59 protein-coding genes, 3 tRNA genes and 1 pseudogene (1 of these 63 running past the window's edge) are annotated in these 56,546 nt (G+C 53.1%); 42 read left to right on the top strand and 21 right to left on the bottom strand.

The features are described from left to right. Window positions 1-826, top strand: partial view of a methyl-accepting chemotaxis protein gene (locus GA0061070_RS13325; RefSeq protein ID WP_279616092.1) — the 3' portion only. Its footprint begins 683 nt before the window's first position; the window shows 826 of its 1,509 coding nt (coding positions 684-1,509); its start codon lies off the left edge, out of view; it ends in the stop codon at window positions 824-826. Window positions 827-868: 42 nt separating this feature from the next. Here the strand turns inward: GA0061070_RS13325 and epmB are convergent, their stop codons facing one another. Continuing rightward, a complete protein-coding gene (gene epmB, locus GA0061070_RS13320; RefSeq protein WP_090136584.1) occupies window positions 869-1,897 on the bottom strand; it encodes an EF-P beta-lysylation protein EpmB in 1,029 nt (342 codons plus the stop codon). Window positions 1,898-1,938: 41 nt separating this feature from the next. On the opposite strand from epmB, the gene efp reads away from it, so the two are divergent. The 3 genes from efp (at window position 1,939) to ecnB (ending at window position 2,948) form a co-directional block, all read left to right on the top strand. Further along, complete coding sequence (gene efp / locus GA0061070_RS13315) at window positions 1,939-2,505, top strand: elongation factor P (protein ID WP_090136583.1); 567 nt, start codon at window positions 1,939-1,941, stop codon at window positions 2,503-2,505. Window positions 2,506-2,563: 58 nt separating this feature from the next. Next, window positions 2,564-2,695: an entericidin A/B family lipoprotein gene (locus GA0061070_RS13310; RefSeq protein ID WP_090136582.1), complete on the top strand. Its 132-nt coding sequence runs from the start codon at window positions 2,564-2,566 to the stop codon at window positions 2,693-2,695. A 106-nt stretch (window positions 2,696-2,801) separates the two neighbouring features. Then, window positions 2,802-2,948 (top strand): lipoprotein toxin entericidin B, encoded by a 147-nt coding sequence (gene ecnB, locus GA0061070_RS13305; RefSeq protein ID WP_007372716.1) that lies wholly within the window; start codon window positions 2,802-2,804, stop codon window positions 2,946-2,948. Between the two features lie 29 nt (window positions 2,949-2,977). On the opposite strand, the gene GA0061070_RS13300 is transcribed toward ecnB, so the two are convergent. After that, on the bottom strand, window positions 2,978-3,580 hold the full coding sequence (locus GA0061070_RS13300) for a helix-turn-helix transcriptional regulator (protein WP_090136598.1): 603 nt from the start codon (window positions 3,578-3,580) through the stop codon (window positions 2,978-2,980). Window positions 3,581-3,842: 262 nt separating this feature from the next. On the opposite strand from GA0061070_RS13300, the gene sugE reads away from it, so the two are divergent. Further along, window positions 3,843-4,160 (top strand): quaternary ammonium compound efflux SMR transporter SugE, encoded by a 318-nt coding sequence (sugE, locus tag GA0061070_RS13295; protein ID WP_090136581.1) that lies wholly within the window; start codon window positions 3,843-3,845, stop codon window positions 4,158-4,160. Window positions 4,161-4,225: 65 nt separating this feature from the next. On the opposite strand, the gene GA0061070_RS13290 is transcribed toward sugE, so the two are convergent. The 5 genes from GA0061070_RS13290 to frdA form a co-directional block, all read right to left on the bottom strand. Next, window positions 4,226-4,426: a lipocalin family protein gene (locus GA0061070_RS13290; RefSeq protein ID WP_244153118.1), complete on the bottom strand. Its 201-nt coding sequence runs from the start codon at window positions 4,424-4,426 to the stop codon at window positions 4,226-4,228. Window positions 4,427-4,526: 100 nt separating this feature from the next. Further along, window positions 4,527-4,886, bottom strand: a complete 360-nt coding sequence (gene frdD, locus GA0061070_RS13285) for a fumarate reductase subunit FrdD (protein WP_090136579.1) — start codon at window positions 4,884-4,886, stop codon at window positions 4,527-4,529. 10 nt (window positions 4,887-4,896) lie between these two features. Beyond that, window positions 4,897-5,292: a fumarate reductase subunit FrdC gene (gene frdC, locus GA0061070_RS13280; RefSeq protein WP_090136578.1), complete on the bottom strand. Its 396-nt coding sequence runs from the start codon at window positions 5,290-5,292 to the stop codon at window positions 4,897-4,899. 10 nt (window positions 5,293-5,302) lie between these two features. Next, window positions 5,303-6,037: a succinate dehydrogenase/fumarate reductase iron-sulfur subunit gene (locus GA0061070_RS13275; RefSeq protein WP_090136577.1), complete on the bottom strand. Its 735-nt coding sequence runs from the start codon at window positions 6,035-6,037 to the stop codon at window positions 5,303-5,305. Then, window positions 6,030-7,820 (bottom strand): fumarate reductase (quinol) flavoprotein subunit, encoded by a 1,791-nt coding sequence (gene frdA, locus GA0061070_RS13270; protein WP_090136576.1) that lies wholly within the window; start codon window positions 7,818-7,820, stop codon window positions 6,030-6,032. Before frdA ends, GA0061070_RS13275 begins: the two co-directional genes overlap by 8 nt. Before the next feature lie 306 nt (window positions 7,821-8,126). Here frdA and epmA point away from each other — a divergent pair, with 306 nt between their 5' ends. Next, window positions 8,127-9,104, top strand: coding sequence for an elongation factor P--(R)-beta-lysine ligase (epmA, locus tag GA0061070_RS13265; protein ID WP_090136575.1), 978 nt, complete (start codon window positions 8,127-8,129; stop codon window positions 9,102-9,104). A 52-nt stretch (window positions 9,105-9,156) separates the two neighbouring features. Here epmA and mscM read toward each other — a convergent pair whose 3' ends face one another. From mscM to rsgA, 3 genes are all read right to left on the bottom strand, one after another. Then, window positions 9,157-12,489 (bottom strand): miniconductance mechanosensitive channel MscM, encoded by a 3,333-nt coding sequence (gene mscM, locus GA0061070_RS13260; RefSeq protein ID WP_090136574.1) that lies wholly within the window; start codon window positions 12,487-12,489, stop codon window positions 9,157-9,159. Between the two features lie 22 nt (window positions 12,490-12,511). Further along, on the bottom strand, window positions 12,512-13,480 hold the full coding sequence (gene asd, locus GA0061070_RS13255; RefSeq protein ID WP_090136573.1) for an archaetidylserine decarboxylase: 969 nt from the start codon (window positions 13,478-13,480) through the stop codon (window positions 12,512-12,514). A gap of 98 nt (window positions 13,481-13,578) precedes the next feature. Next, window positions 13,579-14,634, bottom strand: a complete 1,056-nt coding sequence (gene rsgA / locus GA0061070_RS13250) for a small ribosomal subunit biogenesis GTPase RsgA (protein ID WP_208598171.1) — start codon at window positions 14,632-14,634, stop codon at window positions 13,579-13,581. A 94-nt stretch (window positions 14,635-14,728) separates the two neighbouring features. On the opposite strand from rsgA, the gene orn reads away from it, so the two are divergent. The 4 genes from orn (at window position 14,729) to GA0061070_RS13230 (ending at window position 15,900) form a co-directional block, all read left to right on the top strand. Then, window positions 14,729-15,274, top strand: a complete 546-nt coding sequence (gene orn / locus GA0061070_RS13245) for an oligoribonuclease (RefSeq protein ID WP_090136572.1) — start codon at window positions 14,729-14,731, stop codon at window positions 15,272-15,274. A 252-nt stretch (window positions 15,275-15,526) separates the two neighbouring features. After that, window positions 15,527-15,602: transfer RNA gene (locus GA0061070_RS13240), tRNA-Gly, on the top strand. Between the two features lie 73 nt (window positions 15,603-15,675). After that, window positions 15,676-15,751 (top strand) — tRNA-Gly (locus tag GA0061070_RS13235). Between the two features lie 73 nt (window positions 15,752-15,824). After that, a tRNA-Gly gene (locus GA0061070_RS13230) sits at window positions 15,825-15,900 on the top strand. A 269-nt stretch (window positions 15,901-16,169) separates the two neighbouring features. Here the strand turns inward: GA0061070_RS13230 and queG are convergent. Next, entirely contained in the window at window positions 16,170-17,309 is a 1,140-nt protein-coding gene (gene queG / locus GA0061070_RS13225; RefSeq protein WP_090136571.1) for a tRNA epoxyqueuosine(34) reductase QueG, read from the bottom strand. 14 nt (window positions 17,310-17,323) lie between these two features. On the opposite strand from queG, the gene nnr reads away from it, so the two are divergent. From nnr to rlmB, 14 genes are all read left to right on the top strand, one after another. After that, window positions 17,324-18,835, top strand: a complete 1,512-nt coding sequence (gene nnr / locus GA0061070_RS13220) for a bifunctional ADP-dependent NAD(P)H-hydrate dehydratase/NAD(P)H-hydrate epimerase (RefSeq protein ID WP_090136570.1) — start codon at window positions 17,324-17,326, stop codon at window positions 18,833-18,835. After that, on the top strand, window positions 18,828-19,289 hold the full coding sequence (gene tsaE, locus GA0061070_RS13215) for a tRNA (adenosine(37)-N6)-threonylcarbamoyltransferase complex ATPase subunit type 1 TsaE (protein ID WP_090136569.1): 462 nt from the start codon (window positions 18,828-18,830) through the stop codon (window positions 19,287-19,289). The genes nnr and tsaE overlap by 8 nt, the downstream gene beginning before the upstream one ends. 17 nt (window positions 19,290-19,306) lie before the next feature. Further along, window positions 19,307-20,638 (top strand): N-acetylmuramoyl-L-alanine amidase AmiB, encoded by a 1,332-nt coding sequence (gene amiB, locus GA0061070_RS13210; protein ID WP_090136568.1) that lies wholly within the window; start codon window positions 19,307-19,309, stop codon window positions 20,636-20,638. Between the two features lie 11 nt (window positions 20,639-20,649). After that, window positions 20,650-22,509: a DNA mismatch repair endonuclease MutL gene (gene mutL / locus GA0061070_RS13205; RefSeq protein ID WP_090136567.1), complete on the top strand. Its 1,860-nt coding sequence runs from the start codon at window positions 20,650-20,652 to the stop codon at window positions 22,507-22,509. Beyond that, a complete protein-coding gene (gene miaA / locus GA0061070_RS13200; protein ID WP_090136566.1) occupies window positions 22,502-23,452 on the top strand; it encodes a tRNA (adenosine(37)-N6)-dimethylallyltransferase MiaA in 951 nt (316 codons plus the stop codon). Before mutL ends, miaA begins: the two co-directional genes overlap by 8 nt. A gap of 96 nt (window positions 23,453-23,548) precedes the next feature. Then, window positions 23,549-23,854 (top strand): RNA chaperone Hfq, encoded by a 306-nt coding sequence (gene hfq / locus GA0061070_RS13195; protein WP_090136565.1) that lies wholly within the window; start codon window positions 23,549-23,551, stop codon window positions 23,852-23,854. A gap of 75 nt (window positions 23,855-23,929) precedes the next feature. Then, entirely contained in the window at window positions 23,930-25,210 is a 1,281-nt protein-coding gene (gene hflX, locus GA0061070_RS13190) for a ribosome rescue GTPase HflX (protein ID WP_090136564.1), read from the top strand. Between the two features lie 84 nt (window positions 25,211-25,294). Next, complete coding sequence (hflK, locus tag GA0061070_RS13185) at window positions 25,295-26,551, top strand: FtsH protease activity modulator HflK (protein ID WP_090136563.1); 1,257 nt, start codon at window positions 25,295-25,297, stop codon at window positions 26,549-26,551. A 2-nt stretch (window positions 26,552-26,553) separates the two neighbouring features. Beyond that, window positions 26,554-27,558 carry a protease modulator HflC gene (gene hflC, locus GA0061070_RS13180; protein ID WP_090136562.1) on the top strand — a complete coding sequence of 335 codons (1,005 nt, stop codon included), beginning with the start codon at window positions 26,554-26,556 and terminating at the stop codon, window positions 27,556-27,558. Window positions 27,559-27,633: 75 nt separating this feature from the next. Next, the gene (locus GA0061070_RS13175; RefSeq protein WP_090136561.1) at window positions 27,634-27,831 is read left to right on the top strand and encodes a DUF2065 domain-containing protein; all 198 of its coding nucleotides are present in this window, start codon (window positions 27,634-27,636) and stop codon (window positions 27,829-27,831) included. A 102-nt stretch (window positions 27,832-27,933) separates the two neighbouring features. Then, entirely contained in the window at window positions 27,934-29,232 is a 1,299-nt protein-coding gene (gene purA / locus GA0061070_RS13170; protein WP_090136560.1) for an adenylosuccinate synthase, read from the top strand. Window positions 29,233-29,386: 154 nt separating this feature from the next. Then, the gene (gene nsrR / locus GA0061070_RS13165; protein ID WP_090136559.1) at window positions 29,387-29,812 is read left to right on the top strand and encodes a nitric oxide-sensing transcriptional repressor NsrR; all 426 of its coding nucleotides are present in this window, start codon (window positions 29,387-29,389) and stop codon (window positions 29,810-29,812) included. A 38-nt stretch (window positions 29,813-29,850) separates the two neighbouring features. Continuing rightward, on the top strand, window positions 29,851-32,301 hold the full coding sequence (gene rnr, locus GA0061070_RS13160; RefSeq protein WP_090136558.1) for a ribonuclease R: 2,451 nt from the start codon (window positions 29,851-29,853) through the stop codon (window positions 32,299-32,301). A gap of 346 nt (window positions 32,302-32,647) precedes the next feature. After that, window positions 32,648-33,382: a 23S rRNA (guanosine(2251)-2'-O)-methyltransferase RlmB gene (rlmB, locus tag GA0061070_RS13155; protein WP_090136557.1), complete on the top strand. Its 735-nt coding sequence runs from the start codon at window positions 32,648-32,650 to the stop codon at window positions 33,380-33,382. A 71-nt stretch (window positions 33,383-33,453) separates the two neighbouring features. Here the strand turns inward: rlmB and GA0061070_RS13150 are convergent, their stop codons facing one another. After that, window positions 33,454-34,734 (bottom strand): MFS transporter, encoded by a 1,281-nt coding sequence (locus GA0061070_RS13150; RefSeq protein ID WP_090136556.1) that lies wholly within the window; start codon window positions 34,732-34,734, stop codon window positions 33,454-33,456. A 162-nt stretch (window positions 34,735-34,896) separates the two neighbouring features. Here GA0061070_RS13150 and GA0061070_RS13145 point away from each other — a divergent pair, with 162 nt between their 5' ends. Next, a complete protein-coding gene (locus GA0061070_RS13145) occupies window positions 34,897-36,516 on the top strand; it encodes an isovaleryl-CoA dehydrogenase (protein WP_090136596.1) in 1,620 nt (539 codons plus the stop codon). Here the strand turns inward: GA0061070_RS13145 and GA0061070_RS13140 are convergent. From GA0061070_RS13140 to bsmA, 3 genes are all read right to left on the bottom strand, one after another. Then, complete coding sequence (locus GA0061070_RS13140) at window positions 36,513-38,447, bottom strand: methyl-accepting chemotaxis protein (RefSeq protein WP_090136555.1); 1,935 nt, start codon at window positions 38,445-38,447, stop codon at window positions 36,513-36,515. The two genes, GA0061070_RS13145 and GA0061070_RS13140, sit on opposite strands and share 4 nt — an antisense overlap. 172 nt (window positions 38,448-38,619) lie before the next feature. Beyond that, a complete protein-coding gene (gene yjfN / locus GA0061070_RS13135; protein WP_090136554.1) occupies window positions 38,620-38,895 on the bottom strand; it encodes a DUF1471 family protease activator YjfN in 276 nt (91 codons plus the stop codon). A 132-nt stretch (window positions 38,896-39,027) separates the two neighbouring features. Beyond that, complete coding sequence (bsmA, locus tag GA0061070_RS13130) at window positions 39,028-39,357, bottom strand: biofilm peroxide resistance protein BsmA (protein ID WP_090136553.1); 330 nt, start codon at window positions 39,355-39,357, stop codon at window positions 39,028-39,030. 187 nt (window positions 39,358-39,544) lie between these two features. Here bsmA and yjfP point away from each other — a divergent pair, with 187 nt between their 5' ends. After that, window positions 39,545-40,294: an esterase gene (yjfP, locus tag GA0061070_RS13125; RefSeq protein WP_090136552.1), complete on the top strand. Its 750-nt coding sequence runs from the start codon at window positions 39,545-39,547 to the stop codon at window positions 40,292-40,294. On the opposite strand, the gene ulaR is transcribed toward yjfP, so the two are convergent. Next, complete coding sequence (gene ulaR / locus GA0061070_RS13120) at window positions 40,295-41,050, bottom strand: HTH-type transcriptional regulator UlaR (protein WP_090136551.1); 756 nt, start codon at window positions 41,048-41,050, stop codon at window positions 40,295-40,297. 132 nt (window positions 41,051-41,182) lie between these two features. Beyond that, complete coding sequence (gene ulaG, locus GA0061070_RS13115; protein ID WP_090136550.1) at window positions 41,183-42,247, bottom strand: L-ascorbate 6-phosphate lactonase; 1,065 nt, start codon at window positions 42,245-42,247, stop codon at window positions 41,183-41,185. Between the two features lie 361 nt (window positions 42,248-42,608). Here ulaG and ulaA point away from each other — a divergent pair, with 361 nt between their 5' ends. The 6 genes from ulaA to GA0061070_RS13085 are packed head-to-tail and all read left to right on the top strand — an operon-like array spanning window position 42,609 to window position 47,016. After that, entirely contained in the window at window positions 42,609-44,006 is a 1,398-nt protein-coding gene (ulaA, locus tag GA0061070_RS13110; protein WP_090136549.1) for a PTS ascorbate transporter subunit IIC, read from the top strand. 14 nt (window positions 44,007-44,020) lie between these two features. Further along, entirely contained in the window at window positions 44,021-44,326 is a 306-nt protein-coding gene (gene ulaB, locus GA0061070_RS13105) for a PTS ascorbate transporter subunit IIB (RefSeq protein ID WP_090136548.1), read from the top strand. 9 nt (window positions 44,327-44,335) lie between these two features. After that, window positions 44,336-44,803 (top strand): PTS ascorbate transporter subunit IIA, encoded by a 468-nt coding sequence (gene ulaC, locus GA0061070_RS13100; protein ID WP_090136547.1) that lies wholly within the window; start codon window positions 44,336-44,338, stop codon window positions 44,801-44,803. A 12-nt stretch (window positions 44,804-44,815) separates the two neighbouring features. Further along, entirely contained in the window at window positions 44,816-45,469 is a 654-nt protein-coding gene (locus GA0061070_RS13095; protein WP_090136546.1) for a 3-keto-L-gulonate-6-phosphate decarboxylase UlaD, read from the top strand. Window positions 45,470-45,478: 9 nt separating this feature from the next. Continuing rightward, window positions 45,479-46,333 carry an L-ribulose-5-phosphate 3-epimerase gene (locus GA0061070_RS13090; protein WP_090136545.1) on the top strand — a complete coding sequence of 285 codons (855 nt, stop codon included), beginning with the start codon at window positions 45,479-45,481 and terminating at the stop codon, window positions 46,331-46,333. Beyond that, entirely contained in the window at window positions 46,333-47,016 is a 684-nt protein-coding gene (locus tag GA0061070_RS13085; RefSeq protein ID WP_090136544.1) for an L-ribulose-5-phosphate 4-epimerase, read from the top strand. The genes GA0061070_RS13090 and GA0061070_RS13085 overlap by 1 nt, the downstream gene beginning before the upstream one ends. A 99-nt stretch (window positions 47,017-47,115) precedes the next feature. Here the strand turns inward: GA0061070_RS13085 and GA0061070_RS13080 are convergent, their stop codons facing one another. After that, window positions 47,116-48,309, bottom strand: a complete 1,194-nt coding sequence (locus tag GA0061070_RS13080) for an MFS transporter (protein WP_090136543.1) — start codon at window positions 48,307-48,309, stop codon at window positions 47,116-47,118. 149 nt (window positions 48,310-48,458) lie between these two features. Further along, entirely contained in the window at window positions 48,459-48,731 is a 273-nt protein-coding gene (yjfY, locus tag GA0061070_RS13075; protein WP_090136542.1) for a DUF1471 family protein YjfY, read from the bottom strand. Between the two features lie 345 nt (window positions 48,732-49,076). On the opposite strand from yjfY, the gene rpsF reads away from it, so the two are divergent. From rpsF to GA0061070_RS13050, 5 genes and pseudogenes are all read left to right on the top strand, one after another. Further along, window positions 49,077-49,472 carry a 30S ribosomal protein S6 gene (gene rpsF / locus GA0061070_RS13070; RefSeq protein WP_007372769.1) on the top strand — a complete coding sequence of 132 codons (396 nt, stop codon included), beginning with the start codon at window positions 49,077-49,079 and terminating at the stop codon, window positions 49,470-49,472. Window positions 49,473-49,478: 6 nt separating this feature from the next. Beyond that, window positions 49,479-49,793: a primosomal replication protein N gene (gene priB, locus GA0061070_RS13065; protein WP_090136541.1), complete on the top strand. Its 315-nt coding sequence runs from the start codon at window positions 49,479-49,481 to the stop codon at window positions 49,791-49,793. A gap of 4 nt (window positions 49,794-49,797) precedes the next feature. Beyond that, the gene (rpsR, locus tag GA0061070_RS13060; protein WP_000135199.1) at window positions 49,798-50,025 is read left to right on the top strand and encodes a 30S ribosomal protein S18; all 228 of its coding nucleotides are present in this window, start codon (window positions 49,798-49,800) and stop codon (window positions 50,023-50,025) included. Window positions 50,026-50,066: 41 nt separating this feature from the next. Next, a complete protein-coding gene (rplI, locus tag GA0061070_RS13055; protein ID WP_074774232.1) occupies window positions 50,067-50,516 on the top strand; it encodes a 50S ribosomal protein L9 in 450 nt (149 codons plus the stop codon). 181 nt (window positions 50,517-50,697) lie between these two features. Next, window positions 50,698-51,035 (top strand): annotated as a pseudogene (locus GA0061070_RS13050) (EamA/RhaT family transporter); the annotation flags it as partial. Window positions 51,036-51,086: 51 nt separating this feature from the next. Here the strand turns inward: GA0061070_RS13050 and GA0061070_RS13045 are convergent. Then, window positions 51,087-51,740: a LysM-like peptidoglycan-binding domain-containing protein gene (locus tag GA0061070_RS13045; protein WP_090136539.1), complete on the bottom strand. Its 654-nt coding sequence runs from the start codon at window positions 51,738-51,740 to the stop codon at window positions 51,087-51,089. Window positions 51,741-52,003: 263 nt separating this feature from the next. Between GA0061070_RS13045 and bamJ the strand changes: the two genes are divergently transcribed. Then, complete coding sequence (gene bamJ, locus GA0061070_RS13040) at window positions 52,004-52,624, top strand: BamJ family beta-barrel-assembly machinery protein (RefSeq protein ID WP_090136538.1); 621 nt, start codon at window positions 52,004-52,006, stop codon at window positions 52,622-52,624. Between the two features lie 88 nt (window positions 52,625-52,712). On the opposite strand, the gene GA0061070_RS13035 is transcribed toward bamJ, so the two are convergent. Further along, window positions 52,713-52,973 carry a tyrosine-type recombinase/integrase gene (locus tag GA0061070_RS13035; RefSeq protein ID WP_425256057.1) on the bottom strand — a complete coding sequence of 87 codons (261 nt, stop codon included), beginning with the start codon at window positions 52,971-52,973 and terminating at the stop codon, window positions 52,713-52,715. Between the two features lie 305 nt (window positions 52,974-53,278). Here GA0061070_RS13035 and GA0061070_RS13030 point away from each other — a divergent pair, with 305 nt between their 5' ends. The 4 genes from GA0061070_RS13030 to GA0061070_RS13010 form a co-directional block, all read left to right on the top strand. Beyond that, entirely contained in the window at window positions 53,279-53,935 is a 657-nt protein-coding gene (locus tag GA0061070_RS13030; RefSeq protein ID WP_244153116.1) for a DUF2778 domain-containing protein, read from the top strand. Continuing rightward, complete coding sequence (locus tag GA0061070_RS13025) at window positions 53,919-54,191, top strand: hypothetical protein (RefSeq protein ID WP_090136537.1); 273 nt, start codon at window positions 53,919-53,921, stop codon at window positions 54,189-54,191. The genes GA0061070_RS13030 and GA0061070_RS13025 overlap by 17 nt, the downstream gene beginning before the upstream one ends. A 567-nt stretch (window positions 54,192-54,758) precedes the next feature. Then, entirely contained in the window at window positions 54,759-56,165 is a 1,407-nt protein-coding gene (cycA, locus tag GA0061070_RS13015; protein ID WP_090136536.1) for a D-serine/D-alanine/glycine transporter, read from the top strand. A 106-nt stretch (window positions 56,166-56,271) separates the two neighbouring features. Beyond that, window positions 56,272-56,546: transposase (locus tag GA0061070_RS13010; protein ID WP_139109764.1), on the top strand; the 275-nt coding region annotated here is incomplete at its 3' end.

Here is a 56,546-nt window from a genome sequence, read left to right as displayed (position 1 = left end):
GGTGAATACCGCCGCCAATGAGATTGCCCTCGGTAATAATGAACTTTCTGCTCGTACCGAACAGCAATCGGCCGCCGTGGTGGAAACGGCGGCGAGCATGGAAGAGTTGAGTTCGACGGTGAAACAGAACGCACAGAATGCGCATCAGGCCAGTCAGTTAGCCACGACAGCGTCAGATACGGCGGAAAAAGGCGGCACCGTTGTGAGTGTGGCGGTGAATCGCATGAAGGATATTATCGAAAGCTCGAAGCGCATTTCCGAAATCACCTCTGTGATTAATGGCATTGCCTTTCAAACCAACATCCTGGCACTTAACGCAGCCGTTGAAGCAGCCAGAGCGGGCGAGCAGGGGCGTGGTTTTGCTGTAGTAGCAGGCGAGGTGCGAAATCTGGCACAGCGTAGCGCCCAGGCAGCCAAAGAGATTGAAACCCTGATCCATGAGTCGGTTAACTATATCGAAGAAGGTTCCCGGCAGGTCGACCTGGCGGGAGAAACGATGAGCGGCATTGTACACTCCGTGCAGCAGGTTAAAGATTTAATGCAGGAGATCGCCGCTGCGTCCGATGAGCAAAACCGTGGTATCTCGCAGATTGCCCAGGCGATGTCGGAAATGGATACTACCACGCAGCAGAACGCCGCGCTGGTACAGGAGTCTTCTGCCGCTGCCGGTAGCCTTGAAGAGCAGGCAAACAAACTGCAACAACTGGTTGATGTGTTCCGCTTACCAGGGCAACAACTGGAGAAAGTGAAAAAGTCGATCGGGAAAATACATCAACCAAAACAGTCTGTTGCCACTACGGGACAGGATGGTTGGGAGACGTTTTAAACGGCAATGACGAGCCTGCAAAGGCTCGTCATTATTTCCGCCTTAGCTTTGGCGCAATTGCAGATCCAGCGGCGTCTTACTGGGTTCGCCGCCAATCTCGCGGGCAAGTTTCGGCACCATATAGCCGGAAACCAGCGTCAGAAGCTCGCGCATAATCAAACGCGCTTCGTCATCACTCACTATAAAGTGGGCAGCGCCCTGAACTTTATCCAGCACGTGCAAATAGTAGGGCATCACTCCCGCATCAAATAACGCATTACTCAACTCCGCCAGCGTTTGCGCATTATCATTCACACCACGTAGCAGCACGCTTTGATTCAGTAAAGTGACGCCCGCCTGGCGCAATGCGGTCATCGCCGCGCGGAAGTCATCGCCTATCTCCTGGGCGTGGTTAATATGATTGACCAGCAAAATTTGCAGAGATGAACGGGCGAAACGTGCGACCAGCGTATCGGTGATGCGAGCTGGGATCACAATCGGCAGGCGGCTGTGAATACGCAGACGTTTAATGTGTGGAATGGCTTCCAGCTGTTCCAGCAGCCAGTCCAGCTCATGATCTTTCGCCATTAGCGGATCGCCGCCGGAAAAGATGATTTCATCCAGCTCCGGATGCGCTGCAATATAGTCCAGCGCGCCTTGCCAGTTACGCTTGTTGCCCTGATTTTCCGCGTAGGGGAAGTGGCGACGAAAGCAGTATCGGCAGTTCACAGCGCAGCCGCCTTTCACCAGCAGCAGGGCTCGATTACTGTATTTATGCAGTAATCCAGGCACTACGCTACTCTGCTCTTCCAGTGGATCGGTGGTGAAACCCGGCGCTGCGATAAATTCCTGCGGTGTGGTGATCACCTGGCGCAACAGCGGATCGTTGGGGTTGCCAGGCTGCATGCGCGCGGCAAAGGATCGCGGCACGCGTAGGGGAAACAGGCGTTTTGCCTCACGGCCTGCGGTTAAATTTTCATCGGTGTCTATCTTTAAAAGACGTAACAGTTCGTCCGGATCGGTTATTACATCGGCAAGTTGCATTAACCAATCTTCTCTGGACGGGGTATTTAGGGTTACAATATGCGCCATTTTGTGGCTAAGCTACCAGTTAACAATTTTCAGAGGGCCTTATGGCGACTTACTATAGCAACGATTTTCGTGCTGGTCTTAAAATCATGTTGGACGGCGAACCTTATGCGGTTGAAGCCAGCGAATTCGTTAAACCAGGTAAAGGCCAGGCATTTGCGCGCGTTAAGCTGCGTCGCCTGCTGACCGGTACTCGCGTAGAAAAAACCTTCAAATCTACTGACTCTGCCGAAGGTGCAGACGTTGTCGATATGAACCTGACTTACCTGTACAACGACGGTGAGTTCTGGCACTTCATGAACAATGAAACTTTCGAACAGCTTTCTGCTGACGCCAAAGCGATTGGCGACAATGAGAAATGGCTGCTGGATCAGGCTGAGTGCATCGTGACCCTGTGGAACGGCCAGCCTATCTCCGTCACTCCGCCGAACTTTGTTGAGCTGGAAATCGTTGAAACCGATCCAGGTCTGAAAGGCGACACTGCGGGTACCGGCGGTAAACCGGCTACCCTGAGCACTGGCGCAGTGGTTAAGGTTCCGCTGTTCGTGCAGATTGGTGAAGTTATCAAAGTGGATACCCGCTCCGGCGAATACGTATCTCGCGTGAAGTAATATCCGCGGCTTCGGCGTAGCGCCATGCTACGCCGTTGAACATAACAAGGCAGGAATGATGAAACGCCTTACCAAAATCCTTTCACTTATGCTTATCAGCGGCGCTTTGCTGTCGGGCTGCAATACGGCGCGTGGCGTCGGTGAAGACATTCAGAGCCTGGGTCACGCTATTTCTCACTCGGTCAGCTAAAACTTCACATCTTCTTAAAAATCTTCCCGTTCCGGTCTCATTGCGGAATTTTGTCTATGCTTAAGTGGCTATGCACAAATAATATTGGTCACATAAGGAAGATATTATGGTTAAGAAGACAATTGTTGCGATCTTTTCTGTATTAGTTCTTTCATCCGTTCTGACGGCGTGTAACACCACGCGAGGCGTCGGTCAGGATATCTCTGAAGGCGGCAGCGCTATCTCTGGCGCAGCAAGCAAAGCTCAGCAGTAATCCTTGCCGGTACGGCATATGCCGTACCGCTAATTTGAATTTTCCGGCAGTGAAAGGAACGGCGTAAACCGATTCCCCATCCCGAGTTTCATGCGAATATTACGCTTGTAGGTATAAACGGTTTTGCCGTTAATACTTAGCCCGGCGGCGATGCTTTGGTTACTTTTCCCTTCCATCCATAGTGTGAGCACTTTCTCTTCCTGTTTGGTCAGTAGCGGTGTCGCCATCTGTGCAATTGAATGCGCCGGACATGCCAGTACAATGTCATCAATAAGTTTCGCCAGTTTATCCAGCGGTTCTGTTTTTAGCATCGTTGCGCGAATTTTAAGTTGCATATAGAACCCGGAAAGTTGCGCATCGATACCCGATTCCAGCAGCAGCACTTGGTTTGAATCGCCGCAGACGGAAAATAATGAAGCAAGCTGTTGAATATGATGAATTTCATTCCTGAAACTATGAAGGTTGGCAATCACCAGATCGGGTTGCCACTGCACAATATGTTCTTTCGCCAGCATTAAATTATGCAACCCGGTGACGAGGAACGAGGCGGGGAACAAATCGGGTTGATTGAGCCAGGATTCCACCCCAATACGGGTGAAGTAACAACGGTCAATCACGAGAATTTTGAACATATTTTTCTTCACAGTCAGAGGGTGGCGCATAGCTTCCTGTATTCAGGAAAGTGATTCATCATAGGGGGTACATAAGGTGGGTAAATGCTGGAATTCCGCAGCGAACAGTGGCTATTTCTTGCTTTAACTTGCTTAATATCCGCAAGCACAATCAAGTTGAAATTTTAAACTGTAGTGGGCAGAATTTGCCTCTCTTCACATCTCTGGCGGGACGACCTGTCAATTTCACTTTTTCGGGGACGGCCCCACATAGGAGCCAATCATGTCCTGGTTAATTCTTCTTATCGCCGGTCTTCTTGAAGTGGTTTGGGCTGTCGGCCTGAAATACACCCATGGCTTTACGCGCCTGACGCCCAGTACCATCACCGTTGCAGCAATGATCGCCAGTGTTGTGCTACTCTCATGGGCAATGAAAACCCTGCCGGTTGGTACTGCCTATGCTATCTGGACCGGGATCGGCGCGGTGGGCGCTGCGGTTGCAGGGATTGTGTTGCTTGGCGAATCCGCAAGCCTGGCGCGTATTCTTAGTCTGTGCCTGATTGTTGCCGGAATCGTTGGGTTAAAGCTCAGTACGCATTAGAAAGATTGATTAATCCAGAGTAGTTTTGCAACAGCAAAACCTTGCATAGCTGCGTTTTATCACTGTCAGCCCGCCTCGTTGCGCAAATTGTAGGTGGCGGAGATTTTCTCCAGGACGCTTTCGGGGTGGTGGTCCAGACGGGCGATTTCGTGCCATCTTCCGAGAAAACGTTGGGTATTGAAGTTTTGCGCCACGGTGACCCCATCTGGTGGGGTAGGAGAACGACAGGCGAAGAGCAGTAGTGTAGCGGTACGCGTGGCGATCATCCGCAACATGCGTATGGGATTTTTCCTTCCAGATCGTTTCGTAGGGTATAAGCACTGGCTGGAAATTTGCTCTCCCGCTTACGCAGGAGAGCAACAGGTATTAAATAAAGATGACGCCGATCAGTGTAACTACAGTCAGAATCGCCGCAAGACCATAGAACACCCATTTACCGTTAGGTACGTGAATTTTCAAATCATGCATCATATGGTGGATACGGTGCAGACCGCACCACACCGGCAGGACAATCATCAAAAAGAGGAACGCGCGGCCAATGAAGCTTTGCGCAAACGCCAGTACGCGTTCATAGCCCAGCGCTTCGCCAGGGTAGAGGCTCAGCGGCAGCAGAATGCCGACCAGCAGCACGATAACCGGTGCGACAATGGCGCTCCACATACCACCTGCGCCGAACAAACCCCAGAATACGGGTTCGTCAGAACGTTTTGGATTCGGGTTAATCACGTTGGCCTCCTTACCAGAAAAGAGCCACAAACAGCACCACCACAGTGACTACCGCAGTCACCACCCAAAGCCCTTTCACTACCGGCTCTGGCCCCATTTTTTCGCCTTTTACGATGATAAGCTGCGCTTTTGGTGCCAGATCAAACCAGGTTTTGGTATGCAGCAGCGCGGCGGCGAGCGTCACCAGATTGATGAGCAGCACAATCGGGTTTTGCAGAAAGTGCACAAATCCTTCCCAGCTTTGCGGCCCGTGTTTTAACGCAAACAGACCAAAGATCAGTTCGAGACTGAACCAGACCGCAGGTACCGCCGTTCCTTCACGCAGCATGTAGAAGCGATAAAACGGTAGAGTTTTCCACCAGCTTGACGGCATGGGACGAACCCAGGCTTTACGTTTAGTCGTCATAATGCACTCCTTAGCGTGGTTTCAGGGTGGCGATAAGAAAGTCTTTCGAACTTTCCACCTTGCCCTGCTGAATGGCCGCAGCCGGATCGACATGTTTCGGGCACACCTCCGAACAGTAGCCGACAAACGTACAGCTCCACACGCCGTTCTGGCTGTTGAGTTGCCCCATGCGCTCTTTTTTGCCGTTATCGCGGCTATCAAGGTTATAGCGATGCGCCAGCGTAATCGCCGCCGGGCCGATGAACTCAGGATTCAGACCAAACTGTGGGCAGGCAGCGTAGCACAGGCCGCAGTTAATGCAGCCGGAGAACTGATGGTACTTCGCCATCTGCGCCGGGGTTTGCTTGCCTGGTCCCTGATCCGGCGTGCGCGTATTACCGATGATGTAAGGCTTAATCGCTTCGAGACTTTCGATAAAGTGGGTCATATCGACCACCAGATCGCGCTCAACCGGGAAGTTCGCCAGCGCCTCGACTCTCAGGCCTTTCTCGTAATCGCGCAGAAAGGTTTTACACGCCAGTTTCGGAACTTTGTTGACCATCATGCCGCAGGAGCCGCAAATCGCCATACGGCACGACCAGCGGTAGCTCAGATCCGGCGCAAGGTTATCTTTGATATAGTTCAGCGCGTCGAGCAGAGAAGTGGCTTCATCGTAAGGCACGTCATAGAAGGCACTGTGAGGCGCATCGTCCACTTCAGGGTTGTAACGCACCACCTCCACTTTCAGATTCTTCATCTCAGACATTGTTCGTCTCCTTCTTCTCAGACGATTCAGCTTCTGCACCGTATACGCGTTTCGCCGGTGGCAGCGTAGTGATCTTCACGTCGCTGTATTCCAGTCGGGTTGCGCCGTCGGCATCGCGGAAAGCCAGCGTGTGCTTGAGGAAGTTGACGTCATCGCGCTCAGTACATCCCTCATCCAGGCGCTGATGCGCCCCGCGGGATTCTTTACGCGCCAGCGCCGAGTGCGCCATACATTCGGCCACGTTCAGTCCGTGTCCCAGTTCGATGGTGTAGAGCAGATCGGTGTTGAAGACGCTGGAAGTATCGGTAATGCGCACGCGTTTGAAGCGCTCTTGCAGCTCGGCCAGCTTATCCACGGTTTTCTGCATCAATTCCGGCGTACGGTAGATCCCGCAGCCTTCTTCCATGGATTCGCCCATTTCGTCGCGGATTTTCGCCCAGCTTTCGGTACCATCCTGATTGACCAGCGCTTTCAGTCGCTGCTCGACATCTGCTGCCTGCGCGTTTAACGCATCGTCGTTGGCCTTGCTTGCGCTGGCCGAACGTTCAATGGCGCGTTCACCGGCAAGGCGGCCAAATACCACCAGCTCCGCCAGCGAGTTCGAGCCGAGACGGTTGGCACCGTGCAGGCCGACCGACGAGCATTCACCCACAGCAAACAGCCCGGAGATGCGGGATTCGCAGTTTTGGTCGGTTTCGATACCGCCCATGGTGTAGTGGGCCGTCGGGCGTACCGGAATCGGCTCTTTGATCGGATCGACGCCAACATAAGCTTTCGCCAGTTCGCAGATAAACGGCAGACGCTCGCTGATTTTTTTCGCACCGAGATGACGCAGGTCGAGGTAGACCACATCACCGCGCGGGGTAGAGATGGTGTTGCCTTTACGCCACTCATGCCAGAACGCTTGCGACACTTTGTCGCGCGGGCCGAGTTCCATATATTTGTTCTTCGGCTCGCCCAACGGCGTTTCCGGCCCCATACCGTAATCCTGCAAATAACGGTAGCCGTTTTTGTTCACCAGAATGCCGCCTTCACCACGGCAACCTTCTGTCATCAGAATGCCGGAACCCGGAAGGCCGGTTGGATGGTACTGCACGAACTCCATGTCGCGCAGCGGAACGCCGTGTGACAGCGCCATGCCCATGCCGTCGCCGGTGACAATGCCGCCATTGGTGTTGTAGCGGTAAACGCGGCCAGCGCCGCCCGTTGCCATCACCACAGCATTGGCGCGAATCTGCACTAGCGTGCCTTCCATCATATTCATGGCGACCAGCCCACGGACATGGTTGTCATCCACAAGGATATCCAGCACGAAATGTTCGTCGAAGCGTTGGATTTGTGGGAACTGAAGGGAGGTTTGAAACAGGGTATGCAGCATATGGAAGCCGGTTTTATCGGCGGCGAACCAGGTTCGTTCTATTTTCATCCCACCGAAACGGCGCACGTTGACCGAACCATCGGGGCGACGGCTCCATGGACAGCCCCACTGTTCAAGTTGGGTCATTTCTGTCGGGCAATGATGCACAAAATAATCAACGACATCCTGTTCGCAAAGCCAGTCACCGCCAGCAACGGTATCGTGGAAATGGTATTCGAAGCTGTCATGATCCTGGGCGACGGCGGCAGAACCGCCTTCTGCGGCAACCGTGTGGCTGCGCATTGGATAAACTTTTGAAATCAATGCGATTTTGGCGTTCGGGTTGGCTTGCGCCGCCGCGATTGCGGTGCGTAATCCCGCTCCGCCTGCGCCTATCACAGCGATATCGGCTTGAAAGGTTTGCACGACATTCCTCCAGATTATTGTTGTTCCGCAACGACAAGTCAGACTGCTTAAGGCAGTTGCGAATATGTTCCACTGCTCCTTTTTGGGTAAGGTGCAGTATAACCGCAGAGATCCAAGGGAAATTTGATGCGTTCGATTTTTTTGCTCTTCTTTAAGATAATGCATCATTCATATTGATAAATATCATCCTTGATTACTTCCTCTTTGTTTATAGACGCGATAAATGAAATTTTTTTGCGCAAAATTTGTCTCTGCGGATCGATGCGGGTAGACTTCGTGCCCTTGTTTGAATTCGGAGAACGTACCATGAGCGAAACGGCCACCTGGCAGCCGAGCGCATCCATCCCCAATTTATTAAAACGCGCGGCAATCATGGCGGAAATTCGGCATTTCTTCGCCGATCGCGGCGTACTTGAGGTGGAAACGCCCTGTATGAGCCAGGCAACGGTAACGGACGTTCATCTGTTTCCGTTTGAAACCCGTTTTGTTGGCCCCGGCCATTCCCAGGGGATCAATCTCTACCTGATGACCAGCCCGGAATACCATATGAAGCGTCTGCTGGCGGCGGGCTGTGGCCCGGTATTCCAGTTGTGCCGAAGCTTCCGTAATGAGGAGATGGGCCGTCATCACAATCCTGAATTCACTATGCTAGAGTGGTATCGTCCGCATTATGACATGTACCGTCTGATGAATGAGGTGGACGATTTATTGCAACAGGTGCTGGAGTGCCCGGCAGCGGAATCGCTCTCTTACCAGCAGGCGTTTCAGCGTTATCTGGAAGTTGATCCGCTCTCTGCTGATAAAGCACAGCTGCGCGAAGTGGCGGCAAAACTCGATCTGAGTAATATCGCGGAGACAGAAGAAGACCGCGATACGTTGCTACAACTGCTGTTCGCCATGGGCGTTGAGCCACATATCGGCAAAGATCGTCCGGCTTTCGTGTACCACTTCCCGGCAAGTCAGGCCGCGTTGGCGCAGATCAGTACCGAAGATCACCGCGTGGCGGAGCGTTTTGAGGTCTATTTCAAAGGGATTGAGCTGGCAAATGGTTTCCATGAGCTGACTGACGCCCGCGAGCAGCAGCAGCGTTTTGAGCAGGATAACCGCAAGCGCGCGGCGCGCGGTCTGCCACAGCAGCCGGTGGACAATAATTTGCTGGAAGCGTTGAAAGCCGGTCTGCCGGATTGTTCCGGCGTGGCATTGGGCGTTGATCGTTTGGTAATGCTGGCATTGCAGGCGGAAAGTCTGGCTGAAGTTATTGCATTTACCGTTGACCGGGCGTAATAAGCCGATGCAGTAACATGAAAAAAGGCGCCGAGGCGCCTTTTTTGTTGCCTTACAAACTTCCCGCCGGGCGGTTGCCTTTGCCTGCTGAAGTCAACGTTCGCGCAGTGCGTTTTCCGTCAAGACTCTCCAGCCGCATCTGGAATGGCGGGAACGGTAAATCGATACCGTGTTCGCGAAAGCCCGCCAGAATCAGCTGGTGGAGTTCGTGGCGTAGTGGCATACGATGCCCCATCTCAGCGGCATAGATGCGCAGCTCAAACAGTTGAATACCTTGTTGCAGATCGACCAGGAACACTTCCGGCGCTGGATTATCAATTACAAAAGAGCAGCGTTCGGCTGCGGTATAGAGGATCTGCGTCACCTCTTCACTGTTGGCGTCTGCTGGCGCGGGCACGGTTAAAACCACACGCGTGACGGAATCGGAGAGCGACCAGTTAATAAACTGCTCGGTAATAAACGCCTTGTTCGGCACGATGATCTCTTTACGATCCCAGTCGCTGATGGTGGTGGCGCGAGTGTTGATTTTTGTCACGCTGCCCGTCAGATCGCGGATTGTTACGGTATCGCCAATGCGGATCGGCTTCTCAAACAAAATGATCAGGCCAGAGATAAAGTTGGCGAAAATCTCCTGTAGGCCAAAGCCGAGACCGACACCCAACGCGGCGACCAGCCATTGCAACTTGGCCCATTCGATGCCGATCATTGAGAAGCCGACCAGCCCACCGAACAGCATCAGCAAATATTTTGTGATAGTGGTAATGGCATAACCGGTGCCGGGTGCCAGATCCAGATGTTGCAGCAGCGCCAGTTCCAGTAATGCCGGAAGGTTACGCACCAATTGCGTGGTAATGATAAACACGAGAATAGCGATCAGCACCGCGCCGAGCGTAATTGGCTCCAGGCTTTCTACTCCCTGCACCGTCGAAGTGACATCCCATAGCGGAATATTTTCCAGAAAACCAAAAGCGGAATGGATCTCTGACCACAGTACGATGACAGACAGTAGCGCAATCAACATCAGAATTGACCGCACCAGCCGTAGCGACTGGACGCTGATTGCATCCAGATCGACTTCCGGTTCATCGATATCTGCTGCGCTTTCGGTGCTGGAGTGATGCGGCACATCTTCCTCGCCCCGCGCACGCTGTGCGAGGATTTCCGCACGGCGATGGCGTGCACGTTCAAACGCCAGGCGACGGCGCTGAATCAGCATCCAGCGGCGGATAATATGGTAGACCACCAGCAGGGCGAACCAAATGGCGACTGAGGTTTCCAGACGCGCCAGCAGCGCCTGCGACGTGGCCAGATAGCCGACTGCTGCGGCGAGAATAGCTGTCAGTGGCGCGCACAGCAGCAAATTCCACAACAGATGATTCGGTAAATTATTGGCGCTGCCACTTTTGTCGACATAAAGCGGGATCCCGGCGCGTTTCAGGCTCAGTGTCACCAGCGCAAGCGCGCCGCAGATCAGGATAAAGCACAGTCGCCCGAGTGAGCCGGAGAATTCTCGATCGTTGAGGTTATCGAACATAATCAGCGCCATGATCAGCGGTACGATAAAGCCAATACTCATCAGGTAGTAACGCATGCCGCGCGCAACGAGGTTGCGCGGCCAGCCAAAGTGGACGACAAACAGGCCTGTTGGGCGGGCGAAGGTAGCGCAAATCATCACCACCCACAGCAGCGGCACGGTAGCCGTAACGCCATCACCGATGGCGACCGCCAGCGGCCAGGGCCAGGCTTCCTGCAAACCGTAACCGAGTGTGGCCCACAGTACCGGAAGCGGTGACGCGACGAGAATCGACCAGAAAACGGTGCGCATGGTCAGCCAGAAGTGATCCTGTGTGACCTTGCCGACGCGGGCGCTTGAACGCTCCAGAAAACGGGTAAAATGACGACGTGAATAGATGCTGAAACCCACCAACGCTAACGCAGCAAACAGCGGGAAGAGCGTCTCTTTGCTGGTCAGCATCATAATACTGGCTTTGCCAAGCTGGCTGAGGGTGTCCAGCGACAATAAACGGCGCAGATCCTGCACAACCTCTATTGGCCATTCAAGGGTTAACGGACTAACATCTGCCGTCCAGAACAGATAGCGGTGCGTCGCTTCATGTACCTCTTTTAGCGCATCTTTGAGCTGGCTATTGGCTACTTTCAGCTTGGTGAGCTCGAGGATTAGCGTATCGCCGCCCTGAAGCAAAGAATTCAGCAGCTCGCGTTGCGTACGCAACTGGGCTTCCAGAATACGATTCTGCTCGGCGGTAAGTGCTTTGCCGTCCGCCTGGCGGATTTGTCGCAGTTGCGGCTGCTTATTCAGCAAATCCTCATAGTGCATTCGATGGGCGCGCAGTTGCGCCATCTCGGTATCCAGTTGCTGCGGTTTTGGCATTTCCGGCAGACGGGCAACCTGCGCTCGCAGCGCTTCACCCAGTATATTTGAGGCACCGAGCCACTGAGACTGCTCACGCAGCGTATTCAGTGCCTGACGAACCTGTAAAGTCTGCCCGGAGGCCTGCCGCTGCTGGGATGCGACTAGATCCATGCGCTGCGCCTGTTGGTTCAGCGCCTGCGAGAGTTCACGGTTGATGCGGAACTGCTCGACGATACCGACGGGCAGATTGGCGCTGTTTTCCGCCAGTAGTTCAATGCTCTCCAGCGCCTGTTCGGCTTCACGCTGGCGCTGGCTGTTGAGTTGGTTACGCAAGGCTTGTAGATACGCATCCAGCTGCTGGCTCTGTTTCTGTGCCAGTTCGGCGCGCATCCGCGCCAGTTCCTGACGGTTATTGGCGGAAAGTTGTGCCAGATCCAGCTCATCAACCAGCGCTTTTAACTTCGCAGATTCTGCCTGCGCGCCGAAGTTTTGCGCCTGCGCTAATGGTGTGTTGGTATTTTGCGTGCCGAGCCGGCGTTCCACTTCTGTGACCTGTCGGCGCGCGTCGGTCTGCTGTTGCGGGAGCTGGCTTAGGGAGTCGCTGATCTCTCTGGCGCGTTCCTGTTCTTGCTGAGCGAGGCGGGTTTTTTCCAGCAACTGGCTGCTGACTTGCAGGATCTCCTGATTCAGCGCGTCGCTGCTCATCCCCTCGGGAACTGATTTGGGTTCATCACGCAGGTTATCCAACTGCGCGCGCAGGGTACGGGAAAGTTTGGGGAAATTATCAATAACTTGTTGATATTGCTGTGCGCGATCGAGTGAACCTTTGCGTTCCTCAAGGGCGTTGAGTGCGGCCTGGAGCACCTCGATAGTTTCTGCCTGCTCCGGCGTGCTTTTCGCCGCCTTAACCTGCTCCAGTTCTTGGGTGATTTGTCGGGCATCGGGAGCCGTTGCTGCAACGGCTCCCAGGCTGAGGCACCAGGCCATCAGAAAAACGATAATCAGGCGCACATCAGTCTCCATGGTGCGGGGGTTAGCCCTGGTCTTTTTGGTCGTCAACCAGCGGGCTGGCGTCGTGTTCTGCCTGGATTTCCGCTTCCGGCAGTGGTGCTGGTTCGGCATCTACTGGCGCGAAAGACTCAGTGGAAACGGCCAGCGGCTGGCCAATTTTGGTTACCGACAGGCTTTGCAGTTGCTCTGCCAGCGCCACTTTGCCCGGCGCAAACAGGTTGATGACGGTCGAACCGAGTTTGAAGCGGCCCATTTCCTGGCCTTTCAGCAGCGCAACAGCGCCTTCGCTGTCGCCAGCAGGCCATGTCCAGCGTTTGATAATGCCTTCGCGCGGCGGCGTGATGGTGCCTGCCCACACGGTTTCGATACTGCCGACAATGGTCGCGCCGACAAGGATTTGCGCCATCGGGCCGAACTCGGTCTCAAACAGACATATTACGCGTTCGTTACGGGCAAAGAGATTAGGGACATTTTGCGCCGTCAGATGGTTAACGGAGAAGAGATCACCCGGCACGTAAATCATCTCGCGCAGGATGCCGTTACACGGCATATGGACACGGTGATAATCGCGCGGTGAGAGATAGGTGGTGACAAAGCTGCCGTTGCGGAACAGGTCTGCCATCAGGTAGTTGCCTGCCAGCAGCGCCTCCAGACTATAGTTGTGACCTTTGGCCTGCAGGATTTTGTCATTCTCAATGGTGCCAAGCTGGCTGATAACGCCGTCTGCGGGCATCACCAGCACGTCCGGATCGGTATTGAGTGGGCGCACGTCGTCACGCAGCGGTCGCACAAAGAAATCATTAAAGGTGCGGTAGCTGGCGGTGTCCGGCTTCTGCGCTTCTTTCATATCAACCTTGTAGTATTTGACGAACAGATCGATAACCAGTTTGGTCAGCCAGCCTGCACGTTTGCTTGCGCCCCAGCCCGCCAGGCGAGTGAGCCACAGTTTAGGCAGAATGTATTGAAGCGAAAGTTTAAATGAGTTTAACAAGGTAGCCTCCAGGCTATTGTTTTTGTCGTTCCTGACCCGGCACAGGAGCGCCTGATCCTTTGAAAAAGGGACGATTCTAGCGACGCTTAGCTTAGTTGTCAGTCGTCCGATTCAGAAAAGCTTTTACGCGTTTTTACTTGTGCCATGCTTTCAAGAATACGGTGATAGTTGTCGAAACGGCTTTCTGCAATCTCGCCATTTTCTACCGCCTCACGGATGGCACAGCCAGGATCGGTATTGTGTTTGCAGTCGCGGTATTTACAGTGGCCAATGTAATCATGGAATTCGACAAACCCGTTGGTGATTTGTTCCGGTTCGAGATGCCAGAGGCCAAACTCACGAACGCCCGGTGAATCAATTACATCACCGCCGTGCGGGAAGTGGTAGAGGCGCGCTGCGGTAGTGGTGTGTTGCCCCAGCCCGGAAACACCAGAAACATCGTTAGTGAGTATTTGCCCTTCCTGGAAACCCAGCAACGCATTGAGCAGGCTGGATTTCCCGACACCGGACTGCCCGGCAAAGATGCTTATACGGCCAGTTAGTGCTTCAACGAGCGGCGCCAGGCCATCTTGCGTGTGGCTGGAGACCATCAGCACCTGATAGCCAATGTTGCGGTAGATATCCATCTGCTCATTGACGAATGCCATTCCTTCGTCGTCCAGCAGATCGATTTTGTTCAGGACGATCAGCGGAGCAACCTGCAATGTTTCGCAGGCTACCAGATAGCGATCAATAATGTTGAGTGACAGTTCCGGCAGGATCGAAGAGACCACGACGATTTGATCGATGTTGGCGGCGATAGGTTTTACGCCATCATAAAAATCAGGGCGCGTCAGCACAGAGGTGCGTTCGTGCACAGCTTCCACGATACCCTTGACGGTGACGCCTTCCGCGGCTTCTTTACCCGGACGCCAGACAACGCGGTCGCCGGTGACCAACGAGCGAATCGTGCGGCGAATGTTACAGCGATGCACTTCGCCGTCGGCAGATTCCACATCGGCGTGCATGCCAAAGCGGCTGATCACCACCCCTTCGGACGCTTCGCCGAACAGGTTGTCATCATAGTCCGCTTTCTCCGCAGACGTTTTCAGTCGGCGCTGGTGGTTCGCTTTTACGCGGCGCTGCTGTCCTTTGGAGAGTTTATTTTTACTCAATCGTGCTGGCTCCTGGTCGCCCTGGATGGGCAAAACCTCTATGATACACGCAATTTTAGATGAATATAGTTACGCGAGAAGGGTGGAAAATAGCATGAGCGCAAATGAAAACAACCTCATTTGGATCGATCTGGAGATGACGGGGTTAGATCCCGAGCGCGATCGCATTATTGAGATCGCCACGCTGGTAACCGATGCGAATCTGAACATCCTGGCGGAAGGGCCGGTGATTGCGGTACATCAATCTGATGCGCAACTGGCATTAATGGATGAGTGGAATGTGCGTACTCATACCGGCAGCGGTCTGGTTGATCGTGTGAAAGCCAGCCAGCTCGACGATCGGGCAGCGGAACTGGCGACGATCGAATTTCTTAAAGAGTGGGTACCGGCGGGCAAATCCCCCATCTGTGGCAACAGCATTGGCCAGGATCGCCGTTTTCTGTTTAAGTACATGCCCGAGCTGGAAGCGTATTTCCACTACCGTTATCTGGATGTCAGCACGCTGAAAGAACTGGCGCGTCGCTGGAAGCCGGAAGTTCTGGAAGGTCTGAAAAAACAGAATACCCACCAGGCGCTGGATGATATCCGCGAGTCGGTGGCTGAACTGGTGTACTATCGCGAACATTTCATTAAACTTTAAGGCAATGAAGGCGCGGGGCTATTTTTTTCAGTTGCCCCGCAAGCCAGTGCTGGCGAGGTTTCGCTGGAAAAATGTGCGCTTTGTCGATTAAATCAGCACTTGAACAAAAAAAATGAAAATTTGCTATCAGGGGCTTGCAGCAGAAAGGATTTCTCGTATAATGCGCCTCCCGTGAAGACACAGAAATGTGCAACACGGCATCACGAAATTTTAGCAAAAATTGTTCGTAATTGGCTGAAAAATCGATGATAAGCGGGAATAGCTCAGTTGGTAGAGCACGACCTTGCCAAGGTCGGGGTCGCGAGTTCGAGTCTCGTTTCCCGCTCCAAATTTGAAATGCCGGAAGGCACGCATCATCCAGATTTACTGGTCACGGCAAGTATGCCTGTCCAGATAAGTATGCGGGAATAGCTCAGTTGGTAGAGCACGACCTTGCCAAGGTCGGGGTCGCGAGTTCGAGTCTCGTTTCCCGCTCCAAAATTTGAAATGCACCATCCAGATTTCATCCAGATTTACTGGTCACGGCAAGTATGCCTGTCCAGATAAGTATGCGGGAATAGCTCAGTTGGTAGAGCACGACCTTGCCAAGGTCGGGGTCGCGAGTTCGAGTCTCGTTTCCCGCTCCAAATCTTCATCTACAAAAAATTATCCACAGCGGGATCCCTCGTTGGGGGCGTTTTTTTATTGTCCTGTCAAACTATTGTGAACAGAGTTATCCACAGGCATAACTTTCATTCGCAACATCATTACTGCTTCGTCAGGTGAATAATATCTTTTCAACTCACTGAAAAATAACAACAAAATAATACTTCAAACTGTTAATACGATCGCTTGACGATTTTGTGAACGTTGAATCGTAATGTGTTTTTTATTTTATTCACAGGCTGTGGACGGTTCAGGCATCGCGCGGCAGCCCTTTTTCCACCACCCGTACCAGTCGCTGTTGTTTCGGGGGTTGTACTTCCACCACGCAGGCATTTCGTTTCTCAATTTGCTGCGCAATCGCCCATTCTATGTGTTCGTCGAGAAGTGGGTGCTCACCAAGTCGCTGTCGGAGCGCCTGAATAGAGGCCTCATCCCACGGCGCATTACCCAACGCAACGGCAATATTGCGTAGCCAGCGTAAATGACCAATACGGCGAATCGCCGAACCTTCCGTGACTTTCAAAAAGTGTGCTTCATTCCAGGTGAACAGCTCAATCAGTGCGGATGCATGCAGCGCTTTGCGCGGGCTGAAATCCTCTTCGCTGGTCAGTTGTGAGTAGCGATTCCATGGGCAAATCAGTTGGCAGTCGTCACAGCCGTAAATGCGGTTACCAATCAGCGGGCGAAACGCTTCCGGAATGGCGCCTTCCAGCTCAATCGTCAGATAAGATATGCAGCGACGGGCATCAACGGTATAAGGCTCGACAATGGCGCCGGTCGGGCAAATCGTCATACAGGCCACGCAGCGCCCACAACCTTCTTCGACTGGCGAATCAACAGGCAACGGGAGATCAATCAACAGTTCGCCAAGGAAAAAGAACGAGCCTGCATCGCGGCTGAGGATAAGTGAGTGCTTACCTGTCCAGCCCAGTCCTGCTTTTTCCGCCAGCGGACGCTCAAGAATGGGCGCAGAATCAACAAAAGGTCTAAAATTCAGCGAAGCACAATGCTGCTGAATCAGTTCTCCGAGTTTTTTGAGACGGTTGCGCAGCAGCTTATGATAATCGCGACCCAGCGCATAACGGCTGACATAGCCAAGCGTTGGGTTTTTCAGCGTGCTGGCGAAAGCAGCCTGTGCAGGAAGGTAATTCATGCGCACGCTAATGACGCGCAGCGTGCCGGGGAGAAGCTCGTGGGGGCGGGCGCGCATCATGCCGTGGCGCGCCATCCACTCCATTTCGCCGTGATATTGTTTGTCCAGCCACGCTTGCAGCTTCGGTTCGCTGGCGCTGAGATCGGTATCCGCAATACCGACCTGCTGAAAACCCAGTTCAGAGCCCCACAGTTTGATTTGTTGCGCTAAGTCATTGAGATTGAGGGGCTGTGACATGACGGACCATAGAAATGAAGAAAAACGAAGCAAGTATACCACATTCTGTCTGGCCGGCGGCTGAGATGAAACGCGTGGAACACGAGGCGGCAGACAGCCTCGGCATCACACTCTATGAACTTATGCAGCGCGCGGGCGAAGCCGCGTTTGCCGTCGCGCGGGAGCAATTTCCTGACACGCATAGCTGGCTGGTGCTTTGCGGGCACGGTAATAACGGTGGCGACGGCTATGTTGTTGCGCGTTTGGCGGCGGCGGCGGGCATTGCCGTGACGCTGCTGGCGCTGGAGAGTAGCAAACCATTGCCGGAAGAGGCTACAACCGCACGTGAAGCCTGGCTTGATGCAGGCGGTGTCATCCATGCCGCTGATGTCGACTGGCCGGACGACGTGGATTTAATTATCGATGCTTTGCTTGGAACGGGGCTTATCAGCGCGCCGCGTGACGATGTCGCTGTGCTAATTGAACATGCCAACCTGCATTCAGCGCCGGTGCTGGCGCTGGATATCCCCTCCGGCCTGAATGCGCAAACCGGCACGACGCCGGGCGCAGCCATTCAGGCGCAGCACACTGTGACTTTTATCGCGCTTAAACCGGGATTGCTGACCGGCAAAGCGCGTGATGTCGTCGGCCAGTTGCATCACCATGCTCTTGGGCTTGAAGTCTGGCTTAATGGCCAGCAAGCGCCGCTTTCCCGTTTTGATGACAGCCAGTTAGCGCAGTGGCTACCACCGCGCCGTCCAACAGCGCATAAAGGCGATCATGGGCGGTTGGTGATCATTGGCGGCGATCACGGCACGGCGGGTGCCATCCGTATGGCCGGTGAAGCCGCGCTGCGCGCAGGCGCCGGCCTGGTTCGCGTGTTGACGCGTAGCGAGAATATCTCGCCCATTATCACTGCCCGTCCAGAACTTATGGTCCATGAACTAACGGCGGCATCGCTGGATGAAAGCCTGGAGTGGGCGGATGTGGTGGTGATAGGGCCAGGGCTTGGGCAGCAAGAGTGGGGCAAAAAAGCGCTGCAAAAAGTGGAGAATTTTCGTAAGCCGATGCTGTGGGACGCCGATGCGTTGAACCTTCTGGCAATCAATCCCGATAAACGTCACAATCGCGTATTGACGCCGCATCCCGGCGAGGCAGCGCGTTTGCTCAACTGTAGCGTGGCGGAAATTGAAAGCGATCGCTTACTTTCTGCTCAACGTCTGGTAAAACGTTACGCTGGCGTGGTAGTGCTGAAAGGTGCGGGTACGGTGGTGGCGAGCGAGGCCGGTGAGGCAGGCATTGTTGATACCGGAAATGCCGGAATGGCGAGCGGTGGTATGGGAGACGTGCTGTCGGGCATTATTGGTGCGCTGCTCGGTCAGAAACTAAGTTTGTATGATGCGGCTTGCGCCGGATGCGTTGCACATGGCGCAGCGGCCGACAGACAGGCGGCACAATATGGTCAGCGAGGTATGCTGGCCACAGATCTTTTTATGACGCTTTTGCGTGTTGTTAACCCGGATGTAGTTGATACAAAAGATGATTAATCGAGTTATTCCTTTACCTGACGAGCAATCGACACTGGATCTCGGCAACCGCGTAGCGCAGGCCTGCGACGGCGCGACTGTGATTTATCTATATGGCGATCTCGGTGCGGGTAAAACCACCTTTAGCCGGGGCTTTTTGCAGGCTTTAGGTCATAACGGGAATGTCAAAAGCCCGACCTACACGCTGGTGGAGCCTTACGCCCTTGATAAACTGATGGTGTATCACTTCGATCTCTACCGCCTTGCGGACCCGGAGGAGCTGGAGTTTATGGGGATCCGCGATTATTTTGCCAACGACGCAATTTGCCTGGTCGAGTGGCCGCAACAAGGTGCGGGTGTACTGCCTGACCCGGATGTCGAAATCCATTTAGATTACCAGGCGCAGGGGCGTGAGGCGCGCATTCGTGCTGTTTCCTCATCTGGTGAGTCGTTGCTGGCGCGTATGGCCGGTTAAGCAGGAAGGGTGACGGGATGATCTCTCGCGTGAAAGGTTGGTTGGCGGCAGTTCTTTTGCTGGCGTGCGCTCACGCTGGCGCAGCAAGTTTAGCCGATATTCAGGTGTCCAATGGTGACAGCCAGGCGCGTATCACCTTTAGTTTTATGGGCGATCCTGAATATGCGTTTTCGCAACAGGATAAGCGCAGCGTGGCGCTGGATATCAAACAGACTGGTGTTATTCAGGGGTTGCCGTTGCAGTTCAGCGGCAACAATCTGGTGAAAAGTATTCGCGCGGGTACGTCAAAAAATAACCAGTCGATCCGTCTGGTAGTAGATTTGACGCAGAATGGCAAAACCCGTGCGGTGAAACAGCAAAATGGCGCGGGTTACAAGGTGGTATTTACCATCGATGCTGACGTTCCGCCACCACCACCGCCGCCGCCGGTGGTGGCGAAGCGAGTCGAGACGCCTGTTGTTACGCCGCGCCCGACGCAGCCTGGACGTAACCCATTTAAATCAGATAATGACCGCATTACCAGCGTTATCAGCAGCAACACCGTGACGCGTCCGGCGGTGCAGTCGCGCATGATATCTGGCGATAAAGTTGTAATTGCGATTGACGCCGGGCATGGCGGCCAGGATCCTGGCGCAATTGGCTCCGGTGGCACGGAAGAGAAAAATGTCACCATTTCCATCGCTCGTAAATTGCGTGCGCTGCTGAATGACGATCCGATGTTCAAACCGGTAATGACTCGCGACGGCGATTATTTTATCTCCGTAATGGGGCGTTCCGATGTGGCGCGTAAGCAGAATGCCAACTTTCTTGTCTCGATCCACGCCGATGCTGCGCCAAACCGTGATGTAACCGGAGCATCGGTCTGGGTGCTGTCGAACCGTCGGGCCAACAGCGAGATGGCGGGCTGGCTGGAGCAGCATGAGAAACAATCCGAATTGCTGGGCGGCGCGGGTGACATGCTGGCGAACAGCCAGTCTGACCCCTATCTCAGCCAGGCGGTGCTCGATTTACAGTTCGGCCATTCCCAGCGCGTAGGTTATGATGTCGCCACGAACATACTGGGCCAGCTTCAGCGCGTGGGGACATTACATAAATTCCGTCCGGAACATGCCAGCCTTGGCGTGCTGCGCTCGCCGGATATTCCGTCGGTACTGGTTGAAACCGGTTTTATCAGCAACAGCGGCGAAGAGCGTTTGCTGGCCAGCGATGCCTACCAGCAGCAAATCGCCGAAGCGATTTACGGTGGCCTGCGTAACTATTTCCTCGCTCATCCATTGCAATCCGCGCCGCAGGGCGGAGGCGGGCAAACGGCCAGCGCCGCAGCGCCTGCAAGCGGTCTGCTTAACTAAGGATATTTTTCATGCCGATACAGGTTCTTCCGCCGCAGCTTGCGAACCAGATCGCCGCTGGCGAAGTGGTTGAACGCCCAGCGTCGGTGGTAAAAGAGCTGGTTGAAAACAGTCTTGATGCCGGGGCTACGCGTATCGATATCGACATCGAACGCGGCGGTGCGAAGCTTATTCGCATCCGCGATAACGGCAGCGGCATCAAGAAAGATGAGCTGGCGCTGGCGCTGGCTCGCCATGCCACCAGTAAAATCGCCTCGCTTGACGATCTGGAAGCGATTATCAGCCTCGGTTTTCGCGGCGAAGCGCTGGCCAGTATCAGTTCAGTCTCCCGTTTAACGCTCACTTCCCGTACTGTCGATCAGCAAGAAGCGTGGCAAGCCTACGCGGAAGGCCGCGATATGGAGGTAACGGTAAAACCTGCTGCGCACCCTGTTGGCACCACGCTGGAAGTACTGGATCTGTTCTACAACACGCCGGCGCGGCGTAAGTTTATGCGTACGGAAAAAACCGAGTTTGGTCATATTGATGAGGTGATCCGTCGTATTGCACTGGCGCGTTTTGACGTCACTATCAATCTGAATCACAACGGGAAACTGGTGCGCCAGTACCGAGCCGTTGCCGAAGGCGCACCAAAAGAACGTCGGCTTGGAGCTATATGCGGTACGGCGTTTCTGGAACAGGCGCTTGAGATTGCCTGGCAGCACGGCGATTTATCTCTGCATGGTTGGGTGGCCGATCCTAACAGTACCAGCAGCGCGTTTGCTGAGATCCAGTATTGCTACGTGAATGGCCGCATGATGCGTGACCGGTTAATTAATCACGCCATTCGGCAGGCATGTGAAGATAAGCTGGGTGCCGATCAGCAACCAGCTTTTGTGCTTTATCTGAAAATTGACCCACACCAGGTGGATGTAAACGTGCACCCGGCAAAACATGAAGTACGCTTCCATCAATCGCGACTGGTGCATGATTTTATTTATCAGGGCGTATTGAGTGTGCTGCAACAGCAGCTCGAAGCGCCGCTTCAACAGGAAATGGAGTCTGTGCCGCGCGCCTTGCCGGAGAACCGTGTCGCTGCCGGGCGTAACCAGTTTGCTGCGCCGCCCGTTGCCCGGGAACCCGAAGCAGCGCGTTATTCATCATCGGCTTCCAGCGCATCACGCGGAAGCAACGGTGCTACGGGGCAAGCGTGGCCGAATGCGCAGCCAGGGTATCAGAAACAGCAGGGGGCGCTCTATCGCCAGTTGCTGGAAACACCTGCAACTGAACGTAAAACCGAAAGCCACGCTTCTGTTGTTCCTGCTCTGGAAGGACATTGCCAGAGTTTTGGTCGCGTGCTGACTCTGATCGCACCACATTTTGCCTTGCTTGAGCGTGATGGCGCCCTTGCGCTGTTGGCGCTGCCGGTGGCTGAACGTTGGCTGCGGCTGGCACAGCTCTCCCCGGATAATGCGCCAGTATGTGGCCAGCCGCTGCTGATCCCGGTACGTTTAAAAATTTCCCCTGAGGAGAGTGCGGCGCTGAAGCGTGCACAGCCAGTGCTGGCAGGCATGGGGATTGAATTGCTGCTCGACGGCCAGCATGTGACTATTCGTGCAGTGCCTTTACCCTTGCGCCAACAAAATTTACAAATCTTGATTCCTGCTCTGATAGGCTACCTGGCGCAGCAGACAAGCATTGATGTGGTGAATATAACCCAGTGGCTGGCTCGTCATCTGACGAGCGATCATCCGCAATGGAGTGTGGCGCAGGCGATCACCCTGCTGGCCGATGTCGAACGGCTTTGTCCGCATCTGGTGAAGACCCCGCCAGATGGTTTATTACAACCTGTAGAGCTACAAACGGCGATGAACGCCCTGAAACATGAGTGAAGTGAGTAAGGCAAGCCTGCCGAAGGCAATTTTTTTGATGGGGCCGACGGCCTCCGGCAAGACGGCGTTAGCCATTGAGTTACGTAAAGTTTTGCCAGTAGAGTTGATAAGCGTTGATTCTGCCCTTATCTATCAGGGCATGGATATCGGCACCGCTAAGCCGAGCGTGGAAGAGTTACGTGCCGCACCGCATCGGCTGCTGGACATTCTCGATCCTGCGCAGGCTTATTCCGCTGCCGATTTTCGCCGCGATGCACTGGCGGCGATGCAGGAGATCACCGAAGCAGGGCGTATTCCTCTGCTGGTGGGCGGTACAATGCTCTACTTTAAAGCGCTGCTGGAAGGGTTATCGCCTTTGCCATCAGCCGATGCAAAAGTTAGAGCGGAAATAGAAAAACAGGCGGCAGAGCGTGGATGGGAAGCGTTGCATCAACAGTTACGGGATATTGACCCCGTTGCCGCAGCGCGGATTCATCCAAATGATCCGCAAAGGCTTTCCCGGGCACTGGAAGTTTTTTTCATTTCGGGTAAAACTTTAACGGACCTGACGCAAACGTCAGGAGACGCTCTGCCTTACCAGGTGCATCAGTTCGCCATCGCCCCGGCGAGCCGTGAACTGCTCCATCAGCGGATCGAGCAGCGTTTTCATCAGATGTTAGCTTCAGGTTTTGAAGCAGAAGTGCGGGCGCTTTTTGCTCGCGGAGATTTGCATACGGATATGCCTTCCATTCGTTGTGTGGGATACCGCCAGATGTGGTCGTATTTTGAAGGTGAAATCACATACGATGAAATGGTTTATCGAGGTATTTGCGCCACGAGGCAGTTAGCCAAGCGGCAGATAACCTGGCTGCGGGGCTGGGATGGCGTTCACTGGTTAGAGAGTGAAAAGCCAGAAAAGTCTTACCGTGATGTGTTACAGGTTGTTAGTGCTATCGCAGGGTGAATGTGTACAATTAAGTCGCATCGTGCGCGAATTTTTACGCAGTTTTCAGAACCTTCGGGTTCTAAGTACAAAACAAGCATATAAGGAAAAGATAGAATGGCTAAGGGGCAATCTTTACAAGACCCGTTCCTGAACGCACTGCGTCGGGAACGTGTTCCAGTTTCAATTTATTTGGTGAATGGTATTAAGCTGCAAGGGCAAATTGAGTCTTTCGATCAGTTCGTGATTCTGTTGAAGAACACGGTCAGCCAGATGGTCTATAAGCACGCGATTTCTACTGTTGTTCCATCTCGTCCGGTTTCTCATCACAGCAACAATGCGGGCGGCGGTACCGGCAGTAACTACCATCACGGTAGCAACGCGCAGGGCTCTGCACAGCAAGACGGCGAAGAAACCGAATAAGGTTGACGGCTGATTTTCCAGATCGGGGAGCCAGTTAAACTGTGTTCCCCGCTGGTATTATATGAGGATTTACGCTTGTTTGACCGTTATGACGCCGGTGAGCAGGCGGTACTGGTACACATCTATTTTTCGCAAGACAAAGATATGGAAGACCTCCAGGAGTTTGAATCTCTGGTCTCTTCCGCCGGTGTCGAAGCAATGCAGGTGATTACCGGTAGCCGTAAAGCACCGCACCCCAAGTACTTTGTTGGTGAAGGTAAAGCAGTAGAAATTGCGGATGCCGTAAAATCAGCGGGTGCTTCCGTCGTGCTCTTTGATCATGCGTTAACCCCAGCCCAGGAACGAAACCTGGAGAGACTGTGCGAATGTCGGGTTATCGATCGTACCGGTCTGATTTTAGATATTTTTGCCCAGCGTGCACGCACGCACGAGGGGAAATTGCAGGTTGAGTTGGCACAGTTGCGCCATCTGGCGACGCGTCTGGTGCGCGGCTGGACCCACCTTGAACGACAAAAAGGCGGGATTGGTTTGCGCGGCCCGGGTGAAACCCAGCTCGAAACCGACCGTCGTTTGCTGCGTAATCGAATTACCCAGATCCTCTCGCGCCTTGAAAAAGTTGAGAAGCAGCGCGAGCAGGGACGGCGCTCCCGCACGAAAGCCGATATTCCAACGGTTTCGCTGGTGGGCTATACCAACGCCGGTAAATCCACGTTGTTTAACCAGATTACCGAAGCGCAAGTCTACGCGGCGGATCAGCTGTTTGCGACGCTGGATCCCACACTTCGTCGTATTGACGTAGCGGATGTTGGCGAAACAGTGCTGGCCGATACGGTCGGGTTTATTCGCCATCTGCCGCACGATCTTGTGGCGGCATTTAAAGCGACCTTGCAGGAGACGCGTCAGGCGACGCTGCTGCTGCATGTGATTGACGCTGCCGATGTGCGCGTGCAAGAGAACATTGATGCAGTGAATACGGTGCTTGAAGAGATTGAAGCGCACGAGATCCCAACACTGCTGGTGATGAACAAGATCGATATGCTGGAAGATTTTGAGCCGCGTATCGACCGGGATGAAGAGAATAAACCAATCCGTGTCTGGCTTTCTGCGCAGACGGGGGTTGGCGTACCACTGTTATTCCAGGCTTTAACAGAGCGTCTTTCCGGTGAAGTCGCGCAGCACACGCTGCGTTTACCACCGGAGAAAGGACGTCTGAGAAGCCGGTTTTACCAGCTTCAGGCAATAGAAAAAGAGTGGATGGAAGACGATGGCAGCGTAGGTTTGCAGGTGCGTATGCCGATTGTCGACTGGCGTCGACTCTGTAAACAAGAACCGGCACTCGAAGAATACGTCGTTTGACCGGCAGCCTGAAGATTTTTCCCCTTTGGGGGTGCCCGCGAGTCCGGGCATACACCGCACGATATATACATATGGAGCACATACATGGCGTGGAATCAGCCCGGTAACAACGGACAGGACCGCGACCCGTGGGGAAGCAGCAAACCAGGCGGCAACTCTGAGGGAAATGGAAACAAAGGTGGTCGCGATCAGGGACCACCTGATCTGGATGATATTTTCCGCAAACTGAGTAAAAAACTCGGTGGCCTGGGCGGTGGTAAAAGTACCGGGGGCGCACCTGGTTCCTCTGGCCCTCGCGGTCAGGCGGGTGGACGTATTGTCGGCATCGTTGCCGCAGCAGCCGTGATTATCTGGGCTGCGACCGGGTTCTATACCATTAAAGAAGCAGAACGTGGTGTCGTTACTCGCTTCGGTAAGTTCAGCCATTTGGTTGAGCCGGGTCTGAACTGGAAGCCGACCTTTATCGATAACGTGACGGCGGTAAACGTCGAATCGGTTCGTGAACTGGCGGCTTCTGGCGTGATGCTCACGTCTGATGAAAACGTCGTGCGCGTTGAGATGAACGTGCAGTACCGCGTGACCGATCCAGAGCGTTACCTGTTCAGCGTCACCAGCGCCGATGACAGCCTGCGCCAGGCAACCGACAGCGCCCTGCGCGGTGTGATCGGTAAATATTCCATGGACCGTATTCTGACCGAAGGGCGTACCGTTATTCGTAGCGATACCCAGCGTGAGCTGGAAGAGACCATTCGTCCGTACAACATGGGGATTACCCTGCTCGACGTCAACTTCCAGGCAGCACGTCCGCCGGAAGAGGTGAAGGCTGCGTTTGACGATGCGATTGCAGCACGTGAAAACGAGCAGCAGTACATCCGTGAAGCGGAAGCTTACAGCAACGAAGTTCAGCCGCGCGCAAACGGTCAGGCACAGCGTATTCTCGAAGAGGCGCGCGCTTATAAGACGCAGACCATCCTGGAAGCTCAGGGTGAAGTGGCGCGTTTCGCGAAGATCCTGCCGGAATATAAAGCCGCGCCTGAAATTACCCGTGAGCGTCTGTATATCGAAACCATGGAAAAAGTGCTGAGCCATACCCGCAAGGTGCTGGTTAACGATAAAGGTGGCAACATGATGGTATTGCCACTGGATCAGATGCTGAAAGGCGGCACGAGCGCACCTGCGGCAAAGAGTGACAGCAGTGGCGCAAACAACCCGCTGCGCCTGCCACCTGCGTCCAACACTGGCAGCAGCGCGAACAGCGCCCCGGCGCCATCTGCCGGAAACATTATGGACCAACGCCGCGTAAACGCGCAGCGTAACGACTACCAGCGTCAGGGGGAATAACGATGCGTAAGTCAGTTATCACGATCATCATCATCGTGCTGGTAGTGCTCTACACCTCTACTTTTGTGGTGAAAGAAGGCGAGCGCGGAATTTCACTGCGCTTTGGTAAAGTATTGCGTGACGACGAAAATAAGCCGCTGGTTTATGCGCCAGGCTTGCACTTTAAGCTGCCGTTTATCGAATCGGTTAAACTGCTTGATGCGCGTATTCAGACCATGGATAACCAGGCCGATCGCTTTGTCACTAAAGAGAAGAAAGACCTGATTGTTGACTCTTATATTAAGTGGCGCATCAGTGATTTCAGCCGTTATTATCTGGCGACCGGCGGCGGTGACGTCTCCCAGGCCGAGGTGCTGCTGAAACGTAAGTTCTCTGACCGTCTGCGTTCTGAAATTGGTCGCCTGGATGTGAAAGACATCGTTACCGATTCTCGTGGTCGTCTGACGCTGGAAGTGCGTGATGCGCTGAACTCCGGTTCTTCGGGGACGGGAGACGAAGTGGCGACGTCGGCAGCAGATGACGCCATTGCTAAAGCCGCTGAGCGCGTACAGGCTGAAACCAACGGTAAAGTACCGGTTATCAACCCAAACAGTATGGCTGCGCTGGGTATCGAAGTGGTCGACGTGCGTATCAAGCAGATCAACCTGCCGACAGAAGTGTCGGATGCGATCTACAACCGTATGCGCGCCGAGCGTGAAGCGGTAGCCCGTCGTCACCGTTCTCAGGGCCAGGAAGAAGCGGAAAAACTGCGTGCCGCAGCAGACTACGAAGTGACGAAAACACTGGCGGAATCTGAGCGTCAGGGACGTATCCTGCGCGGTGAAGGTGATGCTGAAGCTGCAAAACTGTTTGCCGATGCCTTTAGTCAGGATCCGGATTTCTATGCCTTTATCCGCAGCCTGCGTGCATACGAAAATAGCTTTGATAGCAACCAGGATGTGATGGTGCTCAGCCCGGACAGCGATTTCTTCCGTTATATGAAAACGCCGACTTCCGCGACACGCTAAGTTTGCGCCTACGGTTTTCATAATAAAAACCACCGCCAAAATTCGGCGGTGGTTTTGTTTTTTTAAGGATTAGACATGAATTCGACAATCTGGCTCGCCCTGGCGCTGGTTTTAGTCTTTGAAGGCCTTGGTCCGATGCTTTATCCGCGTGCCTGGCGGCGTATGATTGCCTCACTGAGCCTGCTTCCGGACCATCTTCTGCGTCGTTTTGGCGGCGGGCTTGTGGTTGCGGGGATAGTGATCTACTACATGTTGAGGAAAACGATTGGCTGAGCGAAAAGCGGGCGTCTTTGGTCAATTTTGCACGGAAAAAGTGCTGAATCTGAAAAAAAGCGGTGGTAGAATCCATTTTTAAGCAAACGGTGATTTTGAAAAATGGGTAACAACGTCGTCGTACTGGGCACCCAATGGGGTGACGAAGGTAAAGGGAAGATTGTTGATCTTCTGACTGAACGGGCTAAATATGTTGTGCGCTACCAGGGCGGTCACAACGCAGGCCATACTCTCGTAATCAACGGTGAAAAAACCGTCCTCCATCTTATTCCATCAGGCATTCTTCGCGAAAACGTCACCAGCATTATCGGTAACGGTGTTGTGCTGGCGCCGAGCGCGCTGATGAAAGAGATGAAAGAACTGGAAGACCGTGGTATCCCGGTTCGCGAACGTCTGCTGCTTTCCGAAGCATGCCCGTTAATCCTTGATTATCACGTTGCGCTCGACGTTGCGCGTGAAAAAGCGCGCGGCGCGAAAGCCATCGGCACCACCGGCCGTGGCATTGGCCCTGCTTACGAAGATAAAGTGGCTCGTCGCGGTCTGCGCGTGGGCGATCTGTTCGATAAAGCGACTTTCGCCGACAAACTCAAAGAAGTGATGGAATATCACAACTTCCAGCTGGTGAACTTCTATAAAGTCGAAGCTGTTGACTACCAGAAAGTGCTGGATGATGTGATGGCGATAGCCGACATCCTGACTGCGATGGTTGTGGACGTTTCCGACCTGCTGGATCAGGCGCGTCGACGTGGCGATTTCGTCATGTTCGAAGGTGCGCAGGGTACGCTGCTGGACATCGACCACGGTACTTATCCGTACGTAACCTCTTCCAACACTACGGCAGGCGGCGTCGCTACTGGTTCCGGTCTTGGACCGCGTTACGTTGATTACGTGCTGGGTATTATCAAAGCATACTCCACACGTGTAGGCGCTGGCCCGTTCCCGACCGAGCTGTTCGACGATATTGGCGAGTTCCTGTGCAAACAGGGTAACGAATACGGTGCAACTACCGGCCGTCGTCGCCGTACCGGCTGGCTGGATACGGTTGCTGTGCGTCGTGCTGTGCAGATCAACTCCCTTTCTGGCTTCTGCCTGACCAAGCTGGACGTGCTTGATGGCCTGAAAGAGGTGAAAATCTGCGTTGCTTACCGTATGCCGGATGGTCGCGAAGTGACGACTACGCCGCTGGCCGCTGACAACTGGGAAGGTATCGAGCCGATTTACGAAACGATGCCTGGCTGGTCTGAGTCTACTTTTGGTGTGAAAGAGCGCAGCGGTCTGCCGCAGGCGGCGCTGAATTACATCAAACGTATTGAAGAACTTACTGGTGTGCCGATTGATATTATCTCAACTGGCCCGGATCGTACTGAAACCATGATCCTGCGCGATCCGTTCGACGCGTAATAATGTTGTTCCGGGGCGCGTTTTACGCGTCCCGTCTCCTCGCTTTTTTTTCCCTTCTGTTCAAATAAATTAGCGGCATGACTAGTGGCTGGTTTATCATCAATAGAGTCAATACCTGCGGGTATCTCATCTTTTCCCATTTATTGAGGTTGATGTGCAGTTAACGAGTTTTACCGATTACGGTTTACGCGCCCTGATTTATATGGCATCGCTGCCTAATGGAAAAATGACCAGCATTACGGAGGTCACGGAAACATATGGCGTATCCCGTAATCATATGGTCAAAATAATCAACCAGCTAAGTCGTGAAGGCTATGTTGCGGCCGTGAGAGGGAAAAACGGTGGGATTCGGCTGGGGAAACCCGCGCAGGATATCCGCATTGGTGATGTTGTCCGTTCGCTGGAGCCGCTTGCGCTGGTCAATTGCAGCAGCGAATTTTGCCATATCACCAGTGCCTGTCGCCTCAAAAAGGCGCTTGCCAAAGCCGTGCAAAGTTTTCTCAAGGAGCTGGATAACTACACGTTGGCCGATTTGGTTGAAGAGAATCAATCGCTTTACAAATTATTGCTGGTGGAATGACGCAAATTTCCGCCAGAGCTGACTACGGAGGACCCGCAATGTCACAAGACCCTTTCCTCGAACGAGAATCTGAAAAATATACCAACCCCATTCCCAGCCGCGAATTTATCCTCGATCACTTAGCCAAACGCGAAAGACCTGCCAGCCGCGATGAACTGGCGGTTGAACTGAATATCGAAGGCGAAGAACAAAATGAAGCGCTGCGACGTCGTTTACGCGCCATGGAACGTGACGGCCAACTGGTGTTTACCCGCCGTCAGTGCTACGCCTTACCGGAACGGCTGGACCTGCTGAAAGGTGTGGTGATCGGCCACCGCGACGGCTATGGCTTCCTGCGCGTCGAAGGGCGTAAAGACGATCTTTACCTCTCCAGCGAGCAGATGAAAACCTGCATCCACGGCGACCAGGTACTGGCGCAGCCCCTGGGAGCTGATCGCAAAGGCCGCCGCGAAGCGCGCATTGTACGTATTCTGGTGCCCAAAACCGGGCAAATCGTTGGCCGTTACTTTACTGATGCCGGCGTCGGTTTTGTGGTGCCGGACGACAGCCGTATGAGCTTTGACATCCTGATCCCGCCGGAAGAAACCATGAGTGCGCGCATGGGCTTTGTGGTGGTGGTGGAGTTAACCCAGCGTCCGACACGCCGTACCAAAGCACTCGGCAAGATTGTTGAAGTGCTCGGCGACAACATGGGTACCGGCATGGCTGTCGATATGGCGCTACGCACCCATGAAATTCCCTACCAGTGGCCGCCTGAAGTCGAAAAACAGATTGCAGGGCTGAAAGAGCAAGTTCCGGAGGAGGCAAAAGCGGGACGTGTGGATGTGCGCGATCTGCCGCTGGTCACCATCGATGGCGAAGACGCCCGCGATTTCGATGACGCCGTCTATTGCGAGAAGAAACGTGGCGGCGGCTGGCGTTTGTGGGTGGCGATTGCCGATGTGAGCTATTACGTGCGTCACGGGACGCCACTCGACAATGAAGCCCGCAACCGTGGCACTTCGGTGTATTTCCCGTCACAGGTCGTGCCTATGCTGCCGGAAGTGCTCTCGAACGGGCTTTGTTCGCTCAACCCACAGGTTGATCGCCTGTGTATGGTCTGCGAAATGACCGTCTCGTCGAAAGGCCGCCTGACCGGTTTTAAATTCTACGAGGCGGTGATGAGCTCCCATGCACGTCTGACCTACACCAAAGTGTGGCATATGTTGCAGGGGGATCAGGAGCTGCGCGAGCAGTATGCGCCGCTGGTGAAACATATCGAAGAGTTGCATAACCTCTACAAAGTGCTTGACCAGGCGCGTGCTGAACGCGGCGGTATCTCGTTTGAGAGTGAAGAAGCTAAGTTTATCTTCAACGCCGAGCGCCGCATTGAACGCATCGAACAGACTCAGCGTAACGATGCGCACAAACTGATTGAAGAGTGCATGATCCTCGCCAACATCTCGGCAGCGCGTTTCGTCGAGAAAGTCAGCGAACCGGCGTTGTTCCGTATTCACGATAAACCGACCAACGATGCGATTACCGCATTTCGTTCCGTGCTCGCCGAGTTGGGGCTGGAACTGCCGGGCGGCAACAAACCGGAGCCGCGCGATTATGCAACGCTGCTGGAGTCGATTGCCGATCGTCCCGATCACGAGATGCTACAAACCATGCTGCTGCGCTCGATGAAGCAGGCGATTTACGATCCGGAAAACCGTGGCCACTTCGGGCTGGCGCTGCAATCTTATGCGCACTTTACGTCACCTATCCGTCGTTATCCGGACTTGTCATTGCACCGCGCCATTAAGTATCTGCTGGCGAAAGAGCAGGGGCTAAAGGGCAACAGCACAGAAACCGGCGGCTGGCACTACAGCATGGAAGAGGTGCTGCAACTGGGCCAGCACTGTTCGATGACTGAACGCCGCGCGGATGAAGCCACCCGTGAAGTGTCGGATTGGCTGAAGTGCGATTTCATGCAGGATCATGTGGGCAGTATCTTCCCGGGTGTTATCGCCAGCGTTACCGGCTTCGGTTTCTTTGTGCGCCTGGACGAGCTGTTTATCGATGGTCTGGTGCATGTCTCTTCGCTGGACAACGACTACTACCGTTTTGACCAGATTGGTCAGCGTCTGATTGGTGAATCCGGTGGGCAAACTTATCGCCTTGGCGATCGCGTGGAAGTGAAGGTTGAAGCCGTCAATATGGATGAGCGTAAGATCGACTTCTCGTTGATCTCCAGCGAACGCACGCCGCGCAATGTCGGTAAAACCGAGCGTGAAAGAACGAAAAAAGGTGCACAGGGTAAAAACGTTGACGGTAGGAAGCCGCCACGTCGCCAGATGGGGAAAAAGGTGAATTTTGAGTCGGATAGTGCCTTCCGCGGTGATGCTGCTGGTAAAGGTAAAAGCAAAAGCAAAGCGAAAAAAGCCAAAAACCCCTCGGCAAAAACGCAAAAAATAGCTGCTGCCACCAAAGCTAAACGCGCGGCGAAAAAGAAAGTCGGCCAGTAATATTTGTGAAGCCCTTCCACTGTGAAGGGCTTTTTTAATCCATTTCGTATTTATCTAAAACCGTGCATTTCGCTTCGGTTTATCTCTGTTTTCCTGGCAGCGATTGTACATCTGGCCCGTTTCCCCGCCTTTCATTAGGTCATTTTCCGACGCCGTTAGAACCGTTGGGCGCTCCCAAAATATGGATCACGCTACTGGCAACACAGGGAAACAAGCTGGGCTGGTGGCAAAACGGCATCTGAGTTAGTGAGATACTTTCTGCGGCGCGTGTCGGTTATAATGAGCGCAGATGATGAGAATCACAGCCCACATAACACGGCGAAACCGCCCCAAACGAGTACCATCAATGAGTGAAATGATTTACGGCATCCATGCGGTGCAGGCACTGCTGGAGCGCGCCCCGGAGCGTTTTCAGGAAGTCTTTATTCTGAAAGGCCGCGAAGACAAACGTCTGCTGCCGCTGATCCATGCTCTGGAAGCGCAGGGTGTGGTGATCCAGGTGGCGAATCGCCAGTATCTGGATGAGAAAAGCGAAGGGGCGGTGCATCAGGGCATCATTGCACGGGTGAAACCAGGGCGTCAGTATCAGGAGAACGATCTGCCGGATCTGATCGCTAGCCTCGATCAACCGTTCCTGCTGATCCTTGATGGCGTTACCGATCCGCATAATCTTGGTGCATGCTTGCGCAGTGCAGATGCGGCAGGCGTTCACGCGGTGATTGTGCCGAAAGACAAATCCGCGCAGTTGAATGCGACCGCGAAAAAAGTGGCTTGCGGCGCAGCGGAAAGCGTTCCGCTGATCCGCGTCACCAACCTTGCGCGTACCATGCGTCAGTTGCAGGAAGAGAATATCTGGATCGTTGGCACCGCCGGTGAAGCGGACCACACTCTGTTCCAGAGCAAAATGACCGGGCCGATGGCGCTGGTCATGGGCGCGGAAGGAGAAGGTATGCGCCGCCTGACCCGCGAACACTGTGATGAGCTGATCAGCATTCCGATGGCGGGCAGCGTTTCATCGTTGAACGTCTCGGTGGCGACTGGCATCTGCCTTTTTGAAGCCGTGCGCCAGCGTACTAAATAAACAGCAAAACCTTCCTTCGGAGGGTTTTTTATATTTGCCCCTCTCCTCGTGGGTGAGGACAGCAGGCCGCACTATTCCTCTAATGAACGCTGATGATCGTCCTTCCGGAGTGTCATCAGCGCAATCACACTCACTACCGCCGTTACCATCACATACCAGGCCGGAATATCCAGATTTCCCGTTTGCTTAATCAACCCGGTAATAATCAACCCCGCACAGCCTGAGAAAATCGCATTCGACAGTGAATAGGCCAGTCCCAGACCGGTGTAACGTACGCGCGTGGGAAACATCTCCGCCAGCATGGCAGGGCCGGGCCCTGCCAGCATGCCCACCAGTCCACCAGCGATAAACACTACGAATGCCTTGACCAGTAACGTGCTGGATTCCGCTTGTAAAACTTTCAGCAGTGGTAACGCAAGGAGAAGTAGTAGAACGGCGGCGGTGACCATCACGGTGCGTCGGCCAATACGATCACTCAGCATGCCTGAGGGGAGAATGGTCAGTGCGAACCCGACGTTTGAAATCACCGCAATCAGTAGCGCCTGATTAAAGCCAGTGTGCAGCGCCGACTGAAGGTAGGTTGGCATAATTACCAGGTAAGTATAGCCTGACGCCGACCAGACCATCAGACGACCAATCCCGGTGATAATGACCTTTAGCGTACTGGCGAAACTGGCTGCCTGAGGAGGAATCGCCTGCGTTTGCTGGCGAACAAAACTGGGTGTCTCTTCCATGTTGACGCGAAGCCAGAGTGCAACGCCTCCCATTGGAATGGCGATGAAAAATGGAATTCGCCAGCCCCAGGCGTAGAGTGCTTCGGGGCTGAGTAACACCGACAGGAGCGCCACCACACCAGCTCCCACCAGCAGCCCGAGGGCGACGGTCAATGACTGCCACGCACCGTACAAACCGCGCTTACCTCGCGGAGCAAACTCGGTCATCAGCGAGACGGCTCCGCCGTATTCCCCGCCGGCAAATAGCCCCTGCAAAATCCGTAAAAGGGTAATGAGCAGCGGTGCGGCGACGCCAATGCTGGCATAAACCGGCACCACGCCAATGGCCGCTGTCGCCAGCGTCATCGATACGAGGACAATAATCAGCGTCGGCTTGCGTCCGATTCGGTCACCCATACGACCAAATACCACTGCACCCAACGGACGGAAGAAAAAGGCCACTGCAAATGCGGCATAGGTCAGGATCAGACTGGTGATAGCAGATTCACCTTCGAGGGTAAAAAAGTTCTTCGCAATCACCGTGGCAAGAAAGCCATAGACGGCAAACTCGTACCATTCGATAAAATTGCCGATAGAGCCTGCAACCAGCGCTCTTTTTTGTGCATGTGTTGTTGTCATGGACGTTACCGTTCCTGGTTTCATATCATTAAGCCTCGCCGCTAAGTACGGGTAACGCAAACAGAAAACCTCCATACGCACCGTTTTGTGACCGCTATCGCGTGCGGAACGCCTCCCATCTGCCCATACTTATTACCTATGCCATTCATGGAGGGCAAACAGATGCACTGGCAAACGCATACCGTTTTCAATCAACCTATCCCACTGAATAACAGCAATCTTTTCCTTTCTGATCGGGCTCTGTATGACGCTGTTATCCGCGAAGGGGCTGCCTGGGATACTGATTTACTGGCCAGTATTGGCCAGCAATTGGGTACGGCAGAATCGCTGGAACTCGGCAGGCTGGCCAATGTGAACCCACCGGAACTGCTGCGTTATGATCCGACGGGTGCACGACTCGACGATGTACGGTTTCACCCGGCATGGCACCTACTGATGCAAGGCCTGTGCGCCAACCGTGTTCACAACCTGGCGTGGGAAGAGGATGCACGCAGCGGTTCTTTCGTCGCCCGCGCCGCCCGGTTTGTGCTCCATGCGCAGGTGGAAGCCGGTTCGTTATGCCCTATTACCATGACCTTTGCCGCCACGCCGTTATTGCAGCATTCTCTTCCTGCATCTTTCAGGGATTGGCTAAAACCGCTGATGAGTGACCGTTACGACCCGCATCTCGCACCAGGCAATCAAAAGCGCGGCCTGCTGATTGGCATGGGGATGACGGAAAAACAGGGCGGTTCGGACGTGCTCAGTAATACCACACGGGCGCAACGCAGCGGCGACAGCTATCGGCTGGTGGGGCATAAATGGTTTTTCTCAGTGCCGCAGAGCGATGCTCATCTGGTTCTGGCGCAGGCGGAAGGCGGGCTCTCCTGCTTTTTTGTGCCACGTTTTTTACCCGATGGACAGCGCAACGGTGTGCGGCTGGAGCGCCTGAAAGATAAGCTGGGTAACCGCTCGAATGCCAGCAGTGAAGCGGAATTCTGCGATGCCTGCGGCTGGTTGGTAGGGGAAGAGGGTGATGGCGTGCGTCAAATCCTCAAAATGGGTGGCCTGACCCGCTTTGACTGTGCGCTGGGGAGTCATGGTCTGATGCGTCGGGCATTTTCCGTGGCTCTGTATTATGCCCATCAACGTCAGGCATTTGGGAAAAATCTCGTCGACCAGCCAATTATGAGGGAAGTCCTTAGCCGGATGGCGTTGCAACTGGAAGGGCAGACCGCATTTTTATTTCGCCTTGCCCGTGCCTGGGATGGCCGAGCCACGCCGGAAGAGACCCTTTGGGCACGGCTATTTACCCCCGTTGCGAAATTTGCGATCAGCAAAGCGGGTATGCCTTTTGTTGCCGAAGCCATGGAAGTTCTGGGCGGTATTGGCTATTGCGAAGAGAGTGAGCTTCCCCGGCTTTATCGGGAAATGCCGGTAAACAGCATCTGGGAGGGCTCCGGCAATATAATGTGCCTTGATGTGTTACGCGTACTGGCCAAACAGCAGGGCATCAGTGAGTTATTGCACGATGCGTTTGGTGCGGTCAAAGGCCAGGACAGGCATTTTGATCGTGCATGGCGCCAGTTACAGCAACAGCTGCGTAAGCCTCTGGAGGCGCAAGGGCGGGAGATTACCCAACAGCTGTATCTGTTAGCGACGGGGGCACAAATGTTGCAGTTCGCTTCCCCGTCGATAGCACAAGCCTGGTGCCGGATGATGCTGGATACACGCGGCGCGTCAGTTGTGACTGAGCAGGTAAAAAATGACCTGCTGCTGCGTGCCACGGGCGGTGCCGGTTAGTCCGTTTTCAGGCTAAACAAGCGAACCACCTCTGTCAGATGCTCCCCTTTTTCGCGCAGTGTGCCAGCAGTTTGCTCACTGCGCGAAACCCGTCCTGCGTTAATATGCGTGGCTTCACCAATATGCGTCATGGCGGTATTGACCTGATTAATGCCTGCCGACTGCTCATGAGAGGCGTTGTTAATCTCATTAACCAACTGGTTAATGTGGTTCATATGCGCGGTGATGGATTCCATCGCCTGTCGGGTATTGTTGGATAAGGTATGACCCTCACGGACTTTTTTGAGCGTATCGCTGGTTAGCGCATCGATCTCTTTTACCGCATTGGCGCTGCGTGCTGCCAGCGCCCGTACTTCCTGGGCTACGACGGCAAATCCTTTACCATGTTCCCCGGCGCGAGCGGCTTCAACCGCAGCGTTAAGTGCCAGGATATTGGTCTGGAAGGCGATAGATTCAATCACATGGGTGATGTCGGCAATCCGCTGAGAAGCGGTACGAATCGCATCCATGGTCGCAACCGCTTCTTCGACGGTTATTCCACCCTTTTGTACTTCCTGGGTGGTTTCGTTCACCAGCGACTGCATCTCTTCCATATTGGCAGCATTCTGCTGTAGAGTCGCGGCAAGTTGCTCCATGCTGGCTGAGGTCTCCTCGACGCTGCTGGCCTGCTTGTTAATTTGCTCACTGATTTCACTGCTGTCGGCGGCAAGCGCATTGGTACCGTGGTGAATATCACTGGCGGATTCACGTACTTGTAAAACAATGGCGTGCAAGCCATTCCCGATCCCGTTGATGGCATCAATGAGTTGTCCCACTTCGTCCTGACGTTTGACTTCCAGACTGGCCCGTAGATCACCAGATGCATAACGGCTGGCCAGACCGATGGCATCACGCAAAGGACGGGTTAACCAGCGGCGGACAATCACTACAAACAGCGCGGCGAACAGCAAAGAGAGCACCAGTCCGGCTATCAGGAACTGGTTGCGTAGCGTGGTGACATCATTGAGCAATACCGCTTTGTCGACTTCGCCCACCACTGTCCAGTTCCAGCCGGGCACGGTTATCCAGGAGAGCAATTGTCGATGGCCATCGGGGCGCTGCTGTTCCAGCGTACCGGAGGTCTCTTGCAGAATGGTATTCAGGTCGCGTTCATCCCACTGCGGACGTTTACCCTCTTCGCTGGGGTGGAACAGGTAGTTACCGTAGTTCTTGCCATTATTGCGATCCAGGACGTAGAAATGGCCACTATCACCAAGCTGGCGCCCGAGGATCTTACTACGCATGATCTCCCATGAATGGGTGATGTCCATGCCGACAAACAAAATGGCTATGGTGTTGCCGCTGTTATCTTTTACCGGCTGGTATTGCGTGATGTAGCGCTTACCGAATAATAAGGCCAGCCCACGGTACGTTTCGCCTTTCAACGCCGGGGCAAAGGCCGGGCTGGCTTTATCCAGCTTCGTGCCTATCGCACGATCACCATTCTCTTTGCGTAACGAGGTGGCAATGCGCACAAAGTCATCGCCGCTGCGCACAAACAGCGTGGCGATAGCCCCGGTGCGGGTAAGAAAATCATCAACAGTGGCGTTGTTTTCGTGAAGATCACTGTTACCCCCTTTCAGCAAGGGAACGTTAATACCGTTAATTTCACGGCGTTGCGCCTGATCAATGGTCACAGGTTGAGGCAAAAAACTGTTAAACAGACGGGTATAGCTTTCCACCTCTTCGCTCAGGCTGCTGTTAAACATTTCCACCATATCCTGGACGCCCGTGGACTGATTATGGAGATCTTCCACCGCCAGCGTTTCTAGTTGTTGGCTGGCTTTGTTGCTTAACAGAAAAGTGAAAACCAGGAAAAGCACGGCTACGCTTGTGCCCGTCAGAAGAGAAAGTTTGGAGCCGAGTCCAATGCGACTAAAAAAGGTGCTCATAAAAGATCCGCTGAAAAGAGTGTCAGCACCTTCAACGGCAATAATTCGATAACATTTAATTTGTCAATGTAACAAAATGTTACAAAAGTATATCTGTATGGTAGCTTATTGTTGGGAAGCAGTAAACAAAAAAGCCACTTGATAAAAGTGGCTTTTTGGGGGAAATGACATGTCAGGCATAAAGTATGGCCTGCACCCGCCAGTTATCGACCCGTTGTTCTTCCTGCATCTGGATAATACGGTACCAGGATGCCCCTTGTTCGTCAGCTTTCAACGCGATGATACGCTCCACATCTTGTGGGCTTCCGGAAACATTGTTGACAGAAATCAGGCCTATTTCATTCAGCCCGGTGACGCAGTCAGCGCTCGCGAACTCTGCTGGCTGCGCTGTTATGCTGTCTAAGCCTGTAGAAAGCAACAGTGAGTTTAAGGCAAGAGATCGTTTCATATTAGCTCCATTCCATGTTACCCCGATTTTTTTCCAGGGCACTCCTTCGCATGAAAATTCCATGCAGTCCATTGTGCACAGGCAAACATAAAAGGACGCAAAGCAGTGTAAATCTTCCTTAAACCCAGATGCTTAATGACGATACAATATAGCCCTTGCGTACCAGCGGCCTGGAATTACCGTGTCATCCATCATTATAATGACGTAGTAATCTGCTTTTTCAGCGGTAGCTCTGGCTTTTATCTCATCTTCAACATCCATAGGTGAACCCCGCACCCATACGTTAAACGCACCCATTTCCTGTAGGTTTTGCGTCTGATTACGACTGATCTCCTGCGGATGATCACTGATGGGCGGGGCGGGCTGTGGCTTACCTTCCAGCACGCTACATCCACTCAAAAACAGCGCCACAATAAGGGAGAGAAACCAGCGCATCATGTTTTCATGTCTCCTGATAGCCATAGTGTAGTTCCATAATAAATGGGCAAGGAGGGAATGTTCCCAGTTTTGCTGTTGCCAATATAAGTTTCGAATGAAAATGCGATCGGCGCAGCATCTTTATCTCAATGCCGACATTTGATATGTGAACACCGACTTGCACCTTCGAAGACGTGATGGCATACCAGCACTATAGATCAAGGAGAGGCCAATGATTGAACTCGACGTACGGCATTTTGCCGGAATTGAAACATTGCACGCGTTCCCGGCGGGAAAAGGGGAACAGCCGTTACCCTGTATTGTTTTTTACCACGGATTTACCTCTTCCAAATTGGTATATAGCTATTTTGCTGTGGCGCTGGCTCAGGCCGGGTTTCGGGTCGTCATGCCTGATGCTCCGGACCATGGTGCCCGGTTTGACGGTGATGAAATGCGTCGGCTCAAGCGTTTCTGGCAAATCTTGCAGGGAAATTTTGCTGAGTTTGCGTCGCTGAAAGCGGCGCTGTACCGGCAGGGATTAATTGAAAATCACCGGCTGGGCGTGGGGGGCGCATCCATGGGTGGCATGACGGCGCTCGGTATTATGACGCAGTTCCCGGAGGTCAAGAGCATTGCCTGCCTGATGGGTTCCGGCTATTTTTCCACCCTGGCAAGTACCCTTTTCCCGCCGCTGGAGGTGATCACGCCGGAACAGCAAGTAGCATTCGATGCGATTGTTGCGCCGTTAGCAAAATGGGATGTCGGTGGGCAGTTAGCACAGCTTGCCAACCGTCCGCTTTTTCTCTGGCACGGGGAGGAAGACGATGTGGTACCCGCAGTGGAAACATTACGCCTGCAGCAGTCATTGACGGCTGCAAACCTGGACGAGCGGTTAACCTGTTTGTGGGAAGCAGGCGTAAAGCATCGCATCACACCTACCGCCCTGGCGGCCACCGTCCGCTTCTTCACCGAACATCTGTAACTACACGCGCATCACTTTAACCCCCTGGTCCTCAAGTTTTTTGAGGATTTCGGGGTTAGCCTGTTTCCCGGTAATCACCAAATCGATTTGATCAGCGTTGCTGAACAGCATACCCGCACGCTCACCGACTTTGCTGCTGTCCACCAGAACGACCAGTTTCCCCACCATGTTTAGCATCTTCTGTTCGGCCATGGCAGTCAGCATGTCGGTTTTATAAAGCCCTTCTGCCGTCAGCCCTTTTCCACTGGTAAACATCCAGTGACCGGCATAGAGACTGTTTTCACTACTTTGCGGGCTCAGCGTGATGGACTGCGTCTTGTTGTATTGTCCGCCCATGATGACCACGCTTTCATGTTCTTGTTCGATAAGGTAATTGGCGAGCGGTAGGTAGTTAGTGATGATTTGTACTGGTTTACCACAGATTTCACGTCCCAGCAGAAAGGCGGTTGATCCACAGTTGATCACCACGCTTTCGCCAGCGCTAACGAGCTGTGATGCGGCTCTGGCGATACGTACTTTTTCATCGTGGTGGAGTGCTTCATGGATATTCATTGGCGACCAGCGCGGGCGTTGCTGGCTGATGGCTTCGGCACCGTTACGCACTTTCTTGAGTTTGCCACTTTCATCAAGTTTATTGATATCGCGACGTGCGGTTGCAGGAGAAACGCCCAGGCTGGCGATCACTTCTTCAACCGTAATAAAGCCTGTCTGCGCCAGTTTATCCAGCAGTATTTGATGTCGTTGCGCTTCCGTCATGAGCTATTCCGATGATTAATGATGTAAAAAGAGGATATTTGAAATAGCCTGAAATTACTAAAGATAAGTGCACGATACTGATGATAAAAAGCGGGTATGTACGGACACCCGCTTTGGCTCCGGCTTTTGCCTTTAGAGGAAAGACTTAAACGGTAAATCGGGCTCGATAGTGAAGCAGTCATTAAAACCACGTGGGTAGTGATATTCGCCATTGTCTTTATCCATAGGCCAGGTAAATTTCCCGCCGACCTGCCAGATATAAGGTTTAAAGCCATACTGCAAGCGGTCTTTTTTCATATTCCACAGGACTCGAATCTCTTGTGGATCGGCCTGGAAATTGGACCAGATATCGTGGTGGAACGGGATCACGACTTTTGTGTTTAGTGCTTCAGCCATACGCAGTATGTCGGCGCTGGTCATCTTGTCGGTAATGCCGCGAGGGTTCTCGCCGTAGGAACCCAATGCCACATCGATTTGGTGCTCGTTGCCATGCTTCGCATAGTAGTTGGAATAGTGCGAGTCGCCGCTGTGGTACAGCGTACCGCCGGGCGTTTTAAAGAGATAGTTCACCGCACGCTGATCCATGCCGTCAGGCAGTATGCCAGCCGCTTTTTGCTCGGCAGGGAGGGTAATTAATGCGGTGCGATCGAATGCATCAAGTGCATGAATTTCAATATCTTTTACGCGAACAATATCACCTGGTTTGACGCTGATACAGCGCGATTTCGGTACGCCCCAGCCAATCCATAAATCGACACAGGTTTGTGGGCCGATGAAGGGGATATCGTCGGCACAGTTCTTCATGACAGCAGCGGCGACGTTTACATCAATATGATCGTTGTGATCGTGGGTTGCGAGGATGGCATCGACCTGACGGATCGCAAACGGATCCAATACAAACGGCGTGGTGCGCAGGTTAGGTTGCAGTTTTTCAACACCTGCCATGCGTTGCATCTGATGGCCTTTTTTCATCAATGGGTTACCGTGGCTCTGCTTGCCCGTACCGCACCAGAAATCGACGCAAACATTGGTACCCCCTTCTGATTTCAGCCAGATACCGGTACAGCCCAGCCACCACATCGCAAAGGTGCCGGGAGCGACATATTCCTGCTCAATTTCTTCATTAAGCCAGCTTCCCCACTCGGGAAAAGTGCTCAGAATCCATGATTCCCGGGTAATAGTTTCAATTTTACTCATCGTGTCACCCCTTACCTTTTTAATCAAATTAAATCATATTGTGATTTATCATGATTTATATTTTCACGGTTTCATCATGGATGCAACAAGGTTTAGCGTGTTAAATCGCATTGTGATGATGCTTTTACGATAATTTTTTGCATGCTGATTTTTCTATTTTTTTGTTAACTGTATTAATTTTAATGGTTATTTTTAACGTTGTCGTCTTGAGTATGTACGCATAGTGAAAAAGGGGAAATAAATTGCGTGATGCATCACAAATAATCAAAAACAATCTTTTTGTGATTATTTGTGATTGATAGAGTGCTTGCACCTTGTGTTGCATTGCACAGATGCAGCCGCTTTTTTACTGGAGCGAGTTATGGAGATTCTCTACAACGTCTTCACCGTCTTTTTTAACCAGGTGATGACCAATGCCCCATTACTGCTGGGGATCGTGACTTGTATTGGCTATATCCTGTTGAGAAAAAGCGTCAGCGTTATCGTTAAAGGCACGATCAAAACGATCATCGGCTTTATGTTGTTGCAGGCGGGGTCGGGGATTCTGACCAGCACGTTTAAACCGGTGGTCGCCAAAATGTCGGAAGTGTACGGCATCAATGGCGCGATTTCTGACACTTATGCATCAATGATGGCGACCATCGAACGTATGGGCGACGCGTACAGTTGGGTGGGTTACTCCGTACTTCTGGCATTGGCGCTTAATATTATTTACGTACTGCTGCGGCGTATCACCGGCATTCGCACCATCATGCTGACCGGGCACATCATGTTCCAGCAGGCTGGCCTGATTGCGGTGTTCTTCTTTATTCTCGGCTACTCTATGTGGACCACCATTATCTGTGCTGCTGTGCTGGTTTCACTCTATTGGGGCATTACCTCCAATATGATGTACAAACCTACGCAGGAAGTGACAGATAACTGTGGCTTTTCTATCGGTCATCAGCAGCAGTTCGCCTCCTGGATTGCTTACAAAATCGCACCGTATCTCGGGAAAAAAGAGGAGAGCGTTGAAGATCTGAAATTACCGGGCTGGCTGAATATCTTCCATGACAACATTGTCTCTACCGCTATTGTCATGACGTTTTTCTTCGGTGCGATTCTGCTCTCCTTTGGCCTCAATACCGTTCAGGCGATGGCGGGCAAAACCCATTGGACGGTCTATATCCTGCAAACCGGTTTCCAGTTTGCGGTGGCGATTTTCATTATCGTCCAGGGCGTGCGTATGTTTGTTGCCGAGCTTTCCGAAGCATTCAACGGTATTTCGCAGCGCTTGATTCCGGGGGCTGTGCTGGCGATTGACTGTGCGGCGATTTATAGCTTCGCGCCGAACGCGGTGGTCTGGGGCTTTATGTGGGGGACTATCGGCCAATTGATTGCGGTCGGCATCCTGATTGCCTGCGGCTCCTCTGTTCTCATCATTCCTGGTTTCATCCCGATGTTCTTCTCCAACGCCACGATTGGCGTCTTCGCTAACCACTTCGGCGGCTGGCGTGCTGCCATCAAGATTTGCCTGGTGATGGGCATGATCGAAATTTTTGGCTGTGTATGGGCGGTAAAACTGACGGGAATGAGCGCATGGATGGGAATGGCTGACTGGTCCATCCTGGCGCCGCCGATGATGCAAGGCTTTGCCTCTGTGGGGATCGCGTTTATGACCGTGATGATTTTGACTGCACTGGCTTACATGTTCTTCGCTGGTCGCGCTCTGCGCGCGGAGGAAGACCTGGAAAAACAACTGACAGAACGCTCTGTTTAAAAAGGAGTTTGATTATGACCGTACGTATCCTGGCTGTGTGTGGTTGTGGGCAAGGCAGTTCCATGATCATGAAAATGAAAGTTGACCAGTTTTTGACGCAACAAAAGGTCGACCATACGGTGAACAGCTGCGCCGTGGGGGAATACAAAAGCGAGCTGAGCGGGGCGGACATCATCATTGCCTCTACCCATGTCGCCAGTGAAATTGAAGTTTCCGGTAATAAGTACGTGGTGGAAGTACGCAATATGCTTTCTGCCGCTGATTTTGGTCCGAAGCTGATGGAAGTCATCAACGCCCATTTTGCCCAGGATGTGAAATAAGGACTCGCTATGAAATTACGTGACTCGCTGGCGGAGAACAATGCGATTTGCCTGCAGGCAGAAGCCAGTTCGTGGCAGGAAGCGGTGAAGCTTGGCGTGGATCTGTTGGTAGAGGCTGAGGTTGTTGAGCCGCGTTACTACCAGGCCATTCTTAATGGTGTGGAACGGTTCGGACCGTATTTCGTGATTGCTCCGGGGCTTGCTATGCCTCATGGCCGCCCGGAAGAAGGGGTGAAGAAAAATGGTTTTGCACTGGTGACCCTCAAAACACCACTGGCTTTTAATCACGAAGACAACGACCCGGTCGACATTCTGATCACACTGGCGGCAGTGGATGCGCGCACGCATCAGGAAGACGGCATCATGCAAGTCGTCAACCTGTTTGAAGACGAAACGAATTTTGACCGTTTACGCGCCTGCCACACGGTGCAGCAGGTACTGGATTTAATTGATAGCGCCACGGCGGCGTCTGTATAAGGAGCACGAAACATGTCTGATTTACCGATGTTGCAGGTAGCCCTGGATAACCAGACGCTGTCACACGCTTATGAAACCACCCGCTTAATTGCCGAAGAGGTGGATATTATTGAGGTAGGGACCATTTTGTGTGTCGGCGAGGGCGTTCGGGCTGTTCGCGACCTTAAGGCATTGTATCCTCACAAAATCGTACTGGCCGACGCCAAAATTGCCGATGCCGGGAAAATACTTTCAAGAATGTGCTTTGAAGCTAATGCAGACTGGGTGACAGTGATCTGTTGTGCCGATATCAACACGGCCAAAGGTGCATTGGATGTGGCGAAAGAGTTTAACGGCGACGTGCAGATTGAACTGACCGGCTACTGGACGTGGCAACAGGCGCAGCAGTGGCGAGATGCAGGTATTCAACAAGTTGTTTATCACCGTAGCCGTGATGCGCAGGCGGCAGGTGTCGCATGGGGTGAAGCGGATATCAGCGCGGTGACAAAACTGGCTGAAATGGGCTTTAAGGTGACGGTGACTGGTGGACTGGCGCTGGAGGATTTGCCGCTGTTCAGGGGTATCCCCATTCACGTCTTTATTGCCGGGCGCAGTATCCGCGACGCCGCTGATCCAGTTGAAGCGGCGCGTCAGTTCAAACGCTCGATTACTCAGTTGTGGGGATAAGGAGCAGGTATGTTGTCAAAACAGATCCCGCTGGGTATCTACGAAAAAGCACTCCCTGCCGGGGAGTGTTGGCTGGAACGCTTGCGGCTGGCGAAAACGCTGGGTTTCGATTTTGTTGAAATGTCGATTGATGAAACCGATGTGCGTCTGTCCCGCCTCGACTGGAGCTCTGAGCAGCGCCTGGCGCTGGTGGCTGCGACAGCAGAAACGGGAGTTCGTGTTCCCTCAATGTGTCTGAGTGCGCACCGGCGTTTTCCGCTGGGCAGCGAAGATGACACGGTGCGCAACCAGGGGCTGGATATCATGTGTAAGGCTATCCGGCTTGCGCAGGATACCGGTATCCGAGTGATTCAACTTGCCGGTTATGACGTTTATTACCAGCAGGCGAATGATGAGACGCGTCGCCGCTTTCGTGATGGGCTCAAAGAGAGCGTTGAAATGGCCAGTCGCGCGCAGGTAACCCTGGCGATGGAAATTATGGATTACCCACTGATGAACTCAATCAGCAAAGCGCTGGGATACGCACACTACCTTAATAACCCGTGGTTTCAGCTTTATCCAGATATCGGCAACCTTTCTGCCTGGGATAACGACGTGCAGATGGAACTCTTGGCGGGCATCGGCCATATCGTGGCGGTTCATGTCAAAGATACGTGTCCTGGCGTCTTCAAAAACGTCCCCTTTGGCACTGGCGTCGTAGATTTTGAGCGCTGTTTCTCCACACTCAAAGAGAGCGGCTACTGTGGTCCCTATTTGATCGAGATGTGGAGCGAGGCGGCAGAAGATCCGGCGGCAGAGGTGCTAAAAGCGCGCGATTGGGTGAAAGCGCGTATGGCAAATGCGGGTTTAGTGGAGGCGGCATAGTGCAAAAGCTTAAACAACAGGTGTATGACGCTAATATGGATCTGCCACGATATGGGTTAGTGACCTTTACCTGGGGAAATGTCAGCGCTATTGACCATGATCGCGGGCTGGTGGTGATTAAACCCAGTGGTATTGCCTATGAGAATATGAAGCCAGATGACATGGTTGTGGTGGATTTACAGGGCAACAGGGTGGAAGGGCAGTGGCGTCCGTCTTCCGATACTGCAACACATCTTGCGCTGTATCGACGCTATCATCAACTTGGCGGTGTTGTGCATACCCATTCCACTCATGCCACGGCCTGGGCGCAGGCGGGGCTGGCAATCCCGGCGCTTGGCACCACGCATGCAGATTATTTCTTTGGCGATATTCCCTGCACGCGGGCGCTCTCTGAAGAAGAGGTACGGGAAGAGTATGAACTCAACACTGGTAAAGTGATCGTCGAGACGTTGGGCAAAAGTAATCCACTACATACGCCGGGAATTGTGGTCTACCAACACGGTCCGTTTGCATGGGGAAAAGATGCCGCTGACGCCGTTCATAATGCGGTGGTCATGGAAGAGGTTGCCCGGATGGCCTGGATTGCACATAGTATCAACCCGGCGTTAAAAGCAATTGATAATTACCTGATGAATAAGCACTTTATGCGTAAACATGGGCCGAATGCGTATTACGGTCAGTAAGGTACAGTTCGGCAAGTCGAAGCACTATTGGGTGCGCATATTATTATGCTCCGGAATTTGTACGCCTTCTGGATGTTACTGGTCTGATTCCGCAGACTTTTATGCCTGACGATAGGATGATGGTATGCAGCGCATCCCTATTAGCGTAATCAGGCAGATCACGGCACCGGCATAAAATGTTGATGCTGCACCCTGCGTTTCCCACAGAATGCCGGCTCCGGCACTGGCTAATAGCAGAGCGATACCGCTCATCAGGTTAAACATGCCAAAAGCGGTACCGCGCAGTTCTGCAGGAGCGGTATGGGCGATCATCGCCGCCAGTAAGCCCTGAGTCATTCCCATATGAATCCCCCACAGGCCAACGCCGAGCAGCAGCGTACTCCAGTGGTGACTTAACGCCAGTACCAGATCGGCAGCAATCAGTACCAACAGGCCCGCCTGCAACATTTTACTATGGTTCATGGCGTCGGACAGTTTACCAAAAGGGTAGGCCGTCAGACCGTACACCAGGTTCATCGCGACCATTACCAGCGGAATGGCGAACAGTGGAATATTCATCTGCTGCGCGCGCAGTACCAGGAACGCTTCACTGAAACGGGCGAGGGTAAAGACAAAGCCTGACGCCACCACCCACCAGTACGCTTTTCCCAGACGCATTAAGTTTTCCCGGCGGACAGGGTTCGTGCGTTTGTGCGTGACCAGCGTTTGGGGTTCCTGCAGGCCGAAAAACAGCAGCACAACGGCCAGTGCGCCAGGGATCACTGCTACCCAAAAGATGGACTGGAAATCATCGTTCCACAGCAGCATAAAAGCGACGGCCAGCAGCGGCCCGAGGAACGCGCCAATCGTATCCAGCGACTGGCGTAAACCGAAAGCCGCACCGCGAATTTCCGCAGGTGTGACATCGGCAACCAGCGCATCGCGAGGAGCCCCACGGATCCCTTTGCCAACGCGATCAATCATCCGCGCGCCGAATACAAGACCGGAGGAGGATGCCAGGGCAAACATAGGCTTACTGAGCGCACCCATACCATACCCCAACAGAGCCAGTCCTTTACGTTTGCCAATATAATCGCTGATTGCGCCGGAGAAGACCTTCACCATCAGCGCTGTGGCTTCCGCCAGTCCTTCGATCAGGCCGATTACCACCACGCTGGCACCGAGCGTCGTGGCCATAAATAGTGGCAGCAGGCTGTGGATCATTTCTGATGAGATATCCATCAGCATACTAACGCCGCCCAGAACCCAAACGCCTTTGGGTATACGGCTGAGTACAGAAAAACGTGTGAGCATAGCTTCTCCGCGCACTTTTCATAACGCTGGCAAGCCTTTATTAAACCTGTCGGTGGGGTATTTGATAAGCACCGAAGGAAAATTATTCTCACTTCTGAGCGCGGCCCCAATCCGGGGCCGCAGCGCAAGGGAGACTTAGCCTGATGCAGTTAGCGGTAAATATCCGCGCTGGCGTGCAGAGCGCCGTTGCTGCCTGGCTCGTGTATCAGGATTGGGTGAAAGTAGGTGGCGTTTTGTGCGTCGGTTGCGGCATTCAAAGCCTGGTCGGCTTCCTGTTCGCTGGCGAAGTTATGATTGATGTAAATAACGCCTAAGCTGCGCACATCATCCATGTTCCGGGCTTGCCGGTTGTCGAGTTTGATTGCTGCCGTCGCGTTGAGGCTGAGCAATAAGGTTGTTAGTAAAATTGCGATGTATTTCATGATGCTACTCTCCAATATAATGCCGGATATTATGTTTTGAACATCTCTCCTCCTTTGTTTTGAGGCCTGATTAAAGTTTACGCGTTTGTTATAAAGCGTATCGCGACCATTTCTGATGCTGTCGTTCAAAAAATTGCCGGAATGCGTTTTGTTTAATTTTAATGCGCTCAGGGGAGTTCTCTTTGCGCTTAGTGCGAATTATTTGTGCAATTCACCTTGAGTTTGCCCTGAGGGATCAGTATTATGACGCGTCAATTTTTCAGCCGACCTTTAATCACGTTCCTTGCCTCCACGGGCCTCGGCTGACCCAGACAGGAGGCTGAATAATCCGTAAGGAGCAATTCGATGCGTCATTACGAAATCGTTTTTATGGTCCATCCTGACCAGAGCGAACAGGTTCCGGGCATGATCGAGCGTTACACTGGTGCTATCACCGGTGCGCAAGGCACGATCCACCGTCTGGAAGACTGGGGCCGCCGTCAGTTGGCTTACCCGATCAACAAACTGCACAAAGCTCACTACGTTCTGCTGAACGTTGAAGCGCCGCAGGAAGTGATCGATGAGCTGGAAACAAGCTTCCGCTTCAACGACGCCGTTATCCGTAGCATGGTAATGCGTACTAAACACGCTGTTACCGAAGCATCTCCGATGGTTAAAGCGAAAGACGAGCGCCGTGAGCGTCGCGATGATTTCGCAAACGAAACCGCAGATGATGCAGATGCTGGGGATTCTGAAGAGTAATTTCTGATGACCAACCGACTGGTGTTGTCCGGCATCGTATGCAGGACCCCGCTTCGTAAGGTCAGCCCGTCAGGAATACCTCACTGCCAGTTCGTGCTTGAGCATCGTTCTGTGCAGGAGGAAGCCGGTTTTCACCGGCAGGCATGGTGCCAAATGCCTGTAATAATCAGCGGGCAGGAGAACCAGGCCATTACTCACAGTATAACGGTCGGTAGAGCAGTAACTGTTCAGGGATTCATCAGTTGCCACAAGGCAAAGAATGGCCTGACTAAAATGGTTCTGCATGCCGAGCAGATTGAATTGATAGATTCTGGAGACTAGCCATATGGCACGTTATTTCCGTCGTCGCAAGTTCTGCCGTTTCACCGCGGAAGGCGTTCAAGAGATCGACTATAAAGATATCGCTACGCTGAAAAACTACATCACCGAAAGCGGTAAGATTGTCCCGAGCCGTATCACCGGTACCCGTGCAAAATATCAGCGCCAGCTGGCACGCGCTATCAAACGCGCTCGCTACCTGTCCCTGCTGCCGTACACTGATCGTCATCAGTAATCGGCCACGGTCCATTAATACGACTTTGAGAGGATAAGGTAATGCAAGTTATTCTGCTTGATAAAGTAGCAAACCTGGGTAGCCTGGGTGATCAGGTTAACGTTAAAGCGGGCTACGCTCGTAACTTCCTGGTACCGCAGGGCAAAGCTGTTCCGGCTACCAAGAAAAACGTTGAATATTTCGAAGCACGTCGCGCTGAACTGGAAGCCAAACTGGCTGACGTTCTGGCGGCTGCTAACGCTCGCGCTGAAGAAATCAACGCACTGGGCACTGTTACCATCGCGTCTAAAGCAGGCGACGAAGGTAAACTGTTCGGTTCCATCGGTACTCGCGATATCGCTGACGCAGTGACTGCGGCTGGCGTTAAAGTGGCTAAGAGCGAAGTTCGTCTGCCGAACGGCGTTCTGCGTACCACCGGTGAGCACGAAGTGGACTTCCAGGTTCACAGCGAAGTATTCGCTAAACTGACTGTAAACGTTGTTGCTGAGTAATTTTTACTCGTAACGATGCCCTTAGTCGTGCTGGCGTGCAGAAAGGCGGCAAATGAGTGGATCCCCGGAAGCTGAGACAACTCAGTGACCAGGATAAGCGAATGTAGCCAACGTATCTGCAATGTGAAATACGACGGGGAATGAAACGCCGGCCTTGTGCCGGCGTTTTGCTTTTTAGCGCTACCAGAACGACAAGCTTCGCTATAACAAAACACTCGGTTGCATATTGGGTTTTGCCTGCGTGATGTTGGTTAACTTCCCCAGTGGCTTGCATGATTCTACTTGTGCCTGGAAGGGGATGGATTCATCGTGCTGGCTGCGGGTGGGAGTACATAGCCTGTCGGCAGTTGTGGTGCTTGATGCGCGCTGGAGCGTGCAGCGGAAGCTTAACCGCGTCAGCATGATTACCCCTTTCAACTTTGTCGTACCAGTTGCCAGTATGGTGCTATCCGCCATTTTTCCCGGCGAGAGTATTATCTATATCAAATATGGCGTGGCGCGGTGTTGGTCTGCTCGTAGATCTGATGGGCGAATGAACGTGCCGGATAAGCATTTATCCGGCTTTAGCGGTTAACGTGCGCGAATAAAGCTACCGTCCGGCTGGCGGGTAAACAACACCTGTTGACCGCTGGCCTCAATGGTTAATCCGGTCACTACGCCGTTAGCATTCTGGCGAATCTTCACCATCTGGCCGTTTTTCAGGCTGCTTAGCGGTTTCCCCTCACCTTCCACTTTCGCCATCGCGTATACATCGGTAGGCGGCAGGTTATGGTCACGGAACAGTTGCGCCAGCGTTTTCCCTTCTTCTACACGATAAGAGCGCCACTGTTGCTCAATGCCGCCGGAAGAGGAGATCGTCGGGCGGCTTTGCGCCACCGGGGCTTCTTGCTGCTGCACCGGCTGTTGCTCTGGTTGCTGCTGTTCGAGTGACTCTTCAGCGCCCGGTGCGACCTGTTGCGGATCATTCACTACCACTGGTGGCGTTTGCGCTGGGGCGACAGGTTGAGCGGCAGTGGATGAGGGTAACTGAATTTGCGCTTCGCGTGAGGCGGGAACCGACTTCGTATTGTCCGTTGACGGTAGCAGAAAGCCGATAATCACCAGCAACGCGCCCAGGATCAAACCGCGACGGTGAAACGGCGGGAGCGGGTCCATAAGGCGAAAATGGTCCGGGGCTTGCCAGATTTTCACTAGGGTAGGTTTCAGTTCAAATCGCCCGGGCATGGCTTTCCTCCTGCTCCGCGTCATTTAAAATCCTGTCTCGTTGAGTATATACATTTTATCCTTCCGGGGTGGCGTCTATCGTTTTTAACTCTCTGATCGTCAGCACAAAGTCGGATTTTTCTACAGCAAAATTAGATTTATCTTACGGGCTCTATTCTTTCCCTTTCTCTGCGATTTGTCATCTTTCCTGCGACAAAGTTGTACCCGGCGCAGCCCGGCTGTTATGCTGCGCGCTACCTTAAAAAGCGATGGAAGGAAAACCCATGACAACCCCAACTTTTGACACGATCGAAGCGCAAGCCAGCTATGGCATCGGTTTACAGGTCGGACAGCAGCTTAGCGAATCCGGGTTAGAGGGGCTGTTACCGGAAGCGCTGGTCGCGGGCATCGCGGACGCGCTGGCAGGTAAACAACCTGCCGTACCGGTTGATGTCGTACATCGCGCCCTGCGTGAAATCCACGAACGTGCCGACGCTGTGCGTCGCTCCCGTTTTGAAGAGATGGCGGCAGAAGGCGTGAAATATCTGGAAGAAAACAGCGCCCGTGAAGGCGTGAACAGCACCGAATCCGGTTTACAGTTCCGCGTGATCAATCAGGGCGAAGGCGCAATCCCGGCGCGTACCGACCGTGTTCGTGTGCACTACACCGGTAAATTGATTGACGGTAGCGTATTCGACAGCTCCGTCGCGCGCGGTGAACCGGCTGAATTCCCGGTTAACGGTGTGATTGCTGGCTGGATTGAAGCCCTGACGCTGATGCCGGTCGGCTCCAAATGGGAACTGACTATCCCGCATAACCTCGCTTATGGTGAGCGTGGCGCTGGTGCATCTATCCCGCCATTCAGCACGCTGGTATTTGAGGTGGAACTGCTGGAAATTCTGTAATTTCCCGCATAAATCCCTCCCTCTTTTGGGTGGGTTGTCAAGTGGCGCAGTGCAGCAACACACTGCGCCAATTCAATAAATTAGATACTCAACTAACCTTCAAAACACCCAAATTGCCTCCATTGTGTGGACACAATGTGGACACGTCACTAAGCGGGTTGTAGCTTACTGCATCCTGTAAATAATCGAGTGCAAAGTGTGCATACGTCATGGTTTGTGAAATATCCGAATGTCCCAGGATTCTTTGCAATACGATGATGTTACCGCCCTTCATCATGAAATGAGTGGCGAAGGTATGCCGCAATGCATGTGCCGCCTGTCGGGCATCGTTTTCCGTACCCCTCACCAGACGCGCTGTAAGCCGCTCGGAGGCTGCTTTTTCTCACCCCCCCCGCGCGCACGGCCATGCAACGCCTCTCAGACTTCAGATCAGAGACAATCCGACCATTGCCTCCAAAGCGCGCGCTTGCTCCCCCGCCTCGCCTGCGCGCTAAACGTGCCTCTTTTTGTGCACTTTTGAAACCTTGACGGTTCCGCAGTAGATCTGGTGCTGGAATGGATTATTAATATCAAAAATATTGTGCAGCAATTGTCCCGAAGATTTGACAATGCCCTATGAAAGCATCGTGAAATATTTGCAATGTTCACTTCTCAGTGAAAAAAATCATACCCGCCCGCGATTTTGCCTGTAAGGAAAATGCGCGTGATATGCTCATCGCACTAAAAACTATTGAACGATGGACGAAGCAGGGAGGTTTTCGCGAGATGATTTATTGCAGACTGGATTTTAACAATCTTTATGACCATGGCAGAATCGCCAGGTTTCAGGTCTCCGGGGTAGGACAATTCCCGGTGTTTAGTGGTATCGGTGCATACGTTAACCGCCCGGAATGCTCCATGCTCAGTAACGCCGCCATTCCCCCCGGAAAATACTGGATCGTTGATCGTCCAAAAGGCGGCGCCCTGAGTACACTGCAACAGTGGGGGAAAGAGCTGGCTACTGGCAACAGCTACGATGACTGGTTCGGGTTGTTTCGCCAGGATGGTGTGATCGATGACCGGATGCAGTTTAACGTTGGACCCGGTTATTACTACCGAAGCAGTTTCAGGCTTCATTCCTTGCGGCCAGATGGTACAGGACTCAGTGAAGGGTGTATCACATTCTGTCACCGCGCTGATTTTTACGCGGTACGAGCCGCATTGTTACACACGCATAAAATGCCTGTTCAGGGTGGTAATGGTCTGATGGCGTATGGTGAGGTAACTGTAACCGGCAACACAGGAAGGAATTGTAATGTCAGCAATCGTTAAATGGGGCACGCGCTTCGTCGCTTTTTGTGTGCTCAGCTACCTTGTCGCTCTCAGTGGTTCCCTGCGCCCGCTGGTTAACAATATTTATATTCCGTTCACTGACTTTTTAACTCAGCTTGGTCTCGGAGAAATGCGTGACTACGGCGAACGGCTGGATAATAACTTAATCATTCTGTATTTTTTCTTTTCGGCCGTGGTTGCAGTCCTGCTTATTTTCTGTGCTGAGTGGTCAGTAAAGCAGATACGCAAAAAATGATCCACTGCTCAAAACAAAAGCCACAAAAGCCACAAAAGCCGCTATGAGCGGCTTTTGTCGTTTTAATGTCTACACCAGATCACTGACTCCCATCCACTTCATTCAACGCAACCATTATTGTCAGCCGTTCAGCCGATGGAAGCGCCGCATATTTCGCGCGGCAGCGCTCAGCTTTGCGCCAAATGCTGGGCTTTGTCATTGTAAAATGGACACTTTTGTCAAAGTGTGGTCACTATGTGGACACTGATTTTAAAAATCCCTTTCAATCAGTAACTTAAAAACTTGACCTTCCCATTGATGGAGGGAGGGGTGAGAAAAGTGCGTCGATCGTTCGTTAATAAGATCAATGTCGATATATTATCTTGCAAACTATGCGATCAGGTGTATTTTTGTGAGGCTTTTCGCATTAACTAAGTGATATGACACTCACTTTCAACAAATATTTAACATTCGATTTAATTCAGAGTATCCATCCCGCCGATTCTTACCTAATATCGATGCGTCCATAAAGGACGGAACACGCAATGAAAGGCCAGAAGAGCCCAACAACACAGACAGGATCAAAACATGGTAGATCAGGTTAAAGCCGCAGCCGACGAACAGGCTTCGACTGAACAGTCGCTACGGCGAAATCTCACAAACCGGCATATACAGCTTATTGCGATCGGCGGCGCTATCGGCACCGGGCTGTTTATGGGCTCTGGCAAAACCATCAGCCTCGCAGGTCCGTCGATCATTTTTGTTTATATGATCATCGGGTTTATGCTGTTTTTCGTAATGCGCGCAATGGGTGAGTTGCTGCTGTCGAACCTCGAATATAAGTCATTTAGCGACTTCGCCGCCGATCTGCTGGGGCCGTGGGCGGGGTACTTTACTGGCTGGACTTACTGGTTCTGCTGGGTGGTGACCGGGATGGCTGACGTGGTGGCGATCACCGCCTACGCGCAATTCTGGTTTCCAGGCATTGCCGACTGGGTTGCAGCGCTGGCGGTGGTATTACTGCTGCTGAGCCTCAATCTCGCGACGGTAAAAATGTTCGGCGAGATGGAATTCTGGTTTGCGATGATCAAAATCGTTGCCATTGTCGCGCTGATTATTGTGGGTGTAGTGATGGTGTTGATGCACTTCAAATCGCCGACGGGCGTTGAAGCATCGTTCGCGCACCTGTGGAATGACGGCGGCTGGTTCCCGAAAGGCATCAGCGGTTTCTTCGCTGGTTTTCAGATTGCAGTCTTTGCCTTTGTCGGGATCGAACTGGTTGGCACAACAGCGGCAGAAACTAAAGATCCGGAGAAATCCCTGCCACGTGCGATTAACTCCATTCCGCTGCGCATTATCATGTTCTATGTTTTTGCGCTGATCATTATTATGTCAGTGACGCCGTGGAGCTCGGTCGTCCCGGACAAAAGCCCGTTTGTGGAACTGTTTATGCTGGTTGGCATTCCGGCAGCCGCGAGCATCATCAACTTTGTGGTGCTGACTTCTGCCGCATCGTCGGCGAACAGCGGCGTCTTCTCGACCAGCCGTATGCTGTTTGGGCTTGCGCAAGAGAACATGGCGCCAAAAGCGTTCGCTAAACTCTCTAAACGCGCGGTGCCGGCAAAAGGGCTGACCTTCTCCTGTATCTGCCTGCTGGGCGGCGTGGTGATGCTCTATGTGAACCCGAGTGCGATTGCTGCGTTCACCATGATCACTACCGTATCAGCCATTCTGTTTATGTTTGTCTGGACGATTATTCTCTGCTCATACCTGGTATATCGTAAACAGCGCCCGCATTTGCACGAAAAATCGAGCTACAAAATGCCGCTGGGTAAATTGATGTGCTGGGTGTGCATGGGCTTCTTTGCCTTCGTACTGGTGCTGCTGACGCTGGAAGCGGATACTCGAGAAGCGCTGATCGTCACACCGCTGTGGTTTATTGTGCTGGGCGCGGGCTGGCTCTATGCTGGCAAAAAACGTCTGGCTGGCCGTTAGCCATAAAAAAGAGCCGCAAAGCGGCTCTCAGACTGCTGACAAAGTCCTGGCCGTAAGGTCAGGACTTTGATCTAATAAGGTCAGTACAATTAACGGACTGACCGCCATGCTCAGAGAACCTGCCCCACAACAGTACCAGTTTGAAATGGTCACCCTTGAGGAACTCGTTCCCGAAGACCATCTGGTACGTAAAATTGATGCCACCATCGACTTTGAATTTATCCGCGATGCCGTAAAACACCTCTACTGCGCTGATAACGGCAGGCCCGCCATTGACCCGGTACGCCTGATTAAGATGATGCTGCCAGGCTATCTCTTTGGCATTCCCTCTGAACGCCGGCTGGTGAAGGAAATCCAGGTCAATACAGCGTACCGCTGGTT

Origin of the sequence: Kosakonia oryziphila (assembly GCF_900094795.1) — a bacterium.
GTDB lineage: Bacteria > Pseudomonadota > Gammaproteobacteria > Enterobacterales > Enterobacteriaceae > Kosakonia > Kosakonia oryziphila.
Note: the sequence above shows the minus strand (reverse complement) of the source record. Positions and strands in the feature narration are given on the sequence as shown.

Coding starts and splice junctions, on each gene's coding strand:
- epmB (WP_090136584.1), bottom strand. CDS start 1,897: ATGGCGCATATTGTAACCCTAAATACCCCGTCCAGAGAAGATTGGTTA.
- efp (WP_090136583.1), top strand. CDS start 1,939: ATGGCGACTTACTATAGCAACGATTTTCGTGCTGGTCTTAAAATCATG.
- GA0061070_RS13310 (WP_090136582.1), top strand. CDS start 2,564: ATGAAACGCCTTACCAAAATCCTTTCACTTATGCTTATCAGCGGCGCT.
- ecnB (WP_007372716.1), top strand. CDS start 2,802: ATGGTTAAGAAGACAATTGTTGCGATCTTTTCTGTATTAGTTCTTTCA.
- GA0061070_RS13300 (WP_090136598.1), bottom strand. CDS start 3,580: ATGTTCAAAATTCTCGTGATTGACCGTTGTTACTTCACCCGTATTGGG.
- sugE (WP_090136581.1), top strand. CDS start 3,843: ATGTCCTGGTTAATTCTTCTTATCGCCGGTCTTCTTGAAGTGGTTTGG.
- GA0061070_RS13290 (WP_244153118.1), bottom strand. CDS start 4,426: ATGATCGCCACGCGTACCGCTACACTACTGCTCTTCGCCTGTCGTTCT.
- frdC (WP_090136578.1), bottom strand. CDS start 5,292: ATGACGACTAAACGTAAAGCCTGGGTTCGTCCCATGCCGTCAAGCTGG.
- GA0061070_RS13275 (WP_090136577.1), bottom strand. CDS start 6,037: ATGTCTGAGATGAAGAATCTGAAAGTGGAGGTGGTGCGTTACAACCCT.
- epmA (WP_090136575.1), top strand. CDS start 8,127: ATGAGCGAAACGGCCACCTGGCAGCCGAGCGCATCCATCCCCAATTTA.
- orn (WP_090136572.1), top strand. CDS start 14,729: ATGAGCGCAAATGAAAACAACCTCATTTGGATCGATCTGGAGATGACG.
- queG (WP_090136571.1), bottom strand. CDS start 17,309: ATGTCACAGCCCCTCAATCTCAATGACTTAGCGCAACAAATCAAACTG.
- nnr (WP_090136570.1), top strand. CDS start 17,324: ATGAAGAAAAACGAAGCAAGTATACCACATTCTGTCTGGCCGGCGGCT.
- tsaE (WP_090136569.1), top strand. CDS start 18,828: ATGATTAATCGAGTTATTCCTTTACCTGACGAGCAATCGACACTGGAT.
- amiB (WP_090136568.1), top strand. CDS start 19,307: ATGATCTCTCGCGTGAAAGGTTGGTTGGCGGCAGTTCTTTTGCTGGCG.
- mutL (WP_090136567.1), top strand. CDS start 20,650: ATGCCGATACAGGTTCTTCCGCCGCAGCTTGCGAACCAGATCGCCGCT.
- miaA (WP_090136566.1), top strand. CDS start 22,502: ATGAGTGAAGTGAGTAAGGCAAGCCTGCCGAAGGCAATTTTTTTGATG.
- hfq (WP_090136565.1), top strand. CDS start 23,549: ATGGCTAAGGGGCAATCTTTACAAGACCCGTTCCTGAACGCACTGCGT.
- hflK (WP_090136563.1), top strand. CDS start 25,295: ATGGCGTGGAATCAGCCCGGTAACAACGGACAGGACCGCGACCCGTGG.
- hflC (WP_090136562.1), top strand. CDS start 26,554: ATGCGTAAGTCAGTTATCACGATCATCATCATCGTGCTGGTAGTGCTC.
- GA0061070_RS13175 (WP_090136561.1), top strand. CDS start 27,634: ATGAATTCGACAATCTGGCTCGCCCTGGCGCTGGTTTTAGTCTTTGAA.
- purA (WP_090136560.1), top strand. CDS start 27,934: ATGGGTAACAACGTCGTCGTACTGGGCACCCAATGGGGTGACGAAGGT.
- rnr (WP_090136558.1), top strand. CDS start 29,851: ATGTCACAAGACCCTTTCCTCGAACGAGAATCTGAAAAATATACCAAC.
- rlmB (WP_090136557.1), top strand. CDS start 32,648: ATGAGTGAAATGATTTACGGCATCCATGCGGTGCAGGCACTGCTGGAG.
- GA0061070_RS13150 (WP_090136556.1), bottom strand. CDS start 34,734: ATGACAACAACACATGCACAAAAAAGAGCGCTGGTTGCAGGCTCTATC.
- GA0061070_RS13145 (WP_090136596.1), top strand. CDS start 34,897: ATGCACTGGCAAACGCATACCGTTTTCAATCAACCTATCCCACTGAAT.
- GA0061070_RS13140 (WP_090136555.1), bottom strand. CDS start 38,447: ATGAGCACCTTTTTTAGTCGCATTGGACTCGGCTCCAAACTTTCTCTT.
- yjfN (WP_090136554.1), bottom strand. CDS start 38,895: ATGAAACGATCTCTTGCCTTAAACTCACTGTTGCTTTCTACAGGCTTA.
- bsmA (WP_090136553.1), bottom strand. CDS start 39,357: ATGGCTATCAGGAGACATGAAAACATGATGCGCTGGTTTCTCTCCCTT.
- yjfP (WP_090136552.1), top strand. CDS start 39,545: ATGATTGAACTCGACGTACGGCATTTTGCCGGAATTGAAACATTGCAC.
- ulaR (WP_090136551.1), bottom strand. CDS start 41,050: ATGACGGAAGCGCAACGACATCAAATACTGCTGGATAAACTGGCGCAG.
- ulaG (WP_090136550.1), bottom strand. CDS start 42,247: ATGAGTAAAATTGAAACTATTACCCGGGAATCATGGATTCTGAGCACT.
- ulaA (WP_090136549.1), top strand. CDS start 42,609: ATGGAGATTCTCTACAACGTCTTCACCGTCTTTTTTAACCAGGTGATG.
- ulaB (WP_090136548.1), top strand. CDS start 44,021: ATGACCGTACGTATCCTGGCTGTGTGTGGTTGTGGGCAAGGCAGTTCC.
- ulaC (WP_090136547.1), top strand. CDS start 44,336: ATGAAATTACGTGACTCGCTGGCGGAGAACAATGCGATTTGCCTGCAG.
- GA0061070_RS13095 (WP_090136546.1), top strand. CDS start 44,816: ATGTCTGATTTACCGATGTTGCAGGTAGCCCTGGATAACCAGACGCTG.
- GA0061070_RS13090 (WP_090136545.1), top strand. CDS start 45,479: ATGTTGTCAAAACAGATCCCGCTGGGTATCTACGAAAAAGCACTCCCT.
- GA0061070_RS13080 (WP_090136543.1), bottom strand. CDS start 48,309: ATGCTCACACGTTTTTCTGTACTCAGCCGTATACCCAAAGGCGTTTGG.
- yjfY (WP_090136542.1), bottom strand. CDS start 48,731: ATGAAATACATCGCAATTTTACTAACAACCTTATTGCTCAGCCTCAAC.
- rpsF (WP_007372769.1), top strand. CDS start 49,077: ATGCGTCATTACGAAATCGTTTTTATGGTCCATCCTGACCAGAGCGAA.
- priB (WP_090136541.1), top strand. CDS start 49,479: ATGACCAACCGACTGGTGTTGTCCGGCATCGTATGCAGGACCCCGCTT.
- rpsR (WP_000135199.1), top strand. CDS start 49,798: ATGGCACGTTATTTCCGTCGTCGCAAGTTCTGCCGTTTCACCGCGGAA.
- rplI (WP_074774232.1), top strand. CDS start 50,067: ATGCAAGTTATTCTGCTTGATAAAGTAGCAAACCTGGGTAGCCTGGGT.
- GA0061070_RS13045 (WP_090136539.1), bottom strand. CDS start 51,740: ATGCCCGGGCGATTTGAACTGAAACCTACCCTAGTGAAAATCTGGCAA.
- bamJ (WP_090136538.1), top strand. CDS start 52,004: ATGACAACCCCAACTTTTGACACGATCGAAGCGCAAGCCAGCTATGGC.
- GA0061070_RS13025 (WP_090136537.1), top strand. CDS start 53,919: ATGTCAGCAATCGTTAAATGGGGCACGCGCTTCGTCGCTTTTTGTGTG.
- cycA (WP_090136536.1), top strand. CDS start 54,759: ATGGTAGATCAGGTTAAAGCCGCAGCCGACGAACAGGCTTCGACTGAA.